The organism is Arachnia propionica, from assembly GCF_003932785.1.
In the GTDB taxonomy this organism is placed as follows: domain Bacteria; phylum Actinomycetota; class Actinomycetes; order Propionibacteriales; family Propionibacteriaceae; genus Arachnia; species Arachnia propionica_B.
In genome coordinates this window covers 1-56,246 of the sequence record NZ_RQYT01000013.1, presented here as the reverse complement: position 1 = coordinate 56,246, position 56,246 = coordinate 1, and the positions used below count along the sequence as shown (strand labels likewise).

The window sequence follows — 56,246 nt, the reverse complement described above, 5'->3', positions numbered from 1 at the left end:
GTTCCGCGGTGGGGACCTCGACGACGAAGTCGGCGTGGTGCCGCTCCCAGGCGGCGGCCTGGGATTCGGTCATCCGGGTGCTGCGGCGCACGAAGCTCACGACGGCACGGTGGGGGCGCGGTTCGGTCACCCCGTGATGATAATCGAGGACCCGAGTTCCACCCCGGCAGCCCGGCCCGGCACGGCAACGGGTAGATTCGCACCTGTCGTGCAGCACAGGAATCCGGTGGGAATCCGGAACGGTCGCGCCACTGTGTCCCGCCCAGCGCGGGTCAGTCAGGAACTGGCTGCCCGATGCTCCCATTGGACGCGTACATCCAGGAAGGGTGAACCACCGTGAAGGCACGTCAACTCCTGATCCTCCTCGCCGCCCTCGCGCTGCCGCTGACGGGCTGCACCCCACAACCTCCCGCCCCCTCGCCGAGCTCCGACGTCGCCTCGGCCATCAGCCCCACCGGCGGGGCGTCGCCCCAGGTCGGGGCCGACGGATGCGTCACCTCCTTCGACCCCGCCGCCGACTACTTCCCCGACAAGGTGACCTTCTCCCACGCCACCGGGATCACCGTCGAGTACCACGGCTCCTACAAGACCGTGACGGTGAAGGAGCCGGTGCAGGGGGCGGCGCCCGAGACCTACGTGCTCGTGCAGTGCGGTGCCGCCCCGGAGCTGCCCGCCGACCTCGCCGCCGCGCCCCGCGTCACCATCCCGGTCAAGCGGGTCGTGACCACCTCCGCCACCCAGCTGCCCGCCTTCGAGCTGCTCGACGTCGTCGACTCCCTCGCCGCGGTCGACACCCCCGACACCGTGTGGTCGGAGCCCATCAAGGCCCGGATCGCCGAGGGTGCCGTCGTGGGGGTGGGCAACGGGACCGGCGGGTTCAACGTCGAGGCCATCGCGGCCCTCGAACCCGACCTCTTCGTCTCCAGCGGCTTCCCCGACCCGGCCCACGACAAGCTGAGGGAGCTCGGGGTCCCGGTGCTCGGCAACGCGGAATGGCTGGAGACCAGCCCGCTGGGCCGCGCCGAGTGGCTCAAGTTCACCGCGCTGCTCACCAACACGGAGGCTGCCGCCACGGAGGCCTTCGCCACCATCGAGAAGGACTACGAGGCGGTGCGGAGCCGCGTCGCCGACGTCACCGAACGGCCCACGGTCTTCACCGGCGCACCGTTCCAGGGCGAATGGTTCAAGGCCGGCGGCCGCAGCTACGCCGCCCAACTCCTCGCCGACGCCGGCATGACCTATGTCTTCGCCGACGACGAGTCCACCGGCAGCCAACCCGTCGCCATCGAGGTCATGCTCGAGGCCGCGGCCGATGCCGACGTGTGGCTCAACGCCGACTTCACCCGGCAGTGGGCGAACATCGCCGCCATGGGAGGCGACGAGCCCCGACTCCTGGAACTGCGCGCCGCCAAGGAGGGCAGGGTGTACAACCCCGTGCTGCGGGTCAACGCGACCGGCGGCAACGACTACTGGCAGCAGGGCGTCGTCCGACCCGACCTGGTGCTGCGTGACCTCGCCAAGATCGCCCATCCCGACCGGTTCGCCGACGTCGACTTCACCTTCTACGAGCAGATGCCCGCCTGATGCGGCTGGCACTGCGCGTCCTGGCAGTGCTGCTCGTCCTCGTCGTGACGGTGGGGGCCTCGCTGTGGCTGGGGCCCGCCAGCATCACCCCCGGCGAGGTGTGGGCCGCCCTGACCGGCGACGAGGTGCGGGCGGTCGCCCGGCTGATCGTCATCGACGTGCGGCTGCCGCGGGTGCTGACCGCCTGCCTGGCCGGCGCGGCGCTGGGGGTCGCCGGACTGGCGATGCAGACGCTGTTCCGCAACCCCCTCGCCGACCCGTACATCCTGGGTGTGTCCTCCGGGGCATCCCTCGGGGTCGCGGCGGTGATCCTCGTGGTGGGTGGCACCGGGGCGGCGACCCTCACCGCCGGGCTCGGTCTGGCCGGTGGCGTCGCCATCGTCGTGGCCGCCGCCACCGGGGCCGCGCTGGTCATGGCGGTGGTGCTGCTCCTGGGTCGTGCCGTGAAGTCGTCGGTGTCGCTGCTGCTCATCGGCGTCATGCTCGGTTACCTCGCCTCCGCAGGGGTGTCGGTCATGATGTCCTTCTCCACCCCTGAACTCATCGCCGCCTACTCGCGGTGGGGGTTCGGCAGCTACGGCGGGGTGACGTGGGACAACCTGCGGATCGTCGCCGTCGGCGTCCTCGGTGGCCTCACCGCTGCCGTCGCGCTGGCGAAACCGCTCGACGCGTTGCTCCTGGGTGAGCGCTACGCCGCGAGCCTGGGGCTGCGGGTCCGGCGCCACCGCGGCCTCATCATCGTGTTGACCTCGGTCCTCGCGGGAACGGTGACCGCCTTCTGCGGGCCGATCCAGTTCCTCGGAATCGCGGTGCCCCATCTCGCCCGGGGCCTGTTCGACACGTCACGCCACCGGGTCCTCGTCCCGGCGACGGCCCTGCTCGGGGCGTGCGTGGCGCTGCTGGCCGACCTCATCGCCGCACTGCCCGGCGACGGGGTGCTGCCGCTCAACGCCGTCAACGCCGCATTCGGTGCGCCCGTGGTCATCTGGATCCTCATCCGACGCCGGAAGGTGGAGCTGTGAGCCTCGTCCACCTCGTCGATCTCACCGTCGGGTACGGCCGCCGGGCGATCCGTTCCGGACTCGCGGCGGAACTGCTCGCCGGGGAGTTCGTGTGTCTGGTCGGCCCCAACGGGGCGGGCAAGTCGACGCTGCTCCGCACGATCTGCGGACTCCAGCCCCCACTCGCGGGTGAGATCCTCCTCGACGGAGCCCCGCTCGCCGGGATGCCCCCGGGCACACGGGCCCGGAAGCTCGCCGCCGTCCTCACTGACGCCGTCGACCCGGGGCTGCTCACGGTTGCCGAGGTCATCGCGTTGGGACGTCACCCCTACACCAGCTGGGCCGGCCGGCTGCGCGAGGAGGACGTCGACGTCATCAGGACGGCCGCGCGTGGCGTCGGGGTGGAGGCCCTGCTGGGGAGGAGGTTCGCCCGCCTCTCCGACGGACAGCGGCAACGCGTCATGATTGCCCGGGCCCTGGCCCAGGAACCCCGCCTGCTCCTGTTGGACGAACCCACCGCCTTCCTCGACCCGCCGGGAAGGCTGCGCATCTTCGAGCTGCTGCGGCAGATGGCCGCCGACGGTCTCGGCGTCCTCGTCAGCACCCACGACGTCGAGGTCGCGGCGCGACACGCGGACCGGTTGTGGGTGCTCGGTGACGGGGATCACCTCGTCGAGGGGACGCCCGCCGACCTGGCCGACGCAGGCACCCTGGACCGGGCCTTCGCCAGCGAGTACCGGCTAGACCCGGAGACCTTCCAGTTCCGTCGCTGAGGGGGATCAGGGAGGAATCAGGGACGCGGCTCGGGGTGAACACGGCTCGGGAGGCGCGTCACGGACGTAGGCTGGGGTCATGCGTGCGATCCTCAACCTGATCTGGTTCCTCTTCGCTGGACTCTGGCTCGCCCTCGGGTACATGGTCGCGGGGATCATCTGCTGTGCCCTCATCATCACCATTCCGTTCGGGCTGGCCGCCTTCCGCATGGCGCGTTACGTGCTGTGGCCGTTCGGGCGGGCGGTCATCCGCAGGCCAGGGGCCGGTGCGGGTTCACTCCTGCTCAACATCATCTGGTTCGTGCTGTGCGGCTGGTGGCTGGCCATCGGCCACGTCCTCGCCGCCATCGCCCAGACGCTCACCATTGTCGGCGTCGTCAACGCGGTGGTCTCCCTCAAGATGATCCCGGTCACCTGCTTCCCCTTCGGCAAGCAGATCGTCAGCCGTGCCGACCTGCCCCTGCACCGGCGCCCGCTCCACTCGATCTAGGGCGACGAACGACCCCGCCGGGTTCCTGGGGAATCCGGCGGGGTCAGGGACTGTGTCGGTCAGGACTTCTTCTCCGGCCACAGCTCCCGGGGCATCAGCTCGTAGCCGTTGAACTCGCGGGTGAAGCTGCCCGTGCCCTGCGCGAGACCGCGCAGGTCGATCGGGTAGTTGATGAGTTCCTTCTGCGGCACGAGCGCCTGGATGATGGCGTGGTGCTCGGCGTCCGCGTCGGAGCCCAGCACCTGGCCGCGTCGTCCGGCGAGATCCGTCAGCACCGGGCCGAGGAAGGCCTCCCCGACGGTGATCGTCACCTTGTCCACCGGCTCCAGCACCCCGATGACGTTCTCCTTGGCCGCCTCGCGCAACGCCAGGGAGCCGGCCGTCTGGAAGGCCATGTCGGAGGAGTCGACGGAGTGGGCCTTGCCGTCGTAGAGGGTGACGCTGATGTCCACCATCGGGTACCCGAACAGCGTGCCCTTCGCCATCTGCGCCTGCACGCCCTTGTCCACCGACCCGATGAACTGCCGCGGCACCGCTCCGCCCACCACCTTGTCGACGAACTCGTACCCGGCGCCGCGTTCCAGCGGGGTGATCTCGATCTCACACACCGCGTACTGGCCGTGACCGCCGGACTGCTTGACGTGACGTCCCTGCGCCTTCGCCGGGGCGATGAACGTCTCCCGCAGCGGCACCTCGACCGGCACCTCGTGGATGCCGAGCGAGAACCGCTGCTTCAGACGGGCCAGCAGCAGCTCCTTGTGAGCCTGCCCCATCGTCCACAACAGCTGCTGGTCGGTCTCCGGGTGGCGTTCCAGCCGCACCGTGACGTCCTCGACCGCCAGCCGCTGCAGGGCGCTGCCGAGCTTGTCCTCGTCGTTGCGGGTGTCCGCGACGATCGCCACCGGCAGCAGGGCCTGCGGCACCCGCCATGGCCGGATCGCGGCGGGACGCTCCGGGTTCGACATGGAGTCTCCCGTCTCCGCCTTCGCCAGTCGAGCCACGTACACGATCTCCCCGGCGATCGCCTTGTCCTTGCCGACCAGCTCCAACCCGATGGGGGCGGACAACGGGCCGACCTTGTCGGTCTCGTCGTGATCCGGATGGGACGGATCCTCCGCCTCGCCGAACAGCACCCGACGACCCGACACGTGGACCGGGTCGTCGACCTTCAAGGTGCCGGAGAAGATCCTGACCAGGGACAGTCGGCCCGAGTACTGGTCCGAGGTGGTGCGGATCACCTGCGCGACGAGCGGCCCCTCCGGGTCGCAGGTGGCGCGGGGCAGCGTCTCGCCGTCGAGGGTGATGATGTCGGGAACCGTCTTGGTGTTCGCGGCCGGGAACCCCTTCTCGATCCACTTCAGGAGTTCCAGCACGCCGACCTCGCTCGTGGTGTGAGCGGGCAGGACCGGGAAGAACCTGGCCGAGATGATGGCCCGGTTGAGGACCTCGTACACCTCGGCGACGGCGATCTCCTCGCCCTCCAGGTACCGCTCCATGAGGTCCTCGTCCTGGAGCTCCGTGATGATCGCCTCCAGCAGCGGCGCCCGCTGCTCCTCGATGAGGACGGACTCCTCCTCGTTGGCGTCGCGGCTCACCCGCGTGCCGGAGGAGTAGTCGTGGATGCGCTTGTTGAGCAGGGAGATGTTGCCCGTGGACCGTTCCCCGTCCCGGATCGGCAGCAGCGCCGCGACGACACCCTCGCCGAAGGCGTCGCGGCACACCTCCACCATCTCCAGGAAGTCGGCCTGCCCCTGATCCAGTTTCGTGATCGCGATGATGCGGGGGAGGGCCACCTGCTGGCACTCCTCCCACAGGGCGATGGTCGCCGGCTGGATCGCCTCCCCGGCGGGGATCACGAAGACCGCAGCGTCGGCGGCCCGCAACCCTGCCCGCAACTCACCCACGTACTCGGGGTGCCCGGGGGCGTCGAGCAGGTTGATCTGCACGTCGTCGGCCGGGATGGAGGCCAGCGTCAGCGACGCCGCCCGCTCGGGTGTGTCCTTCTCCCCCCGATACCCGTCGACGCGAGCGCGCAGCAGGTGCTCGAAGAGGGTCGTCTTGCCGGAGCCACTCGCCCCGACCAGGATGACGTTCCGGATCTGATCCGGGTTCCTTATTTCTGTGTGCGTACTCGTCTTTGAGGCCATGACGAAACACTAGTCCCTTGTCATGACGAATCGGAGCCGGGGGTGCAAACTCGTCACTCGATGGGGTGACCGCCGTGGCCGATTCCCGCCGACGGGACCCCTCCCGGTGGGGGCAGACTGGAGGGCATGACCGAGCTGCCGATGTCCGAGGACGCCTGCTACCGGGCGTGTGCGGCGCGGGAGAGCGCCTGGGACGGCCACTTCGTGTTGGCGGTGACCTCGACCGGCATCTACTGCCGCCCCTCCTGCCCGGCCCGGATGCCACGACGGGAGAACTGCCGTTTCCTCGCCACGGCCGCTGCCGCCGCCGCAGCCGGCTTCCGGGCCTGCAGGCGGTGCCGACCGGACCGTGTCCCCGGCTGGCCGGGCTGGGATGAGCGCGGTGACCTCGCCGCCCGGGCCGTGCGGATGATCCGCGACGGGATGATCGACGAGGTCGGCGTGCCGGGGGTGGTGGGGCGACTCGGTGTCAGCAGCAGAACCCTCAACCGGGTGCTCCAGGCCGAGGTCGGGGCCAGCGCCCAGCAGCTGGATCGGACCCGCCGCGCCCACACGGCCCGGGTGCTCATGGACTGCACGCAGTGGGGACTGGAGGAGATCGCCCTCTCCGCGGGGTTCGGCAGCCCGCGTCGGTTCCGTGAGGTCATGCGGGAGGAGTTCGGGGCGCCACCCTCACGGCTGCCCCGAGGTCGTGGGGCGGATCGCGACGAGGGAGGCCGCATGATCCTCGCGCTGCGGCTCCCCGGACCCCGCGGTGCGGCGGCCACGGCGATGCTGGGGGCGTTGCGTACCCACGCCGTTGCGGGGCTGGAGACCGCGTCGCAGGAGACGATCACGCGGTTGATCCGCACCCCGGCGGGAGCCGTGCTCGCGCGCACCGGCTGCGCGGGACGCGTGGAACTCGACCTGCCCGGCCTCGCGGCCCTGACCCCGGCCCTGGCGGTCGTGCGTCGCTGGCTGGCCTCCGACGCTGACACCGCCGTCGCCGAACACCATCTGGCCGACGACCCCCTGCTGGCCCCGCTCATCGCAGCCCGCCCCGGGCTGCGCATCCCCGGCGTCGTCGACGGCGCCGAGTTCGCGATGTTCACCGTGCTGGGGCAGCTCATCTCGCTGAACTCGGCGCGCACCGTCCAGGGCCGCCTGGTCGAGGCCTTCGGTGAACCCACCGAGGGGCTGGGAGGACGTTGGCGGTTCGCTCCGGCTCCCGGGGTGGTGGCGGAGGCCGGGGCGGACCGATTGCGGGCGGTCCTGCGGCTGACCCGCACGAAGGCGGAGGCCCTCCAGCGACTGGCCACCGTCCTCGCGGCCGGACTGCGCCTTGATCCGGACACGGATCGGACTGAGGCCCGCAGGATCCTTCTCGGGATTCGGGGCATCGGTCCCTGGACCACCGAGTTCATCGCGATGCGGGCGCTGGGGGATCCCGACGCGTGCCCGGCCGGTGACCTCGTCCTGCGCCGGGTGTTGGCGGTGGACTCGGAACGGGAGGTCCTCGCCCGAGCCGCCGACTGGAGCCCGTGGCGTGGACAGGCGATCATGCATCTGTGGACGGAGGCGAGCTACACATGAGACAACTGACCATCGAGCTGCCGGGAGGTCCTTGGACCTTCATCGTCGACGGCGAGGTCCTCGTGCGTGGGCTTCACGGCGGCGGGTCGGAGGGGTTCGAGCCCGTGCCGAGGTCCCATCCCGTGGCGCAGGCGCTCCGGGCCTACGCCGATGGGGAGGTCACGGCCATCGACTCGATCCCCGTGTCCCAGCCGGAGGGGGACTTCCGCGCTGCCGTGCGACGTGAGATGCGTCGCATCCCGCCGGGGGAGACCGTTTCCTACCGTGAGCTGGCGGCCTGGGCGGGCAATGCCGCGGCGGCCCGGGCGGCGGCCGCCGCCTGTGCCCGCAACCTCATCCCCGTCGTGGTGCCCTGCCACCGCGTGGTCCGCAGCGACGGGACCCTCGGCGGCTACGCCTTCGGCCTGGAGGTCAAGCAGGCCCTCCTGGACTTCGAGCGTCGATCCGGTCAGCGTCCGGGGGTCGCGAGTGACTTGCGTCGGACCGAGATGCGGACGGCCTCCCGGTAGTGCCCGACGAGTTCCCCGCACAGCCGGTGCCAGGTGCGGTCGAGGATCGATTCGCGCGCGGCCTTGCCGAAGGCGGTGCGTTTCGCGTCGTCGCCGACGAGGTCCACCACGCGGGTGCGCAGCTGCTGGAGATTTCCCGGCTCGTAGAGCCAGCCCGTGCGGGAGGGGTCGATGAGGTCCACGGGGCCGCCCTTGCGTGGTGCCACCACGGGCAGCCCGGAGGCCTTGGCCTCCTGGATCGCCTGGCAGAAGGTCTCCATCTCGCCCGTGTGGACGAACAGGTCCAGTGAGGCCATCGCCCTGGGGAGGTCCTCGCCGCCCAGCTGTCCCAGGAAGGCGGCGCCGGGGAGCAGCTGCTCGAGGGTGGGGCGTTCGGGCCCGTCGCCGATGATGACCATCCGGCTTCCCGGGATGTCCGCGAGCGCCGCGAGGTCCTCGACCTGTTTCTCGGCGGCCAGCCGCCCCATGAAGCCGATGAGCTTCTCGCCCCCGGGCGCGAGCCGGCGGCGCAGGCCCCGGCTGCGCTTGTCGGGATGGAACCGTTCGGAATCGACGCCGCGACCCCACAGCCCCACGCGGGGGATGTCGTGGTCGATGAGCTGCTGCCGCGCCCAGGTGGAGGGGGCGAGGGTCACCGTCGCCAGGGAGTGGACCTTGGTCACGTGGTGCCAGAGCAGGGGCTCGACGTGGGGGAAACCGTAGCGGGTGGCGAAGGCCGGGACGTCGGTCTGGTAGATCGCCACCATCGGTATGCCGAGGCGGGCGGCGACCAGTGCGCCCTTGTAGCCGACGATGAAGGGCGCCGCGAGGTGCACGACGTCGGGATTGAATCGGGTGAGGATCCGCTCGATGGTGAACGATGGCGTGGTGACGACCCGCACGGTGTCGTAGCCGGGGAGGCCGATGGAGGCCACCTGTTTCACGCGGAACCCGGCGTACTTGCGGGGGGTGCGGCGGCCGTCGGCGGGCGCGATGACGAGGGCCTCGTGTCCCTCGCGGCGCAGGTGCTCCAGCACCCTCAGGACGGAGTTGGTCACTCCGTTCACCTGGGGCAGGAAGGATTCCGCGATGACGGCGACTCGCACGCCCCCAGTCTACGGGGCCGTGGCAACGGGTGCAGCCACCGTCTTTTCTGGTGGTGAACCCCCGAAAAGGTGTAGCCTCCGGGACATGCACCTCTCCAACGCCACGGCGGAGCCCCGGACCGGACACCAGATCCCGCTGCTGCTGGGCACCGTCCTCCTGGTCAACATCGCCCAGATGACCCTCGGACCGATCATGTCACCACTGGCGCGCGACCTCGGCTTCGCGGAGTGGCAGGTGGGGGTGACGGTGTCCAGTGCCGCGCTCATGGTGGTGTTGACCTCCCAGGCATGGGGGCGTCGCGCCCAGGCGACGGGGTTCCGGCTCGTCCTCGTCCTCGGCCTGGCCATGGCCCTGGTCGCCATGACCCTGTTCAGCGTCGTGGCTGCGCTCGGGTTGGCGGGCGTGCTCGTCGGATGGGGGCTGTTCATCCTGTTCCTCCTCTTCAGGGGGATGGGCTTCGGGGTGTCCATGGCCGCGGTCCCTCCCACCGCCCAGGCCTACATCGCCGAGGCGACGGACGAGGGGCCCGAGCGTGTCAAGGGCATGGCCGGGGTCGGGGCCATGCAGGGGCTGGCCTCCATCGTCGGTGCCGTCATCGGTGGGATCCTCGCCGGGTGGGGGTTGATGTGGCCCATCATCGTGGCCCCGGTGCTCCTCGCGATCTCGCTCGGGGCGGTGGTGTGGGGGTTCCGCGCCCTGCCGCGGGTTGAGCAGGTGGAGCAGCCGAGACCGCTCAACCCGCTCGACCGGCGCGTCTGGCCCTTCCTCGTCGCGGGATTCGGGTTGTTCCTCGCCCTCGGGTTCATCCAGGTCACGGCTGGATTCCTCGTCCAGGACCGGCTCCACCTCGGATCAGAGATGACCGGACGAACCACGGGGATGCTGATGCTGGCCATGGGGCTCGGCATGGTCGCCGCCCAGGCAGGGCTGGTGCCGCGGCTGAAGTGGCCCCCGTCGATGCTGCTGCGCTGGGGAGTGGCGGCCGCGATGCTCGGGTTCATCCTGCTGCTCCCGGATCAGGGCGCGTGGCTCATGGTGGTGGCCTTCGCGCTGCTCGGGTTGGGACTCGGCCTGGCGATCCCCGGCTACATGGCCGGCCCCACCATGCTGGTCGAGCGCGACGAACAGGGCGGACTCGCCGGAGCCGTCGGGGCGACGAACGGGGTCACCTATGTGCTCTCACCCCTGGTGAGCACCCTGCTGTACGGCTGGTGGCAGCTGCTCCCGGTGCTCGTCGCGACGGGTCTGCTGCTCGCCGTCATGGTCTTCCTGCTCGTCCACCCGGCGTTCCGCCGACCCACCCCGACGGCGGACGGATGAGCCGGGGAGGACGTCGAGGCAGGCCACCCCGGCTGACCGCGGACGACATCGGCGAGGCCGTGCTCGCGGTCGGCTTCGACCGGCTCACCTTCGCGGCGGTGCGTGACCGGCTCGGGGTGGGGGAGAGCACCCTGTTCCGCCACGCCCCGGACCGCGAGGCGTTGGTGCGGCTGGGACTGGGGCGCATGGTGGAACTGGCGGACTGGCCGAGGCTCGAGGGAGGGTGGCGTGACGTCCTGACCGCCCACGCCCTGTGCCTGTGGGAGGTCTGTCGGTCCCACCCGGGGGCGGCGACCCAGGTCTCGCCGGGGCTGATCCCGGAGGCGGGGGCGAGGATCGCCGACGATCTGGCGGTGTTCCTCGTCGACTGCGGGTTCACCCCGGAGGATGCGGTGCTGGTCTGCGATCTGGTCCACGACCTCGTGATCGACAGCCTGCGCGGCTGGGAGCGACTCGCGACCCTCCCCGAAGGTACCCTCGCCCACGAACTCGGGGCCTTTCCTGCGTCCGGGGCATCCCCGCGGCGACGAGCGGTCGCCGCGGCCAGGGCGTCAGCGCTCGGCCGGGCCCCCGTCGAGTGGTTCCGGGCCAAGTTGGGGATCCTCCTCGACGGCGTCGCGCTCCGGCTCGCGCCCGGGCAGGGCGGGCCGGAGCGCGGGGATTCCCATGGTGGGCAGGCAATGGGGTAGACTCCTGCGTCGGCCCCATTGGCCGTTCCCGGGGGATCGCTGACCAACCCCCGGGCCCCCTGAGCCGGTCACCGGCTGTCAGCATGCGCATCGTGCGCCCCACGGCCGTCTTGTGTTTGAGCTTTCCTGATGAGACGAGGCGAGCCGCTGCCCGCGGAGTCCAACCAGCGGGCCCGAGACGAGCAACATTGAGGACCTCACATGGCCATGCCCAGGAAGAAACCCAAGTCGTACCGTGCCGACGGCACCCCCAAGAAGCGCTGGACCGCCGCCGAGCGGGCCGCCAAGGGACACAAACCCCGCAAGTCGGGCGGGGTGCGCCGCCATGATCGGGACGACCACCCGCGTCAGGAGTCCGGATTCCGGGACACCCGCCACCGCGACGAGCGTGGCTTCGAGCGTCGCGACGACCGCGGCCCGTGGCGCCGTGAGGATCGCGGCCGGGAGCGGCGCGATGACCGGTGGCACGAGGAACGTGGTGGCCGGGGACGCCGTGACGACCGCGATGACCGCGGGTTCCGGCGTCGGGACGATCGTGATGTCCAGCGGGGCGAGGATCGTCGCTTCGAGCGTCGTGACGACCGTGGTTTCGGGCGTCGTGAGGACCGCGGCTTCCGGCGTGAGGACGATCGCGGCTTCGGTCGCCGGGGCGACCGTGGCTTCGACCGTCGGGAGGAGCGTGGTTTCGACCGTCGCGAGGGACGAGGGGTCGAGCGTCGCGAGGATCGTGGCTTCGACCGTGGGTTCCGGCGTCGGGACGATCGTGATGTCCAGCGGGGCGAGGATCGTCGCTTCGAGCGTCGTGACGACCGTGGTTTCGGGCGTCGGGAGGACCGCGGCTTCCGGCGTGAGGACGATCGCGGCTTCGGACGCCGGGGCGGACACCGTCACGACCGCACCCGCCCCTTCCACGACCGGCCGCGTGGTTTCGGCCACGACCGCCGCCACGACTCCCATGACGCCGTGGAGGACCAGATGAGCTGGGAGGCCACTGCCGTCGAGGTGGAGGTCTCCGAAGCGGACGAGCAGTCCGGTTTCGCCGAACTCGGCGTGGCCACCCCCATGGTCGCCGCCCTCGCCCAGCAGGGCATCACCGAGCCGTTCCCCATCCAGCGGGCCACCATCGCCGACGCCATCGCGGGCCGTGACGTCCTCGGCCGTGGCCGCACCGGCTCCGGCAAGACCCTGGCCTTCGGGCTTCCGCTTCTCACGCGACTCGCCGCGGGGGAGCCGACCGGCTCGCCCCGGGCGATGATCCTCACTCCCACCCGCGAGCTGGCGCTCCAGATCGCGGACAACCTGTCCCCGCTCGCCGCCGTCATGGGTCTGGACCTGTACCTCGTCGCCGGGGGCATGGCCTACGGCCCGCAGATCAAGGCCTTCCAGCGTGGCGTCGACGTGGTCGTCGCCACCCCCGGGCGTCTCATCGACCTTCTCGAGCAGGGCGCCGTCGATCTCAGCCAGGTGGAGATCGCCGTGCTCGACGAGGCCGACCACATGAGCGACCTCGGCTTCCTGCCGGATGTGACCACCCTGCTCGACGCGGTGCCCGCGGACGGGCAGCGGCTGCTGTTCTCGGCGACCCTGGACGGCGCCGTCGACAAGCTGGTGCGCAGGTACCTCACCGATCCCGTCACCCACGAGGTCGACTCGGGGCGTGCCTCGGTCACCACCATGACCCACCACGTCCTGCACCTGGCCCCCCACCACAAGAACCAGATCACCGCCCAGATCGCCAACCGGGACGGCAAGACCGTCATCTTCGCCCGGACCCAGATGGGCTCCGACCGCATCGCCGGACAGCTGCGCCAGGCGGGCGTGCTGGCGGGGGCGCTCCACGGCGGGCTCACCCAGGGGGCCCGTTCCCGCATCCTCGCGGCCTTCAAGAACGGGGAGGTCCCGGTGCTGGTGGCAACGGACGTGGCCGCCCGCGGCATCCACGTCGACGACGTCACCCTCGTGCTCCAGGTCGACCCGCCCATGAACCACAAGGACTACCTCCACCGCGCCGGCCGCACCGCCCGCGCCGGGGAGTCCGGGGCCGTCGTCAGCCTCGTGCTGCCGCACCAGCGCAAGCTCATGCGCCGCCTCGTCTCCCAGGCCGGGGTGGCGGCCCAGCCGGTCGACGTCGCCCCCGGCAGCGACGAACTGCAGGAGGCCACGGGAGCCAGGGAGTGCCTCGGCGTCCCCATCGAGGAGGCCACCTACCTGGAGCTCATCGCGCCGAAGCCCCAGCCGCGTCGTCGGCCCCACCAGCACGGCCGCCGGGGCGGCCACCGCGGCGGAGGACGCGGCGGGCGCGGTCGTCGCTGGGAGTAGGATCTTCCCGTCATGACCGAAGAAGTCGAGCTGCGGCTGGCGAGTGACGCGGACGCCCCCGCGATGCTCGGGATCGCCCAGCGTGCCTTCGCCGCCCGACGCCCCGTCGACCCGCCCCCCGCGGCGCTGTCCGACACCCTCGACGACTACCGGCGGGCACTCGCCGAGGGCTGGGGGGTCTGCGCCACCATCGGGGACGGGCTCGTCGGCTGCCTCCTCATCGCCCGGGACGGCGAGGTCGCCACGCTGCGGCGGGTGGCGGTGTTGCCCGAGGAGTCCGGACGTGGGGTGGCGAAACACCTCGTGGCCGGGGCCATGTCCGTCGCCGCCGACGCCGGGCTGGCCCGGGTCGAGGTCGCCTGCCGTGTCGAGTTCCCCGAGCTCGCCCAGTGGTGGCGGATCCACGGTTTCGAGCTCATCCGCCGCGACGACCAGCACTGGTTCCTCGGCCGGGACCTGCCGGTCAGCCTCGATGTGCCCACCCCCGAGGCGATGCACGCTCTCGGGGCTCGGCTCGCCACCCTGCTGCGGGCCGGGGACGTGGTCATCGCCAGTGGCGACCTCGGCGCGGGCAAGACCACTCTCACCCAGGGCATCGGTGAGGGGCTCGGGGTGAGCGGGCCCGTCATCTCGCCCACTTTCGTCATCTCCCGCATCCACCCCAACCCCGGCGACGGGCCGGACCTCGTCCACGTGGACGCCTATCGCATGGGTACCGCGGGGGAACTCGCCGACATCGACCTCGACGCCACCCTCGCCCGATCTGTCACCCTCGTCGAATGGGGGGCCGGGGTGGCGGAATGGCTCTCGGACGAGCGCCTCGAGATCGACATCGACCGCTCGGAGGACCTGCGCCACGTCACCCTCACCGGCATCGGCCCCCGCTGGGCCGGTGCCCTGGACCCGTTGAGGACACCATGACCCTGACACTCGGGATCGACACCTCCCATCACGTCGCCGTCGGGCTCGCCCGTGACGGCGAGGCATTGAGCTCCCTGGTCCTGGCCGACACCCGGGCACACGGCGAGAGCCTCGTGCCGATGATCCAGCAGCTCTGCACGCAGGCGGGGATCGGCCTCGCCGATGTCGACGAGTACGTCGTCGGCATGGGCCCCGGGCCCTTCACCGGCCTGCGGGTCGGGATCGTCGCGGCTCGCACCCTCGCCTCCGTGGCGGGGAGACCCGTCCACGGGGTCTGTTCCCTCGACGTCATCGCCGCCCGCCACGAAGCCGTCCTCGACGAGTTCGTCGTCGCCTCAGATGCCCGCCGCAAGGAGCTCTACTGGGCCCGCTACGTCAACGGGGCACGGGTGGGGGAACCGTGCGTGACCTCCCCCGACCGGGTGCCGACGACCCTGCCCCTGTTCGGGCCCGTCCCCGAGCAGTACGGGATGCCGGTCCACGACCCCGCCGGGGTCGACCCGGCGGTACTGGCATCCCGCTGGGCCACGCTGCCCCCCGTCGACGGCGAGCCCTACTACCTGCGCCCCGCCGATGCCGCCGAACCGACGGCGAGGAAGTCCGCCCTGCCGCGGCTGAGGCTGCCCCGATGACCCTCAGCGTGGCCACCGTCGCCGACGCGTCAGCCATCGTCCGACTGGAGGACGCCTTCCCGGTGCGGCAACGGTGGAGCGAGCAGGCCTGGGCCGACGAGATCACCGCCGCGGACCGGCGTGTGTTCGTCGCCCGCGATGGCGAGGAGGTCGCCGCGGTGGCGTCGTGGCGGACCGCCTTCGACCTCACCGAGCTGCACCGGGTCGTCGTTGCGCCCGCACATCGGCGTCGAGGACTCGCCACGCAGCTGGTGCGCCGTGGGCTCGACGAGGCGGCGGCCCGGGGGATCGCCACCGCCAGCCTGGAGGTCGAGGAGGCCAACGAGGCCGCCATCGCCCTCTACGAGCGGCTGGGCTTCAGCACCACCGCCCGCCGCCCCCACTACTACGGCCACGATCGGCACGCCCTCATCATGGAGGCGGCGTGCCGGGAACCGGATGGAGAGGAACAGCCATGACCGAGCCCCTGATCCTGGGAATCGAGTCGTCCTGCGACGAGACGGGCGTGGGCATCGTGCGGGGCAACGAGCTGCTCGCCAGCGAGGTCGCCTCGTCGGTCGACCTGCACGTCCGCTTCGGCGGGGTGGTGCCGGAGATCGCGTCCCGGGCACACCTCTCGGCGTTCGTGCCGACCCTGGAGCGCGCCGCCGCGACGGCCGACGTCGACCTGTCGGAGGTGGACGCGATCGCCGTCACGGCGGGCCCGGGCCTCATGGGGGCGTTGCTCGTCGGCATCTCCGCAGCCAAGTCCCTGGCCGCCTACCTGGGCAAGCCGCTCTACGGGGTCAACCACCTCGTCGGGCACATCGCCGTCGATCTCCTCGACCACGGTCCGCTGCCGATGCCGACCCTTGCCCTGCTCGTCTCGGGTGGGCACACATCCCTGCTGCACGTGACCGACCTGGCGCGGGACATCACCGAGCTCGGTGCCACGATCGACGACGCCGCGGGGGAGGCCTACGACAAGGTGGCGAGGCTGCTGGACCTCTCCTACCCGGGTGGTCCCGTCATCGACCGGATGGCGGCCGAGGGTGATCCGTCCGCCATCCGCTTCCCTCGGGGGCTCACCGCCCGCCACGACCTGGAACGGCATCGCTTCGACTTCTCCTTCTCCGGGCTGAAGACGGCCGTCGCCCGCTGGGTGGAGACCGCACGGCTGGAGGGGCGCGAGGTGCCCGTCGCCGATGTGTGCGCCAGCTTCCAGGAGGCCGTCGCCGACGTGCTCGTCTCCAAGACCCTCGACGCCGCCGAGCACACCGGGACCTCGTCGATCCTGCTCGGCGGGGGAGTGGCCGCGAACTCACGACTGCGCGGGCTCATGGAGGAACGCGCCTCGCAGCGCGGTATCGAGGTGAGGAGACCGCGTCCCGCGCTGTGCACCGACAATGGCGCGATGATCGCCGCCGTCGGGGTGGAGGTCGTGCGGACCGGGCTCGCGCCCTCCCGCCTCGACTTCTCCGCGCAGCCCGGACTGCCCGTCACCCGGGTCGTCGTGTGATCTCAGTCCGGTAACAATCCGTCTCACGAACGCCCCAGGTGGTTCTCAACACCGCGAAATCGGACTAGGGTCCGGTGCCAATGGTCCCCAACGGGGATCGCGTGTCGGGATCGACCAAGGAGAAATTATGAAGTTCAAGGGCTCCAAGGCTGCCCTTGCCGCTCTGGTGAGTGGGGCGCTGCTGCTCGGCGCCTGTTCCAGCGGTCAGGACCCAGCCGATGACAGCACCAGGGTGAACACGAGTGTTGAGATCGCCAGCGGTCAGGACGCCTGCATGAAGGACGTCGGGGTGACGGAGACCAAGGACGGCCAGATCATCTACAGTCCCGGACCTGGGCAGTGGAGTGGTTACAACAATCTGACTGACGGCACCTACTCGACATACAACTCCGTCGTGGCTGACAGGATGGCCAGCTCCTTCGTGTACTTCGGCACCGACGGTACCATCTGCGAGGACAAGGACTTCGGCACCTTCGAGGTGCTGAGCGAGGACCCGCTTGAGGTGAAGTACACCATCAGCGACAAAGCCGTGTGGTCTGACGGCACCCCGGTGACCATCAACGACTACCTGCTGGACTGGGCGACGCAGAACCCCGAGTTCCTGGTCCCGGGCCGGGCGAGCGGGGACAATCCGGATGCAGAGGCGGTCTTCGAGCACGTCTCCTCGTCCTTCGCCCAAGAGGTGCCGGAAGGCCCGCAGGGTGAGGTGGGTTCCAAGACCTTCACCTTGAAGTTCAAGGGCGCCTACCCCGACTGGAAGATCCTGCTGGGCAACGTTATGCCTGCCCACGTGGTGGCCAAGCAGATCGGATTGGAGCCGGATGCTTTCGCGCAGGCCATCGTGGACCGCGATGCCGATACCGTGAAGAAGGCAGCTGAGTTCTGGAACAAGGGCTGGATCTTCAAGCCGGGCGAGTTGCCGGATGCCTCGCTCATTCCCTCCATGGGTCCGTACCAGATCAAGCAGGGTGGCTGGAAGGGCACGACGCTGACGCTGGAACCCAACCCCATGTACTGGGGCCCCAAGCCTGCGACCAAGAACTTGGTCTTCAGCTACGTTGACGACGCCCAGATGGCTCAGGCTCTGCAGAACGGGGACCTCAACGTCATTGACCCCCAGGCCACCGTCGACACGGTTGGGCAGCTGACCAACATCGGTGAGAGCGTCACGGTCAACACCTTCCCGACGCTGACGTGGGAGCACCTGGACTTCAACTTCCGCAGCAACAATGTCTTCTCCGACGCTCAGGGTGGCATCAAGCTCCGTCAGGCCTTCGCCCACTGCGTGCCGCGCCAGAACATCGTCGACTCGCTCATCAAGCCACTCGACCCCGGAGCCCAGATCATGAACGCCCGTGAGGTGTTCCCCTTCCAGACCGAGAAGTACAACGACATCGTGTCAGCCTCCTACGACGGTCGCTACGACCAGGTTGACCTGGAGAAGGCCAAGCAGCTCGTCGCCGAGTCCGGCGTCGCCACCCCGATCAAGGTGCGTATCGGTTACAAGGCCGGCAACAACCGACGTGCCGACACGGTGACCGCCATCCAGGCCTCCTGCAAGGAGGCTGGCTTCGAGGTCGTGGATGCGGCATCCGCCAGCTTCTTCGACAAGGAGCTGAAGAACGGTGACTTCGAGGTGGCGCTGTACGCGTGGTCCGGATCCGGACAGATCGCCTCCGGTCAGAACATCTACTCCACCGGCAAGCCGCAGAACCGGACCGACTACTCCAACGCCAAGGTGGATGAGGCATGGAACGTCCTCGCCGACTCCTTGGATGAGAAGGTTCAGCTGGAGCAGACCAAGATCATTGAGAAGGAGTTGTGGGACACCTTGTTCGGCATTCCGCTCTACGCTCACCCGGGTCTGACGGCCTACAGCTCGAACATCGAGAACATCCGTCCGACCACCACTCAGGGCAAGACGGTGTGGAACGGGCCGCAGTGGCAGCTCAAGTGATGCCGCACCTGTGAGATGAAGCCTCGGACGGGGGTGGGTGAGTCTTCACTCACCCCCGTTCCGCGTTCGCTCAACCGCCCATCAGGGGCGCCCATGCCACCAGAGCCGTCCCGGTGCTCTATCATCAGGCGCTATGGGTCTTCCCGGTGGGGCCCAGACCTGCCAGCCGGAATAGGAACTACCGTGATCAAGTACATCGCCAAGAGGCTCCTCATCTCCTTGATGATCCTCTTCCTGGGGTCCCTGCTGTTGTTCGTCCTGGTCATCAACTCGGGCGATCCGCTCGCAGCGCTCAGGGAGTCGAACGATCCCAACCGCGAGAACCAGATGGCTCAGATGACCAAGCGCATGGGCTTGGACAAGTCCTGGTACGAACGGTACTGGGACTGGCTCTCGGGGATGCTCCGAGGCAACTTCGGGGTCGCCTCCGATGGCTCCGAGGTGAACGCGCTTGTGCTGTCCGCGGCCTCCTCGACACTTCGAATGGTGGTGTTGGCCAGCCTGTTGGCGATCACCATCGGCATCACCATGGGCGTCCTGACGGCGGTTCGGCAGTACAGCGGCTTCGACTACGCCGTCACGATGATGGCCTTCGTCTTCTTCTCGCTGCCGGTGTTCTGGTTCGCTGTGCTGCTCAAGCACTATGCCGCCATCGAGTTCAACAACTGGATCGCGAAGGCCCAGTTCACACCACCCATGCTCCTTGGTATAGCGGTCTTCCTCGGTCTCGTCATCGCCGCCATCGTCGGTGGGCCGTGGAAGCGCCGCATCATCACCTTCGGCGTCCTGGCCGTGGCGTTCGCCGGGGTCATGACCTACTTCAATGCGACGACGTGGTTCCGCTCCCCCGTGTTCGGTTTGCCGGTCTACATCCTTCTGGTTCTGGGCGTGGGCTGCCTCATGGTTGTGCTCACCAGCGGTTTCGGCAACAAGGGAGTGCGCAACGCGGTTGCGGCCACCGCGCTCGTGGCGATCGTCGGCTACGGCGTGATGCGCGGTGTGCTCATGACCAATCCCAGCTACCTGCTCCTCCTGGGGCTGCTCGCCGTGGCCATCGGTGTGGGTGTCCTGGCTGGTCGTCTCCTCGGTGGCTTCTCCCGTCGCCAGGCCACCTTCGCCTCGGTCGTGACCGGAATCCTCGCCTCTCTCGCCGCGCTCATCGACCTGCTGCTCAGCAACTGGGCCGCCTACCTGAAGCTGCAGCCGCGCCCGATCCCGACCATCGGCTCCGCCACGGCGAACTTCTCCACCACGTGGTGGGGGCACAACATCGACCTGCTGACCCACATCTTCCTGCCGACGATGGCGCTGATGCTCATCTCCCTGGCCTCCTACACCCGCTACACCCGTGCGTCGATGCTGGAGGTCCTCAACCAGGACTACATCCGCACCGCTCGCTCCAAGGGCATCTCCGAGCGCAAGGTCATCACCCGACACGCGCTGCGCAACTCCCTCATCCCGTTGGCCACCATCCTGGCCTTCGACTTCGCGGGACTCATCGGTGGCGCCGTCATCACTGAGCGCGTCTTCGGCTGGCAGGGTATGGGAGCCATGTTCGCCTCCGGTCTCGCCGCCGTCGATCCCACTCGAGTGATGGCTTTCTATGCCGTCACGGGTACCGCCGCGGTGACCATGAACATGCTCGCCGACATCACCTACGCCTTCCTGGACCCGAGGATCTCCCGATGAGCAACGAGAACAAGATGTCCGAGAACACCCCCGTGGCCGAGCCCGAGAACCGCTTCGAGATCGAGGAGACCCTCGACGCCGCCGCCGATCGGTCCTACTCCCAGGGCGCACTGATTCGGCGCCGGTTCTTCCGGCACCGGGGAGCGATGATCGCGCTCACGGTGCTGACCCTCATCATCCTCATGGCCTTCACCTCCTCCGGGATCGGGCCGATCCCGGGCTGGTGGCCGAAGAATTACCTGGACGTCTACCCGACGGTCAACGGTGGCGCCCCGACGTTCAGGCTGTGGCCGTTCCGGATCGGGGAGCACCCCTTCGGGCAGACCACTGTCGGCAAGGACTATTTCGCCCTGGTCATGGAGGGGGCCCGCAAGTCCCTCATCATCGCCTTCTCCGTCGGCGCCATCGCCACGACGATCGGCACGATCATCGGTTCGGCCGCCGGATACTTCCGGGGCTGGATCGAATCCGTCCTCATGCGGGCCACCGACCTCGTCATCATCATCCCGCTGCTGGTGCTGGCCTCCGTGCTGGGCCGGATGACCAACGGCAACAACATCTTCTTCCTCGCGGGTGTGCTCGGTATCGTGGTGTGGACCGGTCTGGCCCGTCTGGTGCGCGGCGAGGTGCTCTCGCTGCGCGAGCGGGAATTCGTCCACGCCGCCAAGGCCATCGGCACCTCGAACTGGCGGATCATCTTCCGGCACATCCTGCCGAACTCCGTCGGGGTCATCGTCGTGAACTCCACGCTGCTCATCGCCTCGGCGATCCTGCTGGAGACCGCCCTGTCCTACCTGGGCTTCGGCGTGAAGGCACCCGAGACCTCGCTCGGGCTGCTGATCTCGGAGTACCAGACCGCCCTGACCACCCGCCCGTGGCTGTTCTGGTGGCCCGGCATGTTCATCCTGGCGATCGCGCTGTGCGTCAACTTCATCGGCGACGGCCTGCGCGACGCCTTCGACCCGCGCCAGCAGACGGACTGAGGACACTGACATGACTGAGACCAACACCACCCCGGCCGCCACTGAGCCGGTGCTCCAGTTCCAGAACCTGGACGTCAACTTCCGCACCGAGTTCGGGCGCGTCCACGCCGTCAAGGGCATCGACCTCGTCGTCAACCCCGGTGAGGTCGTGGCCCTCGTGGGCGAGTCCGGCTCCGGCAAGTCCGTGACCGCCACCACCGCGCTCGGGCTGCTGCCGAAGACGGCCCGGATCACGGGCGAGACCGTCGTCGCGGACAAGACCATCTCCAAGCTGGACGGCAAGGGCCTCCGGGCGCTGCGCGGCAACCGTGTCGCCATGGTGTTCCAGGAGCCCATGACGGCCCTCAACCCGGTCATCCGCATCGGCGAGCAGCTCACCGAGGCGATGGAGGTCCACGACGTCGCCTACGGGCAGCAGGCCTGGGACCGCGCCGTCGACCTGCTGAACGCCGTCGGCATCCCCAACGCGGAGCGGAGGGCCGGTCAGTACCCGCACGAGCTCTCCGGGGGTATGCGGCAGCGGGTCGTCATCGCAATGGCCCTGGCCTGTGACCCCGAGGTCATCATCGCCGACGAGCCCACCACTGCCCTCGACGTCACCGTGCAGGCCGACATCCTCGACCTGCTCCGGTCGTTGAAGGAGAAGCTCAACACCGGAATCCTGCTCATCACCCACAACATGGGTGTCGTGGCGGACATGGCGGATCGGGTCGCGGTGATGTTCAAGGGCAACATCGTGGAGCACGGCACCGCCGAGGAGGTGCTGCTCAACCCCCAGCACCCCTACACCAAGAAGCTGCTCGACGCGGTGCCGCACCTGGGCGAGGGGTTCGGCCAGTTCGGTGCCGCCCCCGCTGAGGTCGCGCCGGACGCGGAGCTGGCCCTCGACGTCAAGGACATGAGCGTCGAGTACAAGCGGGCGGGCAAGAAGCCGTTCCGGGCCGTCGATGGGGTGAGTTTCGACGTCCGCCGGGGTGAGATCGTCGGCCTCGTGGGTGAGTCCGGCTCCGGAAAGTCGACGATCGGTCGCGCCCTGTTGGGGCTCATCCCTTCCACTGCCGACCATGTCCGCGTCCTTGGCGAGGACCTCATCAACCTGCGGGGACGGCAGGTCAAGGAGTTGCGTCGCCGTATCGGCGTGATCTTCCAGGATCCCGCCGCTTCGCTCAACCCGCGTCTACCTGTCGGCGACGTCATCGCTGAGCCGTTGCAGGTCCACCGGATCGGGGACAAGAGGTCGCGGGAGCAGAAGGTCCACGAGTTGCTCGACGCGGTGGCCCTGCCGAAGAGCGCCTACAACCGCTACCCGCACGAGCTGTCCGGCGGCCAGCGTCAGCGGGTGTCCATCGCCCGTGCGCTGTCGCTGCGCCCCGACCTGCTCATCGCGGACGAGCCGACCTCGGCCCTCGACGTCTCGGTGCAGGCCTCGGTGTTGGGCATGCTCATCGGGCTGCAGCGTGACTTCGGCTTCGCATGCCTGTTCATCAGCCATGACCTGGCCGTCATCGACTCACTGGCTCACCGTGTCGTCGTGATGCAGCACGGTAAGATCGTGGAGAAGGGTGACTGCAAGGACGTCCTGCTCAACCCCCAGGAGGAGTACACGAAGCGGCTGCTGGCGGCTGCTCCCGTGCCGAACCCGATCGAGCAGCGGCAGCGCCGTGAGGAGCGCCATGCCCTGCTGGCCTCGTTGGGTGAGGAGATCGCCGAGATCGACACCCGGGAACTGGACCAGTAACCGCATGGACCTGGCCTCGTGGGCGGCGATGTCGCTGTGGGAGCAGCTGGACCTTCTCGTCCAGGAGCATCCTGTCGTCGTCGACCGCCCCCGTGGCACCCGGCATCCGAGATTCCCTGACCTGGTGTACCCGCTCGACTACGGGTTCATCGACGGGACGGTGGGTGGCGACGGTGAGGGTATCGACGTGTGGGTGGCGGATCCGGCCGCCCGGCACGTCCCGGCATTGTTCGTCACCTTCGATCCGTTGAAACGCAACAGCGAGATCAAGGTGGTCCTCGGCGGCGGCGAGGCCGAGTTGGGCAGCGTCGTTGACTTCTTGACGCCCTTGGCCCTGTCCCACCTGCTCGTTCGTCGGCCCGGGCACTGATCCGGCGACTGGGTCAGCCGTGGCCCATGAGTTTGTCGATGGCCCGGCGGTCCTTCTTGGTCGGGCGTCCGGCACCGCGGTCGCGTCGCGCCATCGGCACCGAGAGGTAGGAGGGGCGTTCGGGGGAGTGGTCCTTGTAGGCCTTCTGGGCGATCGGGGCGCCGACACGCTTGCTGAGCAACTCGACGACCTCGAACTCCCGGGTCCAGCCGGGCTCCTTCACAGTCACCCGGTCCCCGGGCTTCACCGGGTGCGCGGGCTTGACCGGGTCGCCGTTGAGGCGGACATGGCCTCCCGTGACGGCCTTCGTCGCGAGTGAGCGGGTCTTGAAGAGCCGTACGCTCCACAGCCACACGTCCAGTCGGGTCATGTCTGCAGTGTAGAGGGCGCGCGGAGAGGCGAAGCCACTGCGGCCACCCCAGGGTTCGCCTGTGTTGAACGCGGCTCGCCTGTCTCGTTGGGCAGGCGAAGTGAAACGAGGCAGGCGTTTCCGATCCAAGGCAGGCGAATCAGTGTCCCGGGACGCTTCCCTCATCCCGCGCACCCTCTATGCTCGAGCCCATGGGAACCCCCACGTTCATCACCGAGCTGCGTCACCACATCGGCCACGCCCCCCTGTGGCTGGCCGGGGCGGAGACCTTCGTGCTCCGGGACGGGGACACGGGGCCGGAGGTCCTGCTGTTCCGTCGCACCGACGACGGCGAGTGGGCCGGGATCGCGGGCATCGTCGAGCCGGGGGAGCATCCCGCCACGACCGCCGTGCGGGAGGCCAAGGAGGAGGGCTGCATCGACATCGAGATCGAACGCCTCCTGTGGATCCGTGTCACGGAGGAGAGGGCCTACCCGAACGGCGATCGCTGCCAGTTCCTCAACCACGGATTCCGGGCCCGGATCCGCTCCGGCGAACCCGGTATCGGCGACGGCGAGGCCAGCGACTGGGGCTGGTTCCCCGTCGACCGGCTCCCCACGCCCCTGCAGCGGGGAACGGACGGCCTCGTCAGGATCTGCGTCGCGGATCCCGACGACGTCGTGATGGACTTGAGCGGATGGTGAGGCGACTCGGGGCCGCGTTGCTGGTCGCGGCCCTCGCGGGATGCGCCAGCGCGTCGCAGCCCCCCGGTCCCGGCCCGACCGCCAGCCACAGCGCCAGCGAGCAGGCCACCCCGCCGACGTCAGGGGCCGGACTGCGCGACCTCGGCTTCCAGCACGGCCCCGAGGACCTGTGGCTGCCGAAGGACCTGGAGATCGTGGAACGTGTCGACGTCGCCAACAACGTCACGCTCGTGATCGCCAGCCCGATCGGGGCGGAGGTCGCGGCGTGGCTGCGGGAGGAGCTGCCGAGGGCCGGGTTCCGGATCACCGCCGACGCCGCGGACTCGCTCCTGTTCCAGCGGGGCGAGTGGCAGGGTGCCTTCACCGTCACGGGCGACCACTGCGCCCTGAGTCTCCGCACCGACCGGGAATGACCCGCCAGGGGCCAGCCCACCGGACCGGGACATGACGAAGGGGGCGTGATTCCCCCAGGATCACGCCCCCTCCACCGTGGGTCACACCTGCTCCGGGGCCACCTCCCCGGCGACGACCGTCGCCTCCAGCTGGGCGGCCACCGCGGGGGCGGCGACACTGAGTGAACTCTCGCCCAGCGTCGCGAGCATCGTGCGCACATTCGCGAGCTGCTCGGTGATCGAATCGCGGCGGGCGGCGAGGGCGGCGAGTTCGCGCTCCGACTCCCGCTTCACGCGCTCCGCGGAGGCCCGGGCGCTCTCCAGCATGGACCGCGACTCCTGGGTCGTTCGCTCCTGCAGGGCGCTGGCATCGGTGCGGGCCTGGGTCATGATCCGCTCGGCCTCGTTCTGGGCCTCGGTGACCTTGCTGCTCGCGAGGTCCAGCGCCCGCTCGTGCGTCGCCATCTGGGCGGCGAACTCCTCAGCGGCCCGTTCCCGCCGCTCCGCGAGCGACGCCTCGAACTCGGCCGCGGCCGCGCCGGCGGCGGCCCGTTGCTTCTCGAACACGGCCTCGGCCTCCTGCCGACGGGCCGACGACTCGCGCTCGGCCGCGTCGAGGAGCTCCTCCGCGTCCGACTTGGCCTGCAGCAGCACCCGGGCCGCGTCGGCATCCGCCTTGGAGCGGGTCTCGTAGGCGTAGGAGTCGGCGGCGTTGCGGGAGTGCTCCACCTCCTGCTCCACCTGGACCTGCATGGACTCGGCATCCTGCTTCGCGCGGGTGAGGATGTCGTCGGCCTCCGTCTGGGCGAGGTTGAGGATCTTCCCGATGCGTTCACCGAGGGCGGAGAAATCCGTGGTCGGGGCGGCATTCGCGGCGAGGGTCTGGGCTTCCTTGGCCTGCTTCTCGAGGTTGCGGACCTTTTCCTGAAGGGACGACACCTCCTTCTCGGCTGCCTCGAGGGCCTCGTTCAGATCGTTGATCTCGGCACTCTGGGTGGCGGCTTCCTGAACAGCGGCGGCGTGGCTCTGCCGCATGCGGCGAAGCACGGAATCCACTTGGGCAGGGTCGTAACCACGTCGCACCATCGCGAACGTTTCGTCGGTCATCAGGGGGGCTCCTGGTTCTGGGTTGGGGGAGGTCGGACCTTCGCCGGGTTCGGCCTACTTAAGTTAGCACCCGAGCCATGAGCACTTCGACCCGCCCGGATGGAAGGATGGAAACATGACGGTGCCATTGAGGAAAGCTCTCGACGACTTCGCGCTCCTGGCCGTTGAGGGGCAGGACACGTTGGCGAACCAGCCCGGGATCGATGGGCCATGGGAGGTGGATCTCGAGGCCGGATGGCTTCGGATCGGCCAGGTGACCTTCGAGGTGGCGCTCATCGGGTCCTCCTCCTCACGCGACAACAGCTGGATGTGGGGCTGGTGCAACCGCGCCTTCGGGCCCCAGCACCCCGCCGTCGCCCCCATCCTCGTCGGCCGGGAGACGGCACGACGGGTCGGGGTGGTCGAGTTCGCCCTGGAGACCTTCTCCCTGAACGGGCTCAGCGACTACGGTATGCACCCCGGATCCGGGGTGGCTTTCATGGCGGCCCGGCTGTCCGGCCTCACCGCGATCTACTGCGGCCCCTACGACGGGGGAGTGGCCTACTTCGGGATCCGGGGGCTGGAACTCCCGCCCCCCGACCCCGTCGCCTTCCCCCGGCTCGCGGGGATGGCCGGTGCCTTCTCGGAGGACCACCGGCAGACCATCGGCCAGTACGGGAGGATGCGTGGGCTCAACCCCACCGTGCCGCCCGAGGGCGGGATCACCCTGAACTACCCGGGAGGTTCCCGCCTGACCTGCTCGTTCGACGGCTGGAACCGGCTCACGCGGATCACCGGGAACGTGTCAGCCCCGCCACAGTGACGGCCACTGCACCCCCAGGTCGAGCAGGATCTGCCGCAGCAGCGGCAGCGACAGGCCGACGACGTTGTGCGGGTCGCCGTCGATGCCCGTGATGAAGGCACCGCCCAGGCCGTCGATGGTGAACGCCCCCGCGACGTTCGCCGGCTCCCCGGAGGCCGCGTAGGCGAGCACCTCCTCCTCGGTGAGGTCGGCGAAGCGCACCACGGTGCTGGCCGCACGCAACGCCCGCTGCTCCACCCCGTCGCGCCGGACCAGGACGAAGTGCCCCGTGTGGAGGACCCCCTGTCGGCCGGACATGCGTCGCCACAGCTCCGCAGCGGCCTCGGCGGTGCCCGGCTTGCCCCGGATCCTGCCCTCGAACTCCAGGACGGAGTCGCAGGCGACGATGATCGCATCCCCCGTGACCCGGCCCGCCACGGACTCGCCCTTGCCCTCGGCGAGGATCTGGACGAGGCGAACCGGGCGCGGCTCCGTCACGGCGTCCTCGTCGAAGTCGCTGACGACGACCTCCGGCCACAGCCCCGCCCGCCGCAGCAGTTCCAGCCGGGACGGGGACTTCGACGCCAGGATGAACCGCATCAGAACCGGATGAACGTGCGCCAAGCGTCACGGCCGTTGACGACGGGAGTGCGCACGGTGCGGTAGTAGGACTTCCAACCGCCGGCCAGGGGACGGTCCTCGGCGGCCTTGAGCCGCCCCTCCGCCATGCAGACGCGGAGCACGGCGACGAGGGCGGCGAGTTCCTCGTCGCTGGCCCCACCGCCCGAGATCGTGAACCGGGCCTCGGGCTCCTGCTCCGCGCTCACAGCGGGATGTTCCCATGCTTCTTGGGCGGCAGCTGCTCACGTTTCGACCGCAGCAGCCGCAGCACCCGGATGATCTGGGCCCGCGTCTCGTGGGGGTAGATCACCTGGTCGATGTAGCCGCGCTCGGCGGCCACGTACGGGTTGGCGAGTTCGTCGTCGTACTGCGTGATGAGTTCCTGACGCAGCGCCTCCGGGTCCTCCGCGCCCTGGAGGGTCTTGCGATGGAGGATGTTCACCGCGCCCTGGGCGCCCATGACCGCGATCTGGGCCGTTGGCCAGGCGAAGTTGACGTCCGCGCCCAGGTGCTTGGAGCCCATGACGACGTACGCGCCGCCGTAGGCCTTCCGCGTGATGACCGTGATGAGGGGCACTGTCGCCTCGGCGTAGGCGTAGATCAGCTTCGCGCCCCGCCGGATGATCCCCTGGTGCTCCTGGCCGACGCCGGGCAGGAAGCCCGGGACGTCGACGAAGGTGAGGACGGGGATGTTGAAGGCGTCGCAGGTGCGCACGAACCGGGCCGCCTTCTCGGAGGCATCGATGTCGAGGCAGCCCGCGAAGTTCGTCGGCTGGTTCGCCACGATGCCGATGGGGCGGCCCTCGATCCGGCCGAAACCCGTGATGACATTCGCAGCGAACAGCTGCATGACCTCGAGGAACTCGTCGTCGTCGAGCACGTTGTGGATGATCTCCCGCATGTCGTACGGCTGGTTTGCGGCGTCGGGGATCAGGTGGTCGAGTCGGCGGTCGTGGTCGGTGATCGTCAGGTCGACCTCCGCGTCGTCGTAGACCGGCGGGTCCTCCAGGTTGTTCTGGGGCAGGTAGCTGATGAGGTCCCGCACGTACTCCAGCGCGTCGGTCTCGTCGGCGGCCAGGTAGTGCGAGTTCCCGGAGCGGCTCGAGTGGGTGCGACCGCCGCCGAGTTCCTCCATCGTCACGTCCTCACCCGTGACCGTCTTGATGACCTCGGGGCCGGTGATGAACATCTGCGAGGTCTGGTCCACCATGACGACGAAGTCGGTGAGGGCGGGGGAGTAGACGTGCCCGCCGGCCGCCGCGCCCATGATGAGCGAGATCTGCGGAATCACACCGGAGGCGCGGGTGTTGCGGCGGAAGATCTCGCCGTACAGCGCCAGCGACACCACACCCTCCTGGATGCGCGCGCCACCGCCCTCGTTGATCCCGATGAGGGGGCAGCCGGTCTTGAGGGCGAAGTCGATGATCTTGACGATCTTCTCGCCGTAGACCTCGCCGAGGGCCCCACCGAACACCGTCACGTCCTGGGAGAACACGCACACCGGCCTGCCGTGGATGGACCCGGTCCCCGTCACGACGCCGTCGCCGTAGGGTCGGCGCGCATCCATGCCGAAACTGGTGGACCGGTGTCGGGCGAACTCGTCCAGTTCGGCGAAACTACCCTCGTCGAGGAGGGCCAGGACGCGTTCCCGCGCCGTCATCTTGCCCTTCGCGTGCTGCTTCTCCACGGCGGCGGCGGATCCGGCATGAATGGCCTCGTTGATTCGGCGCCCCAGGTCGGCCACCTTGCCGGCTGTGGTGTGGATGTCGATCTCCATACCGGGCACCCTACCTTTCCGAGGACGGGCACACAGGAGATTCCAATAGGCTGTGGCCATGAGCGAGAGGTTGTGGCGGGAGATCCGGTGGATCGACAGCACCGGATCGACCAATGCCGATCTCGCGGTCGAGGCGAGACGTGGCGTGTCGGAGGGTCTCGTCCTCGTCGCCCGGGAGCAGACGGCGGGCCGTGGCCGTCTCGATCGTTCCTGGAGCAGCCCGCCCGGCGCCTCGGTGTCGATGTCGCTGCTGCTGGTCCCCCGTCACCCCTTCGAACACTGGGGATGGCTGTCCCTGCTGGCGGGGATGGCGGTGCGTTCCGCCCTGGCCGGGATGGCGGCCGACCCCCAACGCGTCCAGCTCAAGTGGCCCAACGACGTCCTCATCGACGGCCGCAAGGTGTGTGGGATCCTCAGCGAACGGGTGGAACACCCCGACGGGGCCAGGGCGGTCGTGGGCATCGGGATCAACGTCGGCATGGATGAGGCGGACCTTCCCGTCCCGAACGCGACCTCCCTGCGCCTGGCGGGGCTCCCGGAGGACCGCGACCACGTCGTCACGGAGGTCCTCGCCCGGTTCGAGAAGCTCTACCTGAGCTGGCAGGACGGCTATGACGTGCGTGCCGACTACCGGAGGGCGTGCAGCAGCATCGGGGCTGAGCTGCGGATCATCGTGGACCGCGACGAGACGGTCGAGGGGATCGGCGCCGACGTCGACGAGCAGGGGCGGATCGTCGTCGACACGGCCCTGGGCCGCCGGGTGTTCGCCGTCGGTGACGTCATCCACGCGCGGTTGACTGCGGGATGACGCCGCGACGTGCGAGACTGAGGACATGGCGTTGAAGCACGACCTCCTGGCCCGGGACGAGCAAGTCGTTCTCCACCTGCGTACGCACCTCAAGGCCCTGTTCTGGCCCCTGATGGCGTTGTTCGCCTCCGCCGCGGTGTTCGGGGTCCTCCTCGCGTGGCTGCCCGCCGACTGGCGCCCCTGGAGCACCTACGGTCTCATCGCGCTGTTCCTCATCGTCGTCATCGCGATGGTGATCGTCCCGTTCCTCAGGTGGCGGACCTCCACCTACACGGTCACCAATCGTCGGATCATCACCCGGCACGGCATCCTCAACAAGACCGGCCATGACCTGCCGCTGCGCAGCATCAACAACGTCACCTACGAGCGTTCCGTCACCGACCGGATGCTCGGCTGCGGCACGCTCGTGCTGGAGACGGCGGCCGACGAGCCGCTGTCGCTGCCCGACGTGCCCGGGGTGGAGCGGGTCAACACCATCATCGCGGACCTCCTCTTCGACGGGCAGCCGGATCCGGAATAGGATCCCCGCGTGGATCGTCGCTATCGGATCGGGATCATCGGGGGCGGGCAGCTGGCCCGCATGATGCAGCAGGCCGCCATCGGTCTGGGTGTGGAGGTGAGGCTCCTGGCGGAGGCCGCGGAGGGCTCGGCCGCGCAGGTAGTGCCGCTCACCACCGTCGGGGACTTCACCGATGCGGCGACGCTGGCCGCCTTCGCCGAGACCTGCGACGTCCTCACCTTCGACCACGAGCACGTCCCCACCGCGCACCTGCGCGCACTGTGGGACGTCGTCGCGATTCGGCCGGGCCCCGACGCCCTCGAGTACGCCCAGGACAAGGCCAGGATGAGGGAGCGGCTCTCCGCGCTCGGGGTACCGTGCCCGCGTTTCGCCATCTGCCGGACCGAGGCCGACCTCGTCGCCTTCGCCGAGGACCAGGGGTGGCCGGTGATCGCGAAGACCTCGCGTGGGGGCTACGACGGCAAGGGGGTGTGGCGCATCGACGGCCCGGACCAGGTGGGGGAGCCGTTCGCCGCCAAACCGGACGTCTCCGCGGGCGAGGAGGTGGTGATCCTCGCCGAGGAGTTCATCGACTTCGAACGGGAGCTGTCGGTGATCGTGGCCCGGTCGTCGAAGCAGGCGGTGGCCTATCCCGTCTCCTGGACCGTGCAACAGGACGGCATCTGCGTCGAGACCACCACCCCGGCCCCGGGGCTCCCCGCTGAGCGGGCCAGCGAACTGCAGGAACTGGCCCTGAGGATCGCCGGCGAGCTCGACGTCATCGGTGTGCTGGCGGTGGAGCTCATGGCCGCCAGGGACGGACGGATCGTCGTCAACGAACTGGCGATGCGGCCCCACAACACCGGGCACTGGAGCATCGACGGGGCACGGGCGAGCCAGTTCGAGAACCATCTGCGTGCGGTTCTGGACCTGCCATTGCGGAGTCCCGCCATGACCTGCGACGTCGCCGTCATGAGCAACGTGCTCGGCGGTGGCGAGGGTGACCTCACCGGCGCCCTCCAACACGTCAACGCCCGCGACCGGGAGATCGCGGTCCACCTGTACGGCAAGGAGGTGCGCCCTGGCCGGAAGGTCGGGCACGTCACCGCCTGCGACTCCGACCTCGAGCGCGCCCGCGCCCGCGCCCACCACGCCGCCCGCTACCTGATGGGAGACCCCGATGCCTGATGTCGCCATCCTCATGGGATCCGACTCCGACTGGCCGACGATGCGCGCGGCGGCGGAGGCCCTCGACGAGTTCGGGGTGAGCCACCACGCCGACGTGGTGAGCGCGCACCGCATGCCGGAGGAGATGGTGGAGTTCGGTCGGACCGCCCACGAGCGCGGCTTCAGGGTCATCATCGCCGGGGCCGGGGGAGCGGCCCACCTGCCGGGCATGCTGGCCGCGTTGACCCCGCTGCCCGTGATCGGGGTGCCGGTGCCCCTGAAGTACCTCGACGGGATGGACTCGCTGCTGTCGATCGTCCAGATGCCCGCCGGGGTCCCCGTCGCCACCGTGGCCATCGGCAACGCCCGCAACGCGGGCCTGCTCGCAGTGCGGATCCTCGCGGCGGGCGACGAGGCCCTCACCGCGCGCATGATCGACTTCCAGGCCGGGCTCAGGGACATGGCCCGAGCGAAGGGGGAGACCATCCGTCACGGATGAGGCCCTCGGGCGGAGAAAAGGCTGGGCCCCGACCGTGAGGTCGGGGCCCAACTTCGATCGAGACGATCGATCACTTGATGGCGAGACGGACGGTGAAGCCGGCGTAGTGGTCGTCGAGCTGCTTCATGACCATCCCGAGCCCGTCGAGCTTGCGGATCTCGGCACCCTGCGGACCCTCCGTGGCCCCGGGGACCGACTCGAGCACGTCGCCGAGGTTGACGTAGACGATGCCCGTCGCGCCGCCGGCGTCCTTGATGACCCGCTTGTAGGTCTCGTCGTCGGCCAGCCGGGACTTGGGCTTGATGAGGTCCTCCGGCGACCCGTTCCAGGTGGTGTAGACCTTGTCACCCTCGGTCTTCGAGGTGAGCCCCTGCGGGACCTGGGCCTTCACCTTGTCCAGGAGAGCCTCGTGCTTGGCGACGTCCTTGGTCTTGACGACGATCCCGAAGGACGCCTGCGAAGCCGAACCGGAGATGGCGTCGGCGAGGCTGCCCGGGGCGTGGAGGGCGAACTGGTTGCCGACGAGGGCCGCGAGGTCCTCCTTCGAGGTCACCCCGAAGGCCTCGAGCGCAGGCTGCGTCTCGGGACGGGCCGACAACTGCTCCCACAGCCGTTCGATCGCGGCATCCGAGGCGCCGATGCCGACCGCACCCATGGCGTCGCCCGGAAGACCACCGACCAGGTCGTCGACGGCCTCGCCCTTCTCGAGGAGCTTCTCGGACTGCCAGCCGACGCCGTCGAGGACGATGGTGCTGTCCTCGACACGGAGCCCCGCGGCGAAATGCATCTGACCCGTGCCCTCCGGGACCATCTGCCCGGACTGCTCGGCCAGCTGCGTCACGCCCGAGTCATTGACCCACGCGGTGACGAGGAAGCTGCCCGAGAGCTTGCCGAGGTCGGCCTTGAAGCCGGCGTTCTCCGACAGCGGGGCCTTCTTCACGCTCTCGGCGTCGGGGAGGGGCTGCGAGGAGATGACGAGATGGTCGTCGACGATGCGGTACTGGCTCGGATCGCTGACCTTGGTCTTCGCGAACTCCTCCGCCTTCGCGGCGTCCTTCTGGTGCACCGCGGTGATCTGCACCTGCGGGGAGAAGGGGTCGGCGGGGTCACCCGGGTAGAGGCCGACGGTGACGGAGTCACCCAGCCACGCCTCGACCTCGCTCCACTCGATGCCGGAGCCGTTCTGGGCGGCGAAATCGACGAGGGCCTTCTTGTAGTTGCCCTCGGTCATCTCGAGGCCCTCGGTGAGGGACGGGAACTTGTCGACGAGTTCCTTGACCGCGAGCTGATCCTTCGCATCGGGGTTGAGATCGAGGCTCAGCACCGCGAGCGGGTTGTCCGGCAACACGGTGGCCGCCGCGATGTTTGCGGGCTTCTTCAGCAACGTCACCGCCGCGATGGCGCCACCCGCGATGAGCACGAGGGCCAGGACGGCTGCGACGATGAGCGTCGTCTTGGACTTCTTCTTGACAGCCGGTCCCGGCTGCCCCGGGTACGGACCGGCCGCCGGCTGCCCCGGCATCGGGGCGTGGGGCTGACCCTGCCAGGGCTGCTGACCCTGAACCGGGGGCTGCTGACCCGGCATGGGCTGCTGACCGGGCATGGGCTGCTGACCCTGCCACTGGGGCTGGCCGGGGCCCTGTGGGCCGTTCGGGTTGAAGGGCTGATTCATCGTGACCTCCGAGATGCGTGACACGTCCAGCCGAGTGTACCGGAGGGCGGGTTCAGGCTATTTTGCGTACTTCGCCAAGGGGGTGGAGTCCCCCTTGATGACGGCGTCGAAGACCTCCCGGCTGCCCTCGGGGTCCCACAGCATGACGCTCTGGTCGCCGCGGGTGGCGTTGGCGTCGGCGACGGGGACGCTCAGCGACAGCCCCGCTCCGGTCGCGGCGGAGAGGAACACCTGCGCGCCGCCGACCGCGGCCATCGGGCTGGTGTCCTTCCCGCGTCCCAGGGTGTGGGCCGCCGCCATGTTGAGCCGCCAGTAGGAGACGGGGTTGAGCAGCAGCATCGGGTTGAGGGCCTTCTTCGCGACCTTGCCGATCACCTCACGCTGTCTCGCCATCCGCCCGAGATCACCGAGCGGGTCGGCCTTGCGCATCCGGACGTAACCGAGCGCCGTCTTGCCGTCCAGCACCTGACAGCCGGCGGGGAGGTCGAGATGGGAGTCCCGGTCCTGGATCGGCTGCTCCGGGCAGACCTCGATGCCGCCCACCGCGTCGACCGCCTCCACGACGCCGAGGAAGCCGATCTCCAGGTAGCCGTCGATGCGGATCCCCGTGTTCGCCTCGATGGTCTGGATGAGCAGCGGCGCCCCACCCCAGGCGTAGGCGGCGTTGAGTTTCGCCTCCCCCTTGCCGGGGACGTTGACCCAGGAGTCGCGGGGCAGGGAGATCATCGCGGGTTCGCCCGTCGTGGGCTGGTGCAGCAGGATCATGGTGTCCGTACGGCGCCCCTCGGTGTCGCCGGTGCCCAGCTCGCCGCGTTGCTGCTCGGTCAGGGAGTCACGGCCGTCGGAGCCGACCAGCAGCACCGTCGTCCCCGGCTGGTCCGCCGGCCGGTCCCCGGCGGGGGTGGCCTCGATCGTGGCGACGTTCATCCAGGCGTGGACCGGCACACCGATCATGAAGACCAGCCAGGCCAGCACGAGCAGACCGACCACCTTGAGGAGGCGACGCCGCGGGCGTCGGCGCGGCGGCCTGGGCGGCGCCGCGGGGCGCGTCATCCCCGGTGGGGGCGGTGGCGGTGCGGCTGGGGTGCCGGGGGTGGGAGCGGCCGTGCGGTACGGGCTGGGCGGGGCGGGATAGCCGCCACCGCCGCCGGGCCGACGCCGTGCGTCGTCGAGGTGCGCGGCCTCCCGCGGGTGCTGGATCCGCGTCGGCTGGGGGTCGGGTTCCCGACGGTACAGCCAGTCCAGGTCCTCGTTGCGCTTCTCATCGGCCATGCCAGCCAGAGTACCGAAGCGCGCCCACAGGAATCCGGCCCACGACGGCGTGGCTGCTCCGTTGACCCCGCCCGGGGGTTCAGGCTAGGAGGGAACAGCGACTGGTGACGGTCACCCCCGATCCGTCCCTCCCCAACCCCCAGGAGGTGTCGTGCCCGTCTCCGTGCGAATCCGCAGGGCCTTCAGCCTCGTCATCCTGTCCGCGATCCTGCCCGGCTCCGCCCAGTGGTTGGCGGGCAACCGGGCGGTGGGTCGGGCCGCGATGAGGACGGTGCTGGCCCTCGTCGGGCTCGCGGCGCTGACCGGGCTCGGGTTCCTGGTGTTCCCGGGACCCACGCTGTCGCTGCTCGTGGGCGGCCCCATGACCAACTTCCTGCGCTTCGTCGCCTGGACCCTGCTCGTCGGGTGGGTGGTGCTGCTCGTGGACGCCTGGCGCCTGGCGCAGCCGCCGTCGCTGCCGCGTCGATCCCGACTGTGGCTGAGCCTGTGCTGCCTGGTGCTCGTCGCCGCGGCCACCGTGGCCACCGCCCTGGTCTCGAACGTGCTCGCCGCCACCGGACATGTCGCGACGGTGCTGCAGGGCGGGGGAGAGACCGAGGCGAAGGCGGGGCGCTACAACGTGCTCCTGCTGGGGGTGGATGCGGCCGAGGGGCGCGAGGGGCTGCGGCCCGACTCCATCAACGTGGCCTCCATCGACGCCGCGACGGGCCGCACCGTCATCCTCGGCCTGCCGCGCAACCTCGCGCGGGTGCCCTTCCCGAAGGACTCGCCCCTCCGGCAGCTCTACCCGGACGGCTACCGCTGTGACGACGGGGGGTGCATGCTCAACGGCATCCACGCCCTCGGCCTTGAGCACGCCGATCTTTACCCCGGCCAGGATGCCGGGATGGTCGCCCTCACCGAGGCGGTGGAGGAGACGCTCGGATTGGACGTCAACTACTACGCCATGATCGACATCGCTGGGTTCCAGAGCCTCATCGACGTGATGGGTGGGATCCGTCTCGACGTCGGCCGTCGGGTGCCCATCGGTGGGGGCAGCTCGGAGATCTCCGGTTACATCGAGCCGGGTCCCGGGGTCCACCTCGACGGCTACCACGCGTTGTGGTTCGCCCGTTCCCGGGAGGGGTCCGACGACTACGAGCGGATGATCCGCCAGAAATGCGTCATGGCGGCCATGTCGAAGCAGCTGGATCCCCTCACGGTGGCCACCCGCTTCCTCGACCTCGCGGAGGCGGGCAAGGACATCGTCCGTACCGATGTGGGGCCGGGACAGCTGCCCGAACTCGTCGACCTGGCGCTCAGGGGTCGGGAACTGCCCATCGAGTCCGTCAACTTCTCGCCCCCGCTCATCGACACCGCCCGCCCCGACCTCGAACTCATCCGGGCCACGGTGAAGGAGACCATCGCGGCCTCCGAGGCGCTCGACCACGCGACGGCGACACCGACCCCGGCCACGCCCACGGCGGAGACCGCCCCGACCCAACCCGCGGCGACGGCCGAGCCGGCCCCGTCGGTCGCCCCCGAGTCGAGCAGCGACTCCCCGGAGGCCGAGGTCCCGATCTGCCGGGTAAGTTGAGGCCCGTGAACCCGCAACCCCCTGTCAGCGTCATCATGCCCGTCCTCAACGAGGAGCGGCATCTCGAGGCGGCCGTGCGTCGTGTGCTCGACCAGGGATACGAGCCGGGCATGGAGGTGGTACTCGCCGTGGGGCCCTCCCGGGACCGCACGAGGGAGATCGCGGACCGCCTCGCCGCCGAGGATCCCCGGGTCACCGTGGTGGACAACCCCTCGGGCGCGACCCCGGCGGGGCTCAACGTCGCGTTCACGGCGGCACGCCACGACGTCATCGTTCGGGTCGACGGACACGCAGAACTCTGCGACGGCTACATCGCCACCGCGGTGCGGCTCCTCGACGAGACCGGGGCCGCCAACGTCGGTGGGCGGATGGAGGCCCGGGGGACCACACCCTTCGAGCAGGCGGTCGCGGCCGCCTACAACTCGCCGATGGGGCTGGGTGGGGGCGGCTTCCATCTCGCCGACACCCCGGCCGGCCCCGCCGAGACGGTGTTCCTCGGGGTGTTCCGGCGCGACGCGCTCGAGCAGGTCGGTGGCTTCGACGAGGGCCTGCACCGGGCCCAGGACTGGGAACTCAACCATCGGCTGCGAGGCGCGGGCCTGCTCGTGTTCTACTCGCCGGAGCTCCGGGTCGTCTACCGGCCCCGTTCCTCGCTCAGGGCGCTGGCCAGCCAGTTCTTCCGCACCGGGCAGTGGCGGCGCGAGGTGATCCGTCGTCACCCGGAGACCGCGTCGCCGCGTTACCTCGCCCCGCCGGTGGTGGTCCTGGCCTCCGTGCTCGGGCTCCTGGTCGGTGTCCTCGGGCTGGTGCTGCAGTGGCCCCTGCTGCTCCTGGGATTCGCGGCCCCCGTGCTCTACCTGCTCTTCCTGGCAGCCGCCACCGCCACGATCCCCACCGACGGGATCGCGGCGCGGCTCAGGCTCCCCCTGGTGCTCGCGACCATGCACATGGCCTGGGGGCTCGGCTTCCTCCGCGGCCTGCCGGACTAGACGAGGACGCCCCGCTCCTGGGCCGCGATGTGGCGTGCCCGTGTTGCGTCGCCTCCCGTCACGGAGACGGTGCCGCCACCCCCGAGCACCGGGGCCACGAGGAGCTGGGCGATGCCCTCCCATCCCCCTTGCGGGTCGTGGAACACGCTCCTCGACGAGCGTGGCGGCACCTCGGCGACCTGCCGGTGGTCGAGGTCGTCCCAGGCCGGCATGTCCCCGGTGAGGGGTTCGGCCAGGTGGAGATCCGGTTCCCCCAGCGCATCGGCGAGATCAACCGTTCCGGGCGGGGGCTCCGGGAGGCGCAACCCCAGCGGGTGCAGGGAGCACACCACGGTCTGCGGCCCCCGGGTGGCGCTGTCGGAGGCCACCACGGCCAGGTCCCCGGGGCGCGACGAGATCGCAGCCCCGCGCTGCCACACCGCCGCGCAGACGACCCATGTCGCCCAGTGGCCGGGATGGGTGGCGGCCAGCTCGACCTGCACCTCGTCCCCGGGGCCGATGCCGAGCCCGTCCATGAGGTTGGCCGTCTTGTCCACCCAGTTCCTGAAGGTCACGGCCGACAGCTCCACCCGGGAGGCGGCCTCCTCGTCGTAGTGGACGAGGAGGGGATGGGAGGCGGGCAGGGCCCTCAGGGCGTCGGCGAACAGCATGGTGCGAATCTACTGCCCGGTTCGTCGCCAGGTGCATCGGCGAGGATCCTGCGTCGTCGCTTCGGCCGAGTGCGGGCGTGATGATTGCACCGGCTCCGACGGGCTGCCTATCGTGTCGCCATGCGATACGCGGTGGTCATGGCAGGGGGGTCCGGGACGAGGCTGTGGCCGTTGTCACGGCAGGGTGCACCGAAACAGCTCTTGGAACTCTTCGACGGCAGGAGCCTGCTTCGGCTGGCCTTCGAACGGATCCGTGGGGTGGTGCCCGACGAGGCGATCCTCGTGTGCACCTCCCGCGACTACATCGACGTCGTCGCCCGGCAGCTGCCGGAACTCCCCGCGTCGAACGTGCTGGGGGAGCCCGTGGGGCGGGACTCCCTGGGCGCGGTCGCCTGGTCGGCGGCCGTTCTAGCCCAACGGGACCCGGACGCGGTCGTCGCGATGCTGAGCGCGGACCACATCATCGAACCCGTCGCCGACTTCCGGGCGGCGCTGGAGCGGGCCTTCGAGGTGGCCGAGGCCAGGCCGCGCGGGCTCGTCACGATGGGCGTCGTCCCGACGGAACCGAACACGGGCTTCGGCTACCTGCACCGTGGTGAGGACCTTCCCGGCCTGCCCGGGGCCTGCCGGGTCATCGAGTTCCGGGAGAAGCCGGACCGGGCGACGGCCGAGCAGTACCTCGCCTCCGGGCGCTACTGGTGGAATGCCGGGATGTTCGTCTGGCGGGCCGGGCTGCTGCTCGACCTGCTGGATTCGCTCGAACCGGAGACCGCTGAACGGGTGCGACGCATCGCGTCGCAGCCCGAACTCCTCGACGAGGTGTTCCCCACCCTGCACAAGATCTCGGTCGACTACGCCGTCATGCAGCCTGCATCCCGCGGAGCCGTGGACGCCGAGGTGCTCGCCGTGCCCCTCGACGTCGACTGGGCCGATGTCGGCAGCCACCAGAACCTGGCGGCTCAGTTCGCGCTCGACGATGACGGCAACCGTCGTGAGGGTGTCACCGTCAGTCTCGACTCGAAGGGGTGTGTCCTGGTCAACACGGCCGGTGAGGGACATGTCGTCGCCACGCTCGGGTTGTCCGGGGTGCTGGTGGTCCACACCCCGACGGCCACCCTCGTCAGTCCGCTGTCGGAGTCGGGACGGATCCGGGAACTCGTCGAGCTGGTCCGTCAGGAGTGCGGGGCGGAGTTCGCCTGATCGAAGAGCACCGGGCCCGGGCGGATGTCCTCCAGCCAGGTACGGGTCTCCCTCACGTGTGCCATCGCGAGGAAGCGGGCCCCCTCCGCGTCGCGGCGGGCGATGGCGGTGGCGATTCGACGGTGCGCCTCATCCGAGATCGCCTTGAGGTCGCGGTGTGACTCCTCCTCGAAGACCCGGTAGTCCTGGCCTCGCCTGCGCATGATTCCCAGCAGCGTGGCGATGAGGGGGTCCTCGGCCCCCGCCACGATCGCGGCGTGGAACTCGGCGTCGAGACGTTGCGCCTCGTCACCGGGTTCGACCGCGGCCAGTTGCTCCGCCAGGTCGAGGATCCTGTCCCGACCCTCGTCGGTGAGGCGGGCCGCCGCCTGGGCCGCGGCGTGCCCCTCCAGCACCTCACGCAACGGGAACAGCTCGAGGTAGCGGTCCAGCGGCAGGAGGGGAAAGACCATCTCCAACCCGTGGAGGATCTGTGGTGGTCCCATCGGCGAGACCGTGCATCGGCCGCCGGGGCGGGCCTCCAGGGCACCCGCCACGGTGAGCATGCGTTGTGCCTCCCGCAGGGAGCTGCGGGAGACGCCGAAACGTTCACACAGCTCGGCCTCGCTGGGGAGGGGGTCGCCGCACCGGAGCAGGCCGGTCGCGATCATCCGGCACAGCCCGCGCCGGGCGGTCTCCACGGCTGTCACGGAGGTCATGTCCTCAAGGAAACCACGCCATTGGCCGATCCGGGAGATGACCCGCGGGGGAACAGGGGAGTCATTGTCAGACAAGAGGTGCCCAGATGGCGAAGATTTGCCCCGAGAGTGCGGCAGATGTGCTCCAATTGTCTGACGAAAGGTGTGAGGATGCAGCTCAGAGTCGATCAGCAGCACACGAGGGTCCGCTGGACCCTCGACCCAGCCGTACGTCACCTCAACCACGGGTCGTTCGGTGCGGTGCCCGTGGCCGTCCAGGAGAGACAGCATCGGTTGAGAGCCGAGATGGAGGCCAACCCGGTGCGGTGGTTCGCCGCAATCGGGGAACGGGTGGCCGAGGCGCGTGAGGACCTGGCCGACCTGCTCCACGTACCCCACGGCCACCTGGCCCTCGTCCCCAACGCGTCGGCGGGCGCCAGCGTGGTCCACCAGTCCCTCCTCGGGCAGGGGCCCGTCGACGTCATGGTCACCAGTCACGGCTACGGGGCCATCTCCGCCGGAATGAGCCGGCTGGCCGCCCGCACCGGGGGGCGGGTCCACCGCATCCACATCCCGTTGGACGCGGCAGCCGAGAGGGTCGTCGACCTCGTCCACGAGGCCCTGACCCGGCACCGCCCCCGCCTCCTCGTCATCGACCAGATCACCTCATCGACCGCCAGGGCCTTCCCGGTGGGGGAGATCTGCACCCTGGCCAGGGGGCTGGGGGTCACCACGCTCGTCGACGGCGCCCATGCTCCAGGAGTCCTTCCGGACCCGGTCGTCCGGGAGGCCGACCACTGGGTGGGCAACCTGCACAAGTTCGTATGCGCCCCGCGCGGGACGGCGGTGCTCGTGAGCCGGGACGGGGACTCCCTGCACCCCGTCATCGACTCGTGGGGGGCGGGACGGAACTTCCCGGAACGCTTCGACCACGTCGGCACCCTCGACGTCACCGCGTGGCTCGTCGCCCCCTTCGCCTGGCGGCACCTCGACGAGGAGGTCGGCTGGGAGGCCATCCGCAGCTACTCGGCCGAACTGGCCGATGTCGGGGTGGCCCGGGTGGCCGACGCCCTGGCCGGCCTCGTCAACGATCCCGTGCCCGACGTGGGCCAGCCCGTCGGGCCGATGCGGCTGCTCCGGCTGCCCACGGGGCTCGGCGCCACCCGGGAGGATGCGGATGCGCTCCGGGTCCCCTTCAACGACGAGGCGGGCATCGCGCTGGCGTTCACGAGCTTCGAGGGATGCGGGTTCCTGCGGCTGTCCACCCACATCCACACCACCATCGACGACCTCGACCACCTGGCAACGGTGGGGATCCCCCTGCTCCACCGTTGGGCCGAGCGAAGGGAACAGGGGGATGCGCCAACCCAACCGAATCACTTCAAGGAGGAAGCATGAGACGAACCCACCTCGTGGCGGCGGCCACCCTCGCCGCGGCCCTGACCCTGGGGGCCTGTGCGGGCGACGGCCGGAGCCAGAACGCCGACGGCGGCCCCGTCACGATCACGATGGTCGAATCCCTCACGAGTCCCGCCCGCACCGAGCTGCTGAAATCCCTCATCAAGGAGTTCGAGGGGCAGCACAAGGGTGTGAAGGTCGAACTCGTGTCCCCGCCCACCGACCAGGCGGACGCGAAGATCCAGCAGATGCTCCAGTCGGGATCCGGGGTCGATGTGCTCGAGGTGCGTGACCTCACCGTCGGCCCGTTCAGCAACAACGGCTGGCTGCACGACATGGCCCCCGAGCTCAAGGACTGGGAGGGGATGTCGGCCCTCACCGAGCAGGCCCGCACCGCGGCCACCAGCGAGGACGGCAAGACCTGGTTCGTGCCCTACGGCTTCTACGGCATGAGCCTGTTCTACCGCACGGACCTCGTCGCCGAGGCCGGATTCGACGGCCCCCCGAAGACCTGGGAGGACCTCGTCCAGCAGGCGGCGAAGATCCAGGACCCGTCGCAGAACCGCTACGGCTACGCCTTCCGCGGAGGCAAGAACTCCGCCGGACAGCTGCTCAGCATCCTCGAGGCCTACAACGCGGACTCCCTCGACGTCACCAACGCCTACAAGGTGACCAGCGGCGCCACCATCTTCTCCACCCCGGAGTCGCAGCAGGCGCTCGACACCTACATCGAGCTGTTCCGCACCGGATCCCCCGAGTCCTCCGTCGCCTGGGGCTACCCGGAGATGGTGCAGGGATTCACCAACGGCTCCACCGCCTTCCTGTTGCAGGACCCCGAGGTCATCGCGGTGGTCAAGGAGAGCTCGCTGACCCCCGAGCAGTGGAACGTCGCGCCCAACCTCCTCGGCCCCACGGGAAAGGCGGCCTGGCCCCTGGCGACGGCGGGCTGGGGCATCACGTCGTTCTCGAAGCACAAGAAGGAGGCCCTCGAGCTGGTGAAGTTCCTCTCCGGTGAGGCCTCCACCCGGTTCGCGAAGGAGAACTCCCTCGTGCCGATCCAGCAGTCGGCGGGTGAGGACGAGTTCTTCCGAACCGGTCCGTGGGCGGCCTACGTCACGATGACCTCCCAGCCGGAGACGTGGATCGCCGTGACGGAGCCCCGCAGCTCGGCGTGGTGGACCGAGTGGATGCAGCGTTCGGAGACGGATCTGCAGAAGGTGCTGCTCGGTGAGATGACCACGACCGATCTCCTCAAGGGATGGGACCAGTACTGGACCGAGAAGTGGGCCGGGTGATGTCCCAGCCTGCCCCCGTCGGCCCGGGTGGGGCGGCCGCTGCGAGCGGTCACCCCACCCGGGGCAGGAGTTTCCGCCTCCGCACGGCGCTGACCATCCTCGGCTTCCTGGCCCCTGCCGTCGTGTTCGTCGCGGTGTTCACCTACTTCCCCCTGTTCCGGGGGAGCGAGATGGCCTTCAGGCGCTGGTCGCTGTGGGACCTGACCGCCACCCCGTTCATCGGTCTCGACAACTTCAGGACCCTCGTGTCCGACCCCTTGTTCCTGTCGACGATGTGGAACTCGGTGATCTGGGTCATCGGCTCGCTGGTGCCACAGTTCGTCATCGGCTTCCTCATCGCGCTGGGGCTGCGCAAGCGGTTCCGGTTCCGCGGGCTGTACCAGGCGGTGGTGTTCTACCCGTGGGCCGTCTCCGGATTCCTCATCGGGATCCTCTTCCGGTGGATGTTCAACTCCGAGTTCGGCGTGGTCAACGACCTCCTCATGCGGATGGGGATCGTCGACGCCCCCATCCCGTGGCTCGCGAAACCGGAACTCGCCATGTTCGCCGTCATCGTGGCGAACATCTGGTACGGGGTGACCTTCTTCGCCATCATGATCCTCGCCGCGCTCCAGTCGGTCCCCGAGGAGATCCTCGAGGCCGCAGCCATCGACGGGGCCGGGCGCTGGCGGACCCTGTTCCAGGTGACGATCCCCACGATCGCCAGCACCCTCGTGCTCTCCGTGCTGCTCAGGGTGATCTGGATCTTCAACTTCCCCGACGTCATCTACGGCATGACCGGTGGCGGCCCCGGCGACCGCACTCAGATCGCGACGACCTGGATGATCCAGTTCACCCAGCAGGGCAACTACGGTGTGGCCTCCGCCCTGGGTTTCATCGTCATGGGCGTGCTCATCTGCTTCACGGGCCTGTACCTCGCCCTGTTGTCAAGGAGGGCTGAGACGTGATCCACAAGGACCCACTCCTGCTCCGCGTCGTTCGGGTGGCCGGCCTCGGGTTGTGGTTGCTCATCACCATCTTCCCGCTCTACTGGATCATCCTCACCTCGCTCAAACCCGCCCGGCACATCGCCGAGTACCCGGTGCGCTACTGGCCGCGCGAGGTCAGCGTCGAGAACTACACCTCGCTGCTGGACAAGGCCCAGTTCGGGACCTACCTCGTGAACTCGCTCGTCGTCTCCTCCGCCGCCGCGACCGTCGCGACCCTCATCGCGCTGCTCAGCGGGTACGTGCTGTCCCGGTTCTCGTTCCGGGGTAGGGGAGCGGTCATGGGGGCCTTCCTCGTGACCCAGATGATCCCGGCCTTCATCGCCCTCGGCCCGCTCTACCAGGTGTTCACGGACCTGGGGCTGGTGGACACCCGATTCGGCCTGGTGCTCGTCTACATCGCCATGACGATCCCGTTCTCGGCCATCATGCTGCGGGGCTTCTTCGCAGGGGTTCCCGACAGCCTGGAGGAGGCCGCGATGGTCGACGGGCTCACGAGGCTGGGGGCGCTGTGGCGGGTCATCGTGCCTGCCATGACCCCCGGGATCATCGCGACGTTCATCTTCAACTTCGTCAACTGCTGGAACGAGCTGTTCCTCGCCACGACGCTGATCAACCGTGACGACGCCCGCACCATCCCGACGGCCCTCAACAGCTTCATCTCCGGCTTCAACATCGAGTGGGGACCGTTGTCCGCGGCCGCCGTCATGACCATCGTCCCGACGATGCTCCTGTTCGCGGTGGCCAGCCGCTGGATCGTCTCGGGCCTCACCCAGGGAGCGACGAAGGGTTGACAAGGATGAGCGACGTGGATGCGCAGTTTGCAAGCCGACTCGCCGAACGCGCTTGACTCCCTGGAATTGCGCGTGTGTAATTTTCAGGTGAAAGGGGGAGGCATGGACAACATCTGGGAACTCACGGCGGGGGCGGACGAAGAGTTTGCGTGGCACCAGCATGCCCTGTGCGCGCAGACCGATCCGGAGGCCTTCTTCCCTGAGAAGGGGGGATCGACCCGCGAGGCGAAGCGCGTCTGTTCCAGCTGCACCGTGCGCAGCGAATGCCTGGAGTACGCGCTGGCCCACGACGAACGGTTCGGCATCTGGGGGGGACTGTCCGAGAGGGAGCGGCGCAAGCTGAAGCGTCAGGCGATCTGACTCCTGCCCCGGAGGATCTGGCTCCGGCACGGTCCTTGGGCTATCGTCAACGCGAGCCCCTCCCGCCGGGAGGGGCGGCTGACAGGAGGGGATCCGCTTGACTTCCGATGGCGCCATCGACGACCTGTGGTCATGGATCGACGAGGAACCCGACGACGACGTCCCCAACCCCATCAACCCCATGGACGTGGTCGCCGTCATGGTCGTCCACAACGCGGCGGACTGGATCGTGCGGCAGCTGAGGGCCCTCCAGGCGCTCAATCCCCGTCCGGGACGCATCATCGCCGTCGACAACGGCTCCACCGACTCCTCCAGATCCATCCTCGAACAGGCGCGGGCCGCGGGTGTCCTCGACGCCGTCGTCAACGGGGACCCCGGCTGGGGATTCGGGCAGGCCGTCCAGCACGTGCTGCGCGGTGACGAGCCCTGGATCTGGCTGCTCCACGACGACTCCGCCCCGGCACCCGACGCCCTCGGGCAGCTGCTCCGCGGCGCGGCCCTCACCAACGCCGACCTGCTGTTCCCGAAGCTGCTGCAGCCCCGCCGGCGCAACTACCCCGAGACCCTGTCCGAGATCGGACAGACCATCACGCGCTCCGGTCGGAGGGTGAGCAGCGTCGAGGAGGGGGACATCGACCAGGGGCAGGACCGGGCCAAGGAGACCCTCGGCGGATCGACCGCCGGCCTGCTCATCCGCGGCGCCGCCTGGCGGGGGCTCGGCGGTCTGGCCCCGGAGCTTCCCCATCACCGCGACGGTGTCGAGCTCGGCTGGCGTGCCCACGAGGCCGGGGGGAGGGTCACCACCTGGCCGGAGGCGGCCCTCACCCACCGTCAGGCGGGGATGACGGGGGAGCGCACCACCCAACACGGCGTCGACCCCCACGAGGAGGATCGACTGGCGGCCCTGCGTCTCGTCGCGTCCCGGGGCGGGAAACCGCGGCGGATCCTCGCCCTCGTGGTCGTGAGCTGGCTGCGGGCACTCGGGTTCCTGCTGCTGAAGTCCCCGCGCCTCGCCAAGGCGGAGATCCGCGCGGCCCGCCGCCTCGTCGCGGAGCCGGACCGGGTACGCAACCTGCGCTCCCGCGTGCAGGGCGAACCGCGCGACGTCTCGGCCCTGCTGCCCAACCGGTTCTGGCCGGTCCGCAACGCCTTCGACAAGCTGGGCTCGGGCATCGCGGAGCGCTACCGGGACTTCACCAACCAGGAGTCCGGGATCAGCATCGACGAGATGACCGGGGACGACTACGCGGGCGGCCCCACTCGTCGACGCGTCTTCACCCCGGTCGCCCTCCTGACCACCCTGCTCGTGCTCGGCGGCGCGATCGCCGCGCGCACCCTCCTGGGGGGCGGGGAGGTCTTCGGCGGGGGCCTGCTCCCCGCCCCCGACGGCTTCCAGGCGGCGTGGTCCCGTGCCTTGACCCCCGTCGTCGACACCCCCGGGGCCAACGCCCCCTGGCTGTCCATCGGCGCCTTCCTGTCGATGTTCACCCTCGGCATCCCCCAGTGGCTCGTCATCGCGGCCCTGGTCCTCGTGCCGCTGCTCGCGGCGCTGAGCGCCCACTCGCTGCTGCGTCGCCTCGACGTCACCCAGGGGACCGCGGCGATCGTGTCGGGCGTGTGGGCGGCTGCCACCCTCCTGCTCGGTCTCGTCACGGCCGGCGACGTCGGGGGCATGGCCCTCGCGATCGTGTTCCCCGCCCTGGCCCACGCCCTCCTCGTCATCGTCACGGATGAGTCCGCGGGGGCGGAACGGCTGCGTGCCCCGGCGGGGGCGGCCTTCTGGCTCCTCATCGGCACGGCGGCATGGCCGCTGCTGTGGGTGCTGGCCGCGATCGCCGGGGTCGTGTGGGTGGTGCTGCGTCGTCACCGCTTGGTCGAGGTGCTCATCATCGTGCTGCTGCCCGCGGCGTTCATGGCACCGTGGGTGCCCACCCTCGTCGCCTGGCCGGGTCGGATGCTGACCGGTCCGGATCCGTTGGCGTGGCCGACCTTCATCCCGGCCGACCTCGCCCTGTTCGCCGGCCGCATCCTGCCGTCGGGATTCCCCGCGGTGGCCAACATCATCTTCTTCGCGGTGCTCGGCCTGGCCGCCGCCTACGCCACGGCCCGGCTCACCATGCCCCGACAGCGCCTGCTGGTCCTCCTCGGAGTGGGGGTGCCGGTCGTGCTGGGGGCCCTGCTCTCCCGCCTCGCGATCCCGGTCCACGGCGGTGAGGCACGTCCCCTGCTGTCCGGGTGGGCGCTGCTCATCGTCGCCGCCCTGCTCGCCCCGATCGTGGCGTTGCGGGAGAACGAGGAACGGCCCCGGACGGACCGACGCGTCGTCCTGGGGGCACTGACCGGGGTCGCCTGCCTCGCCCTCGGCGTGTGGGTGGTCCTGGGATTCGCCGGGCCGGTCACGAACCGTCCGTCGGCGCTGCCCGGCTACGTGCGCGACGTGATGGCCTCCCCCCGTGGGACACGCGTGCTCATGATCCAGGCCGTGCAGGAGGGACGGATCGCGTGGAACATCGTCGACGCCACCCAGCCGGGCTGGGGTTCGGGGGAGCGGCACCCGGCCGGCTCCTTCGAGGCCGACCACGCCGCCCTGGTCCAGCTCTTCGGGGGCGGCGACGCCCCGGAGGACCTCGCGGAGCGGTTGGCTCGCAGCGGCATCAGCCACGTGTGGATGCGCGGCTTCAGCGCCGAGCAGTTGGCGGCCGTGGGGAACGCGGCAGGACTCACGCGCAACCCGGCCGATGACGACACGGTGGTCTGGACCGTCGTCGGGCTGCCCTCGAGGGTCCGGATCGAGACCGGGACCGAGGTGGTCCCCGTGGTCGACGGGCACGTCGAGGCCGCCGACTCCGAGCGGTTGCTCGCCCTGGCCGAGGCCGAGGACACCCGGTGGGAGGTGCGCGTCGACGGGGTCCGCCTGGAGGAGGCGCTGGAGGGGCCGCCGGTCGGCTTCACCCTCCCGGCGGGGACCGGCGGAACCCTCAGCTGGGGGCTGCGTCCCGCGTGGGGTGCCTTCGGCTGGCAGGTCTTCGTGCTGCTGGCGCTCATCGCCCTGGCCGCACCCACAGCAGGAGGGGCCACCTCGGCCCGGCGAGGACTGGAGGACTGATGTTGAAGCGAATGCTCGAAACCCTCGTCGGATGTGTCCTCTTCGCCGCGCTCCTGTTCGGGATCACCCGCCTGACCCCGGCGGACCTGCCGAGGGGCACCACCGTCGAGACGACGCGCAGCACCAAGGTCGTGTGCATCCCCGCAGCGGAGGGGGCGACGGTCCGGCTCGCCGGGATCCACTCGGCCGCGGCCCTGGACGCGGCCCCGACACCCCAGACCCGGGCGGTCCTGCCGGAGCAGACCCTGCCCGTCGTGGCCGAGGGGACGGAGGGTCCCGTCGGCGCTGCCATGACGGGCGTTGATGCGGTGCGCACCCTCACCCCGTGTGTCCGCCCCGTCTCGCGGGGCGTCATCTCGCTGCCCGCCACCGCCAACACGGAGCTGCGGATCGTCAACCCTGACTCCTCCGAGGCGGCCATCGACCTGACGCTCTTCGGCCCCGACGGGGAGATCCAGTCCTTGGGAGCCCGAGGCATCGCGCTCGGTCCCCGCTCCCAGAAGACCATCGCCCTGTCGGTGCTGACCTCGGAGGCCACGCCCGTCGGTGTGGTGTTCCAGGCCAGCCGCGGCCGCGCCGCCGTCGTCGCCGTCACCACGACCGCCACGAGCGGGACGGCCGCGGTTCCCGGTGAGGCCGCGACCAGCCACTGGCTCCCCGGTGTCATGGCGGGGGTCCCCGAGGCCTCGGTGGTGCTCGCCAACCCGGGCGAGGACCGCGCGACGGCCACCCTCACCGCCTACGGCACCACCCCCGCCTACACCCCCGGCGGGGCGGAGTCCATCAGCATCCCGCCGCGCTCCACCGTCGTGGTTCCCCTGGCCGGAGCCCTCGCCGGTGAGGCCGCCGCGATCCGCGTCACCTCGGATCTCGAGGTGCTGGCGGGTCTCGCCGTGGTGAACGGAGACGGCGCCCAGGTCGCCCCCGTCAAAGCGGGGAGGACGGTTCGCACCCTCGCCCCGCCCGGGGGCACCCTCCAGGTGACCAACCCGGGATCCGAGACGACCACCGCCACCGTGACCGTCGTCACCGAGGCGGGGGAGAGCGTCGAGACCCTCGAGGTCGGCGCCGGCATGACCGTCGCCCTGCCGCTCACCGCGGAGACAACGGAGGGGCACCTGGTGAGCGTCCAGGCGCCGACGGAGGTGTTCGGGGCGGTGGTTTCCACCGGTGAGGCGGGCACGTGGGTGGCGCCCCTCGAGTCCGCCGACAGCGTCTCCGTGGCCCCCATCGGGGCGGAGCTGGACCCCGGCCTCCACTGAGGAAAGGACGTGTTGGAGGGTGCGCGGATAGGGGGATCGTGACGAGGATCGTCACGGTGACCTCATGGCAAGGCGGACGACGAAGAGCGCACTGGATCGTGCGTTCAAGGAGGACAACGCAGCCAAGGGGTCACCGGGGCGACCGCAGTGGATTCGCCTATCCGCGCACCCTCTTAGTCCTCCCAGTCCGGGTCGTCCCCGACGAAGTCGCTGAGGGGGCGCCCGGTGAGGGCGCTCAGCTGTTCCACGATGGTGCGGTGCACCAAGGAGCGCAGCGCACCCCGGCTGGAGGCGCGGTGCTCCAGGGGGCGCTCGTAGATGACGATCTGGGCGGGGCGGCCACGGGTGGGCTCCAGGGCCGCCGACATCGGCACCCGGTCCCCGGACCAGGCGGTCCGCAGGAAGGGGACCTCCTCGACCCCCACCATGATGCCGTTGAGGGCCTGGGGATCGACGGCGGCGATCTCCTCCAGTGCCCAGGTCACGCACTGGTTGAAGTACTCGGTGCGACGCGGGCGATGCAGGGGGACGGTGCGTCGTCCCCAGGCGTGGGGCAGGGCCAGCGGCCCCCGCAGCCCCCGTTCGTGTCGGTCCCGATTGCGTGGCATGCGGACACTCTAGTGGCCCAGGAGTTAGGCTTCCTTGGTGCGCCGTTGTTCCCGATCCGCGTGCGGCCAACCGGCCGTCGCCACTCTCACCTACGTGTACGCCGACTCGACGGCTGTCCTCGGCCCGCTGGCCGTGTCCCCGGTGCCGGGGGCCTTCGACCTGTGCGCCACGCACGCCGCACGCACCTCCGTCCCCTCGGGCTGGGAGGTGATCCGCATCCCGTTCGACCGGCGTCCCCGCCAGGAGGAGCCGGACGACGAGTTGTTGGCGCTCGCCAACGCGGTGCGGGAGATCGGGCTGCGCCACGACGACCCGATGCCCTCGACGCCGGCCCAGTTCGTCGACCAGGACGACCACGTGCCGCCTCCTCCGCCAAGTGGCCGTCATCTTCGCCTCCTCCCCGCCATCGAGTGAGGGATAGGCTCAGGGCATGCTTGCTGAGCAGATCTTCAAGGCCAATGACATTCGGGGGATCGTCACGGGGAAACAGCCGGAGTGGGACCTGGACGGCGCGCGACGACTCGGAGCCGCCTTCGTGGCGGAGCTGGGACTCGACGGGGGCTCCTTCGTGGTGGGGCGCGACATGCGTCATCTGGGGGAGGAACTGGCGACGGCGTTCATCGACGGGGCGCGTCGGGTCGGCGCCAGCGCCGTCGACGTGGGGCTGACCTCCACGGATCAGCTGTGGTTCGCCTCGGGGATGCTCCACCTGGCGGGGGTGCAGTTCACGGCGAGCCACAACCCCGCCGAGTACAACGGGATCAAGTTCTGTCTTCCCGACGCGGCACCCGTCGCCGCCACCTTCACCGCGGACCTGCGGCGTCGCGCGGCCGACATCGAGCTGGGGGAGCAGCCACGCGGCTCCCACACCCACCGGGACATCGTCGGTGACTACGTCGCCTTCCTGGCTCGGCTCGTCCCAACGGGTCAGGGGCGCAGGCTCCGGGTCGTCGTGGACGCGGGGAACGGGATGGGCGGGTTGGTCGCCCCGGCGGTGCTCGCCGAGAGGCACGTCGACCTCATCGGGCTCTACCTGGACCCCGACGGGTCGTTCCCCAACCATCCGGCCAACCCCCTGGAGCCCGAGAACCTCGTCGACGCGCAGGCCGCGGTCCGCGAGCACGGCGCTGACCTGGCGCTGGTCTTCGACGGCGACGCCGACCGCTGTTTCATCATCGATGAGCGGGGCGAGGTCGTCGATCCATCCGTGGTGACGGCGATGATCGCCCTGTCCGAGCTGTCCCGTGAACCCGGTGGCACCATCATCGTCAATGCCATCACCTCCCAGGCCGTCGCGGACGCCGTCGAGGGCCGGGGGAGGCTGGTCCGCTCCAAGGTGGGTCACACCCATGTCAAGGCCCTCATGGCGACCCACCGAGCCGTCTTCGGTGGGGAGCACTCCGCCCACTACTATTTCCGGGACTTCTGGGGCGCCGACACCGGGATGCTGGCGGCCCTCCATGTGCTGGAGCTCGTTCGAGGGAAGGGGGTGCCGTTGTCCGTGCTGGCCGCCGAGTTCGACGGTTACCACCGTTCCGGGGAGATCAACTCCGAGGTGGCCGACCATGCGGCGGTCACCGCCACCGTGGCGCGTGCCTTCGCCGGGCGCGGCCAGTCGGAGACCTTCGACGGGCTGACCATCCGGGATGCCGAGGCGGGGTGGTGGATCAACCTGCGCCCCTCGAACACCGAGCCGTTGCTCAGGCTCAACGTGGAGGCCCGTGACGCCGGGACGATGGCGGCCCTGCGCGATGAGGTGCTCCAGATCATTCGTTCGTCACGAGGAGAACTGTCATGAGTGAAGCCGACATGGATCTGTCGCCGGAGTTCCTGGCCATCGCCGCCTGCCCCGCCTGCCACGCCAAGTTCGCCGTCGACTACGACCGCACCGAACTGGTCTGCACGGCCGCCACCTGCGGGCTGGCCTACCCGGTCAAGGACCGCATCCCTGTCCTCGTTGTCGACCAGGCCCGCAGCACCCGGTAGGCCGTCATGTCCACCACCTGGTTCGATGACTCCCGTCTCGAGGCCGACGGGTTGGAGGCCACCGAGTCGCTGTGGTGGCTCGCCACCGCAGGCGCTCGCATCCGGCGGGCCGCTGGCAGTGAACCCGTTGGCCGGTTGAGCCGTGCCGACCGGCCGCGCGGGGTCCTGGTGCTCGGCGCGGAGGCGCGCCTGGTGCGTGCTGTCCTGGAACCGGTGTGTCCGGTGCCCTTCATGGCCTGGCCGGGCCCCGTGCTTCCTGCATGGGTGGGGCCGCTGGACCTCGTCGTCGCCCTCGGATCCCACGACGCCCACGCCTGGCAGATCCGTTGCGTCTCGGAGGCGGTTCGGCGGGGGGCCACCGTGATCGTCGCCGCCCCTGCCGACTCGGCGCTGGCCGCGGCGGGGACGGGAACCAACTGCACCCGATTGCCCACGCCCCCGGACGACCCGATGGCTGCGGCGATCGCGGTCCTGTCGTTGCTGGGGCAGCTCGACCTGGGTCCCGCCGTCGACGTGGAACTCGCGGCGGCCGCGGCGGACAGTGTCGCCGCGATGTGCTCGCCGTCCAGGCCCATCGGGGACAACCCGGGCAAGGATCTCGCCATCGGCCTGGCGGACTCCGTCCCGCTGGTGTGGGGCGGCACCACTCTTGCCGGACGTGCCTCACGGCGGATCGCGGAGGCGTTGCGCCGGGCGAGCGGGCGGGTCGCCCTCGCCGCCGACGCGGAGGAACTGGAGGCGGTGCTGCGTGGCACCACACCCCGCGACGTGTTCAGCGACCCCTTCGAGGGGGAGACGGAGATCTGCCCCACGCTGCTGCTGCTCGATGCCGATCTGGTCCCCTCGGAACTGGCTGGGACGGCGTCGCGCCTGATGAACCTCGCCGACTCGGTGGGGGTGCGGGTGTGCCGGATCAACTCCGGGGATGCGGAGCTCGGGGCCCTGGACGTGGAGCGGTACGTCACCCTGTTGCAGCAGGGTCGCTACGCCGCCGCCTATCTCGGTGTGGGTCGTGGCACGGTGACCTGATCCGCGCACCCTCTCCTGTCGTCTTTTTGGCCGTAGGTCTCGATCCGGTGTCGTTCTTCGGCGAGCTGTGCGAGAGTGTCACGGTCCCGAGGGCGAACGAGAGGGCGACCGCAGGTGAGTGAGTGGAAGATCAACCCGTCCGGTGTGAGGGAGGTGCTGGAGAGCGCCGAGTCGGCCCGGGGCGAGTTGTCCAAGGCGATGGGTCCGAACTCCTTGGAGGTGATCACCGCGGGGCTGACGTGGTGTCCTGCCCTGTCGGCGGGCATTCCTGAGGCGGTGGGCAGGATTCTGCAGGCACACGAGGAGAACTTCCGTGCGATCGTGAACCACGTGGATTCCGGCATCGTGGGGGTCACGGCGGCTGCGAACACCTATCTCGATGCCCAGCTGGAGATGGATGCGACGGTGCGGGCAACCCGGGCATCGGCGGTCGAGAGTGAGATGTTCCGGGCGGCCGAGAGCGGGAACTTCAGCTTCTTCGAGGAGCTGGCCTCACAGGCCGGGGAGGAGACGCCGTGAGCGACGGATTGATCAATCCGGACAAGTTCATCTGCCGCTCCTTCGGACTGGACCCGGAGGCCGTGGAGCAGGCCGGTGAGGGACTGGGCAGGATGGGTCTGGAGATCCTGCGAAAGGCCCACGGGGTGGCGAAGGTGTGGCGTCGGTTGCCTTCTGTGTATGAGTCCCCTGAGCAGGAGGCCGTGTACCGGATCATGGCCCCGGCGACGGTTGCGGCGGCGCGGATCAGGGAGGACCTGCTGAAGGCGTCGAAACCGCTCGTGAAGTACGCGGAAGCGTTGCGGATCATCAAGCCACGTCTGGAGGCCCTGGAGAACGACGCGCGTGAGTTCCGGTCCTCGGTGCTGGAGGAGTATCCCGGCGGTGAGGGATGGCGGGTCGATCATCAGGCGGTGGAGCGGAACAAGGACCTGTTGGCCAGGTACAACCAGTTGCACCGGCAGGTGGTTGATGAGATCAGTGCCTGTGAGAACGAGTTGCGGTCGATCGGTCTGGACGGGGCGATGGAGTGTCTGGCGCCGTCGTCGGGATTGCCGGCGGAGTTCGACCAGGTTCAGGAGTATCCGTGGGGGGCACCCGGGGAGCCTGCGCCACGCAACTTCCTCGAGTCGTGGATGTACGGTGCTTGGGACAACGTGGAGGAGTTCAAGGACGGGATCAGTGCCCTTGCTGGTTATGACGAGCACGGGAACCACAGTTGGGAGAACTTCGGGAACGCCTGGGACGGGGTCAGGGACTTCGTGTGGACGCATGTGAAGGTGGCAGCGGGCACGCCGCAGGAGATGCTGTCCTTCAACCCGAGTGATGAGTACAAGGCGGATCTCAACAAGCTCGCCACCGTCTGGGGCGAGGGGGTTCAGTGGGATCATCAGGCCCACCTGAGGGGTGAGAACGGCTGGCACGCCTATGAGGAGGACTTCCATCGGGCCGGGGCGAAGACGGTGACCGGGATGATACCGGTCCTCGGTTTCGGCAGGATGATCCGCCGGATGACCCGGGGGAAGGTTCCGGTACCGGCCGGGATTCATCCTGTGCTGGGGATCGTCGGCGCCGGGGCGCACCGGGTGACGCAGCCGTTGGTCCATGTCGGACAGCGGTTGCGCTCCCTCGGGCGAGCGGGCTGGGACCGGATCATGGGTCCGTTGGATGAGAAGCTGACACGGTTGGCGAATCAGGTGGCGCAGGGGCTGGACCAGGTCAGCGGAAATGGTTGGAGAAAGGTTGCCCTGGCGGGGGCCGACGTCGGCGGGGGCGGGCGTTCACCGGGGCGTTGGGGCTCGCATGGTCTGGTAGAGACGGTGGTCGATGAGGATCTGGCCCGTGGTGGGTCCAGGAGGAGTCACGGTGCGGGTGAGGAGGGGGTTCCCCGTCGGGCCGCTGACTGGTCGGGGGACGCGGAGCCGCCACGTCGCCCCACACCGGAGGGGCCCGACCTGCCGGAACCGGCTGACCCGGTGCGTCGGGATCGGCATGGGAACCCGTTGATCGTCGATGAGAACGGCAAGCCGTTGCCGGAGGATCGAGGGGATGGGCGCAGCCACTACGCCAGCGACCCGGAGGGCACCTTCCGGGACACGCAGGGCAAGCTGCGCTCCTCGGTGGACGGGGCGAAGTTCGCCGAGGATCCCTACGCCGGGGACGCGAGGATCGTCCACCACCACGACTGGACCCAGGCCCCGGCGGCGCGGGACTGGGCCGATGCGGCCCGACAGGCCGAGTTCAAGCAGGCCGCCAAGGCCTGGGAGGAGATCCGCAGCGCCACCCGCAAGGCACGGGCGGCGGCCAAGGAGTCCTTGGAGTTCGCCCGGGAGTGGCTGGCCCGGGTCGATCCCGGGGTCGATGTCGACACCAGGGGCTACAGTACTCTCGCCAATGCACTTGAGAGAAAATCCAAGTCCTTGGACCTGACCGATGCCGAGAGGGCAGCGCTGAAACATCACCAGAAGCTGCTCGAGGATGCTGGAGAAGCGGAACTGAAGCTGCAGAAGGCCTCGGAGTGGGCGGGCGATCGTGGTGGCCACCTGACCCTTGAGGATCAGGGGCGCAGGGTGATCCTGGGGGAGACCGGCGGTTCCCCTAATAGTCATGCCTCTCCGGGGTCGGGGACCATGGATCAGGTGGGGATCAGCGGCCCGGACATCGAGCCGCCCAGCAAGCAGGCCGTCCAGCCGGAGCGCTATGAGATCGCCTTCGGCGAGAACAAGGGTGGCAACAGCCCCAGGCTGGGGTCGCGTGGCGGGGCCCAGCAGGGCACGCTGCCCTACCTGCATGACCTGCTCTCCGGCAAGGGGGATCCCCGGCTGGCTGAGCGACTCACCGCGCTGCGCGACGCCGGGGAGCATCCCGGTTTCTTCGAGGCGCTGCGCCGGGGCGAGGTGGTGGTGCGCTACCAGTTCGTCAATGCCCGACCGGACGGCACGCTGCGTGCCGGGGAGTTCAACCTCGGGGCAGAGGTGCGCCTCCGCTGGGATGGCGGCGACACCTTCGAGCTCATCACTGAATAGGAGACGGCTGTGAGACACATTCCTTTCGAGACGGCCCGGACCTGGATCGAGCGTCTGGCGGGGTTGCCTGCTCCGGTGAAGATGGGTGACATTCCGGGGTTGGCGGCGGAGTTCGGGTGGGAGCCCACCAAGTGGGATGATGAGTACAGGTATGAGGAAGGGGGGGAGTCCCAAGTTGTTTTGGTCACGGGGGAAGATGAGGGTGGAAATCTTTTCAAAGTGAGCTTTGACCTGGTTAGGAGTTGGGCTGAGGATCTGTCGGGGAATGTTGGGGTGGTGGATTTCTGGGCCAGGTATGTGGAGGCGTTTTGTGGTGCTTGGGGTGAGCCGTGGAGTGTGATGACGGATGTTGACATGATTGATTTCATCTGGAAGTTGCA

General features: G+C 69.6%; 55 protein-coding genes and 1 riboswitch (1 of these 56 running past the window's edge). Of the genes, 42 read left to right on the top strand and 13 right to left on the bottom strand.

Going from position 1 to position 56,246, the window contains the following annotated elements; translation table 11 throughout:
- A protein-coding gene (gene trmB / locus EII35_RS07475) for a tRNA (guanosine(46)-N7)-methyltransferase TrmB (protein ID WP_125227840.1) crosses the window boundary here: on the bottom strand, positions 1–130 show its 5' portion. Its footprint begins 584 nt before the window's first position; only the first 130 of its 714 coding nucleotides appear in the window; it begins with the start codon at positions 128–130; its stop codon lies off the left edge, out of view.
- A gap of 45 nt (positions 131–175) precedes the next feature.
- A riboswitch (cobalamin riboswitch) is annotated at positions 176–306 on the top strand.
- Positions 307–336: 30 nt separating this feature from the next.
- On the opposite strand from trmB, the gene EII35_RS07470 reads away from it, so the two are divergent.
- From EII35_RS07470 to EII35_RS07455, 4 genes are all read left to right on the top strand, one after another.
- Positions 337–1,584 (top strand): ABC transporter substrate-binding protein, encoded by a 1,248-nt coding sequence (locus tag EII35_RS07470; protein WP_125227839.1) that lies wholly within the window; start codon positions 337–339, stop codon positions 1,582–1,584.
- Positions 1,584–2,606: a FecCD family ABC transporter permease gene (locus EII35_RS07465; protein ID WP_125227838.1), complete on the top strand. Its 1,023-nt coding sequence runs from the start codon at positions 1,584–1,586 to the stop codon at positions 2,604–2,606. The genes EII35_RS07470 and EII35_RS07465 overlap by 1 nt, the downstream gene beginning before the upstream one ends.
- Positions 2,603–3,358 (top strand): ABC transporter ATP-binding protein, encoded by a 756-nt coding sequence (locus EII35_RS07460; protein ID WP_125227837.1) that lies wholly within the window; start codon positions 2,603–2,605, stop codon positions 3,356–3,358. Before EII35_RS07465 ends, EII35_RS07460 begins: the two co-directional genes overlap by 4 nt.
- A 79-nt stretch (positions 3,359–3,437) precedes the next feature.
- A complete protein-coding gene (locus tag EII35_RS07455; protein ID WP_125227836.1) occupies positions 3,438–3,848 on the top strand; it encodes a YccF domain-containing protein in 411 nt (136 codons plus the stop codon).
- A 59-nt stretch (positions 3,849–3,907) separates the two neighbouring features.
- On the opposite strand, the gene EII35_RS07450 is transcribed toward EII35_RS07455, so the two are convergent.
- On the bottom strand, positions 3,908–5,995 hold the full coding sequence (locus EII35_RS07450; protein ID WP_125227835.1) for an elongation factor G-like protein EF-G2: 2,088 nt from the start codon (positions 5,993–5,995) through the stop codon (positions 3,908–3,910).
- A gap of 126 nt (positions 5,996–6,121) precedes the next feature.
- Here EII35_RS07450 and EII35_RS07445 point away from each other — a divergent pair, with 126 nt between their 5' ends.
- Positions 6,122–7,567, top strand: coding sequence for an Ada metal-binding domain-containing protein (locus tag EII35_RS07445; protein WP_125227834.1), 1,446 nt, complete (start codon positions 6,122–6,124; stop codon positions 7,565–7,567).
- The gene (locus EII35_RS07440; RefSeq protein ID WP_125227833.1) at positions 7,564–8,076 is read left to right on the top strand and encodes a methylated-DNA--[protein]-cysteine S-methyltransferase; all 513 of its coding nucleotides are present in this window, start codon (positions 7,564–7,566) and stop codon (positions 8,074–8,076) included. Before EII35_RS07445 ends, EII35_RS07440 begins: the two co-directional genes overlap by 4 nt.
- On the opposite strand, the gene EII35_RS07435 is transcribed toward EII35_RS07440, so the two are convergent.
- Positions 8,016–9,161, bottom strand: a complete 1,146-nt coding sequence (locus tag EII35_RS07435) for a glycosyltransferase family 4 protein (protein ID WP_125227832.1) — start codon at positions 9,159–9,161, stop codon at positions 8,016–8,018. The genes EII35_RS07440 and EII35_RS07435 overlap by 61 nt on opposite strands.
- A gap of 85 nt (positions 9,162–9,246) precedes the next feature.
- On the opposite strand from EII35_RS07435, the gene EII35_RS07430 reads away from it, so the two are divergent.
- From EII35_RS07430 to EII35_RS07375, 12 genes are all read left to right on the top strand, one after another.
- Positions 9,247–10,482, top strand: coding sequence for an MFS transporter (locus EII35_RS07430; protein WP_125227831.1), 1,236 nt, complete (start codon positions 9,247–9,249; stop codon positions 10,480–10,482).
- Entirely contained in the window at positions 10,479–11,171 is a 693-nt protein-coding gene (locus tag EII35_RS07425; RefSeq protein WP_125227830.1) for a TetR/AcrR family transcriptional regulator, read from the top strand. The genes EII35_RS07430 and EII35_RS07425 overlap by 4 nt, the downstream gene beginning before the upstream one ends.
- A gap of 201 nt (positions 11,172–11,372) precedes the next feature.
- Positions 11,373–13,490, top strand: coding sequence for a DEAD/DEAH box helicase (locus EII35_RS16500; protein ID WP_260465056.1), 2,118 nt, complete (start codon positions 11,373–11,375; stop codon positions 13,488–13,490).
- A 12-nt stretch (positions 13,491–13,502) separates the two neighbouring features.
- Positions 13,503–14,411: a tRNA (adenosine(37)-N6)-threonylcarbamoyltransferase complex ATPase subunit type 1 TsaE gene (gene tsaE / locus EII35_RS07415; protein ID WP_260465055.1), complete on the top strand. Its 909-nt coding sequence runs from the start codon at positions 13,503–13,505 to the stop codon at positions 14,409–14,411.
- Complete coding sequence (tsaB, locus tag EII35_RS07410; protein ID WP_125227829.1) at positions 14,408–15,043, top strand: tRNA (adenosine(37)-N6)-threonylcarbamoyltransferase complex dimerization subunit type 1 TsaB; 636 nt, start codon at positions 14,408–14,410, stop codon at positions 15,041–15,043. The genes tsaE and tsaB overlap by 4 nt, the downstream gene beginning before the upstream one ends.
- Positions 15,040–15,501, top strand: a complete 462-nt coding sequence (locus EII35_RS07405) for a GNAT family N-acetyltransferase (RefSeq protein WP_125227828.1) — start codon at positions 15,040–15,042, stop codon at positions 15,499–15,501. The genes tsaB and EII35_RS07405 overlap by 4 nt, the downstream gene beginning before the upstream one ends.
- The gene (tsaD, locus tag EII35_RS07400; protein WP_125227827.1) at positions 15,498–16,541 is read left to right on the top strand and encodes a tRNA (adenosine(37)-N6)-threonylcarbamoyltransferase complex transferase subunit TsaD; all 1,044 of its coding nucleotides are present in this window, start codon (positions 15,498–15,500) and stop codon (positions 16,539–16,541) included. The genes EII35_RS07405 and tsaD overlap by 4 nt, the downstream gene beginning before the upstream one ends.
- A gap of 127 nt (positions 16,542–16,668) precedes the next feature.
- Positions 16,669–18,498 carry an ABC transporter family substrate-binding protein gene (locus EII35_RS07395; protein WP_125227826.1) on the top strand — a complete coding sequence of 610 codons (1,830 nt, stop codon included), beginning with the start codon at positions 16,669–16,671 and terminating at the stop codon, positions 18,496–18,498.
- A gap of 183 nt (positions 18,499–18,681) precedes the next feature.
- A complete protein-coding gene (locus EII35_RS07390) occupies positions 18,682–20,187 on the top strand; it encodes an ABC transporter permease (protein WP_125227825.1) in 1,506 nt (501 codons plus the stop codon).
- Positions 20,184–21,170, top strand: a complete 987-nt coding sequence (locus EII35_RS07385; RefSeq protein WP_125227824.1) for an ABC transporter permease — start codon at positions 20,184–20,186, stop codon at positions 21,168–21,170. Before EII35_RS07390 ends, EII35_RS07385 begins: the two co-directional genes overlap by 4 nt.
- Before the next feature lie 10 nt (positions 21,171–21,180).
- Positions 21,181–22,908, top strand: coding sequence for an ABC transporter ATP-binding protein (locus tag EII35_RS07380; RefSeq protein ID WP_125227823.1), 1,728 nt, complete (start codon positions 21,181–21,183; stop codon positions 22,906–22,908).
- A 4-nt stretch (positions 22,909–22,912) separates the two neighbouring features.
- Positions 22,913–23,278, top strand: a complete 366-nt coding sequence (locus tag EII35_RS07375) for an inorganic pyrophosphatase (RefSeq protein WP_221739700.1) — start codon at positions 22,913–22,915, stop codon at positions 23,276–23,278.
- Between the two features lie 13 nt (positions 23,279–23,291).
- Here EII35_RS07375 and EII35_RS07370 read toward each other — a convergent pair whose 3' ends face one another.
- Positions 23,292–23,648, bottom strand: a complete 357-nt coding sequence (locus tag EII35_RS07370) for an RNA-binding S4 domain-containing protein (RefSeq protein ID WP_125227822.1) — start codon at positions 23,646–23,648, stop codon at positions 23,292–23,294.
- 191 nt (positions 23,649–23,839) lie between these two features.
- Between EII35_RS07370 and EII35_RS07365 the strand changes: the two genes are divergently transcribed.
- Both EII35_RS07365 and EII35_RS07360 read left to right on the top strand, forming a co-directional pair.
- The gene (locus tag EII35_RS07365; RefSeq protein ID WP_125227821.1) at positions 23,840–24,331 is read left to right on the top strand and encodes an NUDIX hydrolase; all 492 of its coding nucleotides are present in this window, start codon (positions 23,840–23,842) and stop codon (positions 24,329–24,331) included.
- A complete protein-coding gene (locus EII35_RS07360; protein WP_125227820.1) occupies positions 24,325–24,744 on the top strand; it encodes a hypothetical protein in 420 nt (139 codons plus the stop codon). The genes EII35_RS07365 and EII35_RS07360 overlap by 7 nt, the downstream gene beginning before the upstream one ends.
- Before the next feature lie 81 nt (positions 24,745–24,825).
- Here EII35_RS07360 and EII35_RS07355 read toward each other — a convergent pair whose 3' ends face one another.
- The gene (locus EII35_RS07355; RefSeq protein ID WP_125227819.1) at positions 24,826–25,830 is read right to left on the bottom strand and encodes a coiled-coil domain-containing protein; all 1,005 of its coding nucleotides are present in this window, start codon (positions 25,828–25,830) and stop codon (positions 24,826–24,828) included.
- A 115-nt stretch (positions 25,831–25,945) separates the two neighbouring features.
- On the opposite strand from EII35_RS07355, the gene EII35_RS07350 reads away from it, so the two are divergent.
- Entirely contained in the window at positions 25,946–26,632 is a 687-nt protein-coding gene (locus tag EII35_RS07350) for a DUF6882 domain-containing protein (protein WP_125227818.1), read from the top strand.
- Here EII35_RS07350 and EII35_RS07345 read toward each other — a convergent pair.
- The 3 genes from EII35_RS07345 to EII35_RS07335 are packed head-to-tail and all read right to left on the bottom strand — an operon-like array spanning position 26,615 to position 29,009.
- On the bottom strand, positions 26,615–27,211 hold the full coding sequence (locus EII35_RS07345; RefSeq protein WP_125227817.1) for a nucleoside triphosphate pyrophosphatase: 597 nt from the start codon (positions 27,209–27,211) through the stop codon (positions 26,615–26,617). The two genes, EII35_RS07350 and EII35_RS07345, sit on opposite strands and share 18 nt — an antisense overlap.
- The gene (locus tag EII35_RS07340; RefSeq protein WP_260465054.1) at positions 27,211–27,438 is read right to left on the bottom strand and encodes an acyl-CoA carboxylase subunit epsilon; all 228 of its coding nucleotides are present in this window, start codon (positions 27,436–27,438) and stop codon (positions 27,211–27,213) included. Before EII35_RS07340 ends, EII35_RS07345 begins: the two co-directional genes overlap by 1 nt.
- Entirely contained in the window at positions 27,435–29,009 is a 1,575-nt protein-coding gene (locus EII35_RS07335; protein WP_125227816.1) for an acyl-CoA carboxylase subunit beta, read from the bottom strand. Before EII35_RS07335 ends, EII35_RS07340 begins: the two co-directional genes overlap by 4 nt.
- A gap of 58 nt (positions 29,010–29,067) precedes the next feature.
- Between EII35_RS07335 and EII35_RS07330 the strand changes: the two genes are divergently transcribed.
- Genes EII35_RS07330 through purE form a run of 4 tightly spaced genes read left to right on the top strand, consistent with a single transcriptional unit; the run spans position 29,068 to position 31,982 of the window.
- Positions 29,068–29,817, top strand: a complete 750-nt coding sequence (locus EII35_RS07330) for a biotin--[acetyl-CoA-carboxylase] ligase (protein WP_125227815.1) — start codon at positions 29,068–29,070, stop codon at positions 29,815–29,817.
- 25 nt (positions 29,818–29,842) lie between these two features.
- Entirely contained in the window at positions 29,843–30,337 is a 495-nt protein-coding gene (locus EII35_RS07325; RefSeq protein ID WP_125227814.1) for a PH domain-containing protein, read from the top strand.
- Between the two features lie 9 nt (positions 30,338–30,346).
- Positions 30,347–31,504: a 5-(carboxyamino)imidazole ribonucleotide synthase gene (locus EII35_RS07320; protein WP_125227813.1), complete on the top strand. Its 1,158-nt coding sequence runs from the start codon at positions 30,347–30,349 to the stop codon at positions 31,502–31,504.
- Positions 31,497–31,982 (top strand): 5-(carboxyamino)imidazole ribonucleotide mutase, encoded by a 486-nt coding sequence (gene purE / locus EII35_RS07315; protein ID WP_125227812.1) that lies wholly within the window; start codon positions 31,497–31,499, stop codon positions 31,980–31,982. The genes EII35_RS07320 and purE overlap by 8 nt, the downstream gene beginning before the upstream one ends.
- Positions 31,983–32,052: 70 nt before the next feature.
- Here purE and EII35_RS07310 read toward each other — a convergent pair whose 3' ends face one another.
- Both EII35_RS07310 and EII35_RS07305 read right to left on the bottom strand, forming a co-directional pair.
- Complete coding sequence (locus EII35_RS07310; protein ID WP_125227811.1) at positions 32,053–33,678, bottom strand: hypothetical protein; 1,626 nt, start codon at positions 33,676–33,678, stop codon at positions 32,053–32,055.
- A gap of 33 nt (positions 33,679–33,711) precedes the next feature.
- Positions 33,712–34,926: an LCP family protein gene (locus EII35_RS07305; RefSeq protein WP_125227810.1), complete on the bottom strand. Its 1,215-nt coding sequence runs from the start codon at positions 34,924–34,926 to the stop codon at positions 33,712–33,714.
- Between the two features lie 151 nt (positions 34,927–35,077).
- Here EII35_RS07305 and EII35_RS16495 point away from each other — a divergent pair, with 151 nt between their 5' ends.
- On the top strand, positions 35,078–36,502 hold the full coding sequence (locus tag EII35_RS16495; RefSeq protein ID WP_125227809.1) for an LCP family protein: 1,425 nt from the start codon (positions 35,078–35,080) through the stop codon (positions 36,500–36,502).
- Between the two features lie 5 nt (positions 36,503–36,507).
- Positions 36,508–37,491, top strand: a complete 984-nt coding sequence (locus tag EII35_RS07295) for a glycosyltransferase family 2 protein (protein ID WP_125227808.1) — start codon at positions 36,508–36,510, stop codon at positions 37,489–37,491.
- On the opposite strand, the gene EII35_RS07290 is transcribed toward EII35_RS07295, so the two are convergent.
- On the bottom strand, positions 37,488–38,141 hold the full coding sequence (locus tag EII35_RS07290; protein WP_125227807.1) for a TIGR03089 family protein: 654 nt from the start codon (positions 38,139–38,141) through the stop codon (positions 37,488–37,490). The two genes, EII35_RS07295 and EII35_RS07290, sit on opposite strands and share 4 nt — an antisense overlap.
- Before the next feature lie 120 nt (positions 38,142–38,261).
- On the opposite strand from EII35_RS07290, the gene EII35_RS07285 reads away from it, so the two are divergent.
- A complete protein-coding gene (locus EII35_RS07285) occupies positions 38,262–39,341 on the top strand; it encodes a mannose-1-phosphate guanylyltransferase (protein ID WP_125227806.1) in 1,080 nt (359 codons plus the stop codon).
- Here EII35_RS07285 and EII35_RS07280 read toward each other — a convergent pair.
- Complete coding sequence (locus EII35_RS07280; protein ID WP_125227805.1) at positions 39,314–40,039, bottom strand: FadR/GntR family transcriptional regulator; 726 nt, start codon at positions 40,037–40,039, stop codon at positions 39,314–39,316. The genes EII35_RS07285 and EII35_RS07280 overlap by 28 nt on opposite strands.
- Positions 40,040–40,189: 150 nt before the next feature.
- Here EII35_RS07280 and EII35_RS07275 point away from each other — a divergent pair, with 150 nt between their 5' ends.
- The 7 genes from EII35_RS07275 to EII35_RS07245 all read left to right on the top strand — a co-directional run bounded on the left by EII35_RS07275 (position 40,190) and on the right by EII35_RS07245 (position 49,219).
- A complete protein-coding gene (locus EII35_RS07275; protein WP_125227804.1) occupies positions 40,190–41,416 on the top strand; it encodes an aminotransferase class V-fold PLP-dependent enzyme in 1,227 nt (408 codons plus the stop codon).
- On the top strand, positions 41,413–42,711 hold the full coding sequence (locus EII35_RS07270) for an ABC transporter substrate-binding protein (protein ID WP_125227803.1): 1,299 nt from the start codon (positions 41,413–41,415) through the stop codon (positions 42,709–42,711). The genes EII35_RS07275 and EII35_RS07270 overlap by 4 nt, the downstream gene beginning before the upstream one ends.
- Positions 42,675–43,658, top strand: coding sequence for a carbohydrate ABC transporter permease (locus EII35_RS07265; protein WP_260465053.1), 984 nt, complete (start codon positions 42,675–42,677; stop codon positions 43,656–43,658). Before EII35_RS07270 ends, EII35_RS07265 begins: the two co-directional genes overlap by 37 nt.
- Complete coding sequence (locus EII35_RS07260) at positions 43,655–44,491, top strand: carbohydrate ABC transporter permease (RefSeq protein ID WP_125227802.1); 837 nt, start codon at positions 43,655–43,657, stop codon at positions 44,489–44,491. Before EII35_RS07265 ends, EII35_RS07260 begins: the two co-directional genes overlap by 4 nt.
- A gap of 102 nt (positions 44,492–44,593) precedes the next feature.
- Positions 44,594–44,851, top strand: coding sequence for a WhiB family transcriptional regulator (locus EII35_RS07255; protein WP_125227801.1), 258 nt, complete (start codon positions 44,594–44,596; stop codon positions 44,849–44,851).
- A gap of 97 nt (positions 44,852–44,948) precedes the next feature.
- Positions 44,949–47,957 carry a glycosyltransferase family 2 protein gene (locus EII35_RS07250; RefSeq protein ID WP_125227800.1) on the top strand — a complete coding sequence of 1,003 codons (3,009 nt, stop codon included), beginning with the start codon at positions 44,949–44,951 and terminating at the stop codon, positions 47,955–47,957.
- Positions 47,957–49,219: a DUF5719 family protein gene (locus EII35_RS07245; protein ID WP_125227799.1), complete on the top strand. Its 1,263-nt coding sequence runs from the start codon at positions 47,957–47,959 to the stop codon at positions 49,217–49,219. The genes EII35_RS07250 and EII35_RS07245 overlap by 1 nt, the downstream gene beginning before the upstream one ends.
- A gap of 173 nt (positions 49,220–49,392) precedes the next feature.
- Here the strand turns inward: EII35_RS07245 and EII35_RS07240 are convergent, their stop codons facing one another.
- The gene (locus EII35_RS07240; protein ID WP_125227798.1) at positions 49,393–49,827 is read right to left on the bottom strand and encodes a metallopeptidase family protein; all 435 of its coding nucleotides are present in this window, start codon (positions 49,825–49,827) and stop codon (positions 49,393–49,395) included.
- A 37-nt stretch (positions 49,828–49,864) separates the two neighbouring features.
- Here EII35_RS07240 and EII35_RS07235 point away from each other — a divergent pair, with 37 nt between their 5' ends.
- From EII35_RS07235 to EII35_RS07205, 7 genes are all read left to right on the top strand, one after another.
- Positions 49,865–50,242, top strand: a complete 378-nt coding sequence (locus tag EII35_RS07235) for a DUF3499 domain-containing protein (RefSeq protein WP_260465052.1) — start codon at positions 49,865–49,867, stop codon at positions 50,240–50,242.
- A 16-nt stretch (positions 50,243–50,258) separates the two neighbouring features.
- Positions 50,259–51,626 (top strand): phosphohexomutase domain-containing protein, encoded by a 1,368-nt coding sequence (locus tag EII35_RS07230; protein ID WP_125227796.1) that lies wholly within the window; start codon positions 50,259–50,261, stop codon positions 51,624–51,626.
- The gene (locus tag EII35_RS07225) at positions 51,623–51,814 is read left to right on the top strand and encodes a Trm112 family protein (protein WP_125227795.1); all 192 of its coding nucleotides are present in this window, start codon (positions 51,623–51,625) and stop codon (positions 51,812–51,814) included. The genes EII35_RS07230 and EII35_RS07225 overlap by 4 nt, the downstream gene beginning before the upstream one ends.
- A 6-nt stretch (positions 51,815–51,820) precedes the next feature.
- Positions 51,821–52,843, top strand: a complete 1,023-nt coding sequence (locus tag EII35_RS07220) for an SIS domain-containing protein (protein ID WP_125227794.1) — start codon at positions 51,821–51,823, stop codon at positions 52,841–52,843.
- Between the two features lie 114 nt (positions 52,844–52,957).
- Positions 52,958–53,362: a DUF6507 family protein gene (locus EII35_RS07215; protein ID WP_125227793.1), complete on the top strand. Its 405-nt coding sequence runs from the start codon at positions 52,958–52,960 to the stop codon at positions 53,360–53,362.
- On the top strand, positions 53,359–55,866 hold the full coding sequence (locus EII35_RS07210) for a hypothetical protein (protein WP_125227792.1): 2,508 nt from the start codon (positions 53,359–53,361) through the stop codon (positions 55,864–55,866). Before EII35_RS07215 ends, EII35_RS07210 begins: the two co-directional genes overlap by 4 nt.
- Before the next feature lie 9 nt (positions 55,867–55,875).
- On the top strand, positions 55,876–56,246 hold a 371-nt coding region (locus EII35_RS07205), incomplete at its 3' end, for a DUF6301 family protein (protein WP_148098935.1).

Bases quoted from the DNA above. Each gene is read 5' to 3' on its own strand.
- EII35_RS07395 (WP_125227826.1), top strand. From the start codon at position 16,669: ATGAAGTTCAAGGGCTCCAAGGCTGCCCTTGCCGCTCTGGTGAGTGGG.
- EII35_RS07280 (WP_125227805.1), bottom strand. From the start codon at position 40,039: ATGACCTCCGTGACAGCCGTGGAGACCGCCCGGCGCGGGCTGTGCCGG.
- EII35_RS07425 (WP_125227830.1), top strand. From the start codon at position 10,479: ATGAGCCGGGGAGGACGTCGAGGCAGGCCACCCCGGCTGACCGCGGAC.
- EII35_RS16500 (WP_260465056.1), top strand. From the start codon at position 11,373: ATGGCCATGCCCAGGAAGAAACCCAAGTCGTACCGTGCCGACGGCACC.
- EII35_RS07270 (WP_125227803.1), top strand. From the start codon at position 41,413: ATGAGACGAACCCACCTCGTGGCGGCGGCCACCCTCGCCGCGGCCCTG.
- EII35_RS07255 (WP_125227801.1), top strand. From the start codon at position 44,594: ATGGACAACATCTGGGAACTCACGGCGGGGGCGGACGAAGAGTTTGCG.
- EII35_RS07305 (WP_125227810.1), bottom strand. From the start codon at position 34,926: ATGGCCGATGAGAAGCGCAACGAGGACCTGGACTGGCTGTACCGTCGG.
- EII35_RS07360 (WP_125227820.1), top strand. From the start codon at position 24,325: ATGGTGAGGCGACTCGGGGCCGCGTTGCTGGTCGCGGCCCTCGCGGGA.
- EII35_RS07230 (WP_125227796.1), top strand. From the start codon at position 50,259: ATGCTTGCTGAGCAGATCTTCAAGGCCAATGACATTCGGGGGATCGTC.
- EII35_RS07335 (WP_125227816.1), bottom strand. From the start codon at position 29,009: ATGGAGATCGACATCCACACCACAGCCGGCAAGGTGGCCGACCTGGGG.
- EII35_RS07455 (WP_125227836.1), top strand. From the start codon at position 3,438: ATGCGTGCGATCCTCAACCTGATCTGGTTCCTCTTCGCTGGACTCTGG.
- EII35_RS07375 (WP_221739700.1), top strand. From the start codon at position 22,913: ATGGACCTGGCCTCGTGGGCGGCGATGTCGCTGTGGGAGCAGCTGGAC.
- tsaE (WP_260465055.1), top strand. From the start codon at position 13,503: ATGACCGAAGAAGTCGAGCTGCGGCTGGCGAGTGACGCGGACGCCCCC.
- EII35_RS07325 (WP_125227814.1), top strand. From the start codon at position 29,843: ATGGCGTTGAAGCACGACCTCCTGGCCCGGGACGAGCAAGTCGTTCTC.
- EII35_RS07275 (WP_125227804.1), top strand. From the start codon at position 40,190: ATGCAGCTCAGAGTCGATCAGCAGCACACGAGGGTCCGCTGGACCCTC.
- EII35_RS07265 (WP_260465053.1), top strand. From the start codon at position 42,675: ATGGGACCAGTACTGGACCGAGAAGTGGGCCGGGTGATGTCCCAGCCT.
- EII35_RS07330 (WP_125227815.1), top strand. From the start codon at position 29,068: ATGAGCGAGAGGTTGTGGCGGGAGATCCGGTGGATCGACAGCACCGGA.
- EII35_RS07380 (WP_125227823.1), top strand. From the start codon at position 21,181: ATGACTGAGACCAACACCACCCCGGCCGCCACTGAGCCGGTGCTCCAG.
- EII35_RS07365 (WP_125227821.1), top strand. From the start codon at position 23,840: ATGGGAACCCCCACGTTCATCACCGAGCTGCGTCACCACATCGGCCAC.
- tsaD (WP_125227827.1), top strand. From the start codon at position 15,498: ATGACCGAGCCCCTGATCCTGGGAATCGAGTCGTCCTGCGACGAGACG.
- EII35_RS07355 (WP_125227819.1), bottom strand. From the start codon at position 25,830: ATGACCGACGAAACGTTCGCGATGGTGCGACGTGGTTACGACCCTGCC.
- EII35_RS07370 (WP_125227822.1), bottom strand. From the start codon at position 23,648: ATGACCCGACTGGACGTGTGGCTGTGGAGCGTACGGCTCTTCAAGACC.
- EII35_RS07385 (WP_125227824.1), top strand. From the start codon at position 20,184: ATGAGCAACGAGAACAAGATGTCCGAGAACACCCCCGTGGCCGAGCCC.
- EII35_RS07225 (WP_125227795.1), top strand. From the start codon at position 51,623: ATGAGTGAAGCCGACATGGATCTGTCGCCGGAGTTCCTGGCCATCGCC.
- EII35_RS07350 (WP_125227818.1), top strand. From the start codon at position 25,946: ATGACGGTGCCATTGAGGAAAGCTCTCGACGACTTCGCGCTCCTGGCC.
- purE (WP_125227812.1), top strand. From the start codon at position 31,497: ATGCCTGATGTCGCCATCCTCATGGGATCCGACTCCGACTGGCCGACG.
- EII35_RS07290 (WP_125227807.1), bottom strand. From the start codon at position 38,141: ATGCTGTTCGCCGACGCCCTGAGGGCCCTGCCCGCCTCCCATCCCCTC.
- EII35_RS07220 (WP_125227794.1), top strand. From the start codon at position 51,821: ATGTCCACCACCTGGTTCGATGACTCCCGTCTCGAGGCCGACGGGTTG.
- tsaB (WP_125227829.1), top strand. From the start codon at position 14,408: ATGACCCTGACACTCGGGATCGACACCTCCCATCACGTCGCCGTCGGG.
- EII35_RS07345 (WP_125227817.1), bottom strand. From the start codon at position 27,211: ATGCGGTTCATCCTGGCGTCGAAGTCCCCGTCCCGGCTGGAACTGCTG.
- EII35_RS07285 (WP_125227806.1), top strand. From the start codon at position 38,262: ATGCGATACGCGGTGGTCATGGCAGGGGGGTCCGGGACGAGGCTGTGG.
- EII35_RS07450 (WP_125227835.1), bottom strand. From the start codon at position 5,995: ATGGCCTCAAAGACGAGTACGCACACAGAAATAAGGAACCCGGATCAG.
- EII35_RS07445 (WP_125227834.1), top strand. From the start codon at position 6,122: ATGACCGAGCTGCCGATGTCCGAGGACGCCTGCTACCGGGCGTGTGCG.
- EII35_RS07430 (WP_125227831.1), top strand. From the start codon at position 9,247: ATGCACCTCTCCAACGCCACGGCGGAGCCCCGGACCGGACACCAGATC.
- EII35_RS07440 (WP_125227833.1), top strand. From the start codon at position 7,564: ATGAGACAACTGACCATCGAGCTGCCGGGAGGTCCTTGGACCTTCATC.
- EII35_RS07245 (WP_125227799.1), top strand. From the start codon at position 47,957: ATGTTGAAGCGAATGCTCGAAACCCTCGTCGGATGTGTCCTCTTCGCC.
- EII35_RS07240 (WP_125227798.1), bottom strand. From the start codon at position 49,827: ATGCCACGCAATCGGGACCGACACGAACGGGGGCTGCGGGGGCCGCTG.
- EII35_RS07405 (WP_125227828.1), top strand. From the start codon at position 15,040: ATGACCCTCAGCGTGGCCACCGTCGCCGACGCGTCAGCCATCGTCCGA.
- EII35_RS07465 (WP_125227838.1), top strand. From the start codon at position 1,584: ATGCGGCTGGCACTGCGCGTCCTGGCAGTGCTGCTCGTCCTCGTCGTG.